Origin of the sequence: Yinghuangia seranimata, from assembly GCF_029953285.1 — a bacterium.
Lineage (GTDB): Bacteria > Actinomycetota > Actinomycetes > Streptomycetales > Streptomycetaceae > Yinghuangia > Yinghuangia seranimata.
Genome location: NZ_JASAOI010000051.1, coordinates 1 through 57,671, shown reverse-complemented (window position 1 = coordinate 57,671; position 57,671 = coordinate 1). Strand labels below are relative to the sequence as shown.

Below are 57,671 nucleotides of genomic sequence, written 5' to 3'. Positions count from 1 at the left end.
GCATCAACAACAACCTCGCCGGCACGGACTCCCACAACGGCCCGGGCGGCGCCAACGCCGACATCTTCAATGGGACCTCCTCCTACGTGCAGCTCCCGTCCAGCGCCGCGCCGCAGCAGGGCCCGAACAGCATCGAGCTGTGGTTCCAGACCAGTAAGCCCGGAGTACTGCTCTCCTACCAGGACTTCTCGCTGAGCAACCCACACTCGGCCACCGACATGTGGAACCCCGCCATGTACGTGGGCACCGACGGCAAGCTATACGGCCGTTTCTGGGGCGCCCCACAGCTGGTCACCCCAGGGCAGGTCACCGACAACAAGTGGCACCAGGTCGCACTGACCTCCAACGGCAACCAAGTGACCTTGTACCTCGACGGCAAGCCGGCCGCGGGCCCCGTGGCGGGAACCCTGCAGTACAACGGTGCGGCCTACGTGTACCTCGGTGCGGGCACCACCACCGGCTGGGCCAACGCCCCCTCGTCCGGCTACTTCACCGGTGAGATTAGCCAGGTCGCCGCCTACCGCAGCGAGGTCAGCGCTGCGGATGTCGCCGCCCGCTACAGCCGCCTCGCTCCAGTAGGCGAAACCGCGAACACCAAGCGGGCACTCACCTATGTCGAGGTCCACGAAATAAGCCCGCACAGCCGGATGTACCAGTACGACCCGAAGCACGGCGGCCGCTTGGTCTCCGTTACCGACGAGCGGAACCACTTCACCGCCTACGGGTACGACACCGGGGGGTTCGTCAACGCGGTCACGGACCAGAACGGCCACACCACCACCATCGGCCACGATGATCGCGGCAACACGGTATCGACGACCACGTGCGAGGACACGACCAAGTGCTCCACGGCGTACGCGTCGTACCCGGCCGCCGGTGCCTTCCCTGACGGCGACGTGCGCAACCACTTGCCCACCTCCCGGGCGGACGGCCGCTCCAGCGGGCCCGCGGACTCGACATACGCAACCACCTTCACCTACTCGGCGCGCGGTGACGTGCTCTCCTCGACGACGCCGGCCACACCGGACTTCCCCAGCGGCCGCACCAGCACCGCCACCTACACCACAGGAACCGAGGCGGCGCCTGGTGGCGGCACGCAGCCTGCGGGCCTGTTCGCGTCCACCCAGGACGCGAGTGGGCAGACGACCCGCTACGCGTACTTCGCCAATGGTGACCTGGAAAGCAAGACCGCTCCGTCAGGCCTGGTGACCAAGTACACCTACGATGCGCTTGGCAGGGACACGACCACCACCCAGGTGTCGGACACCTACCCGGCGGGCGTAATGGTCGCGGTCGCGTACGACAAGCTCGGCCGCATCACCACGCGCACCGACCCCGGCACCGTCAACGCCGTCACCGGCGTGACCCACACACCGAAGACGACCCGGACCTTCGACGCCGACGGCAACGTGCTCACACAGACGGACGCAGACACCACCGGCGGGGACGCACCGCGGACCACGATGTGGACATACGACGCCTACGACCGCGTCGAATCGGTAACCACAGCGGCCGGGAAAACCACCTACGCCTACGACCAGTACGGCAACAAGACCGACAGCACCGACCCGCTCGGCAACCACCTCACCTACACGTACTCAGCGACAAACCAGCTCGAGACCACGACGCTCACCAACTACACCGGCGACCCCAACCACCCCAAGTCAGCCGCGGCGCAGATCCTCGAGTCCCGCGCGTACGACCCTGCGGGACGCATGGCCACGGTCACCGACGCGATGGGCCGGACCAAGCACTACTACTACAACGACAACAACACCCTGGCCGAGATCGACCAGGACAACTTCCGCAACCCCGACGGCACCTCGCGCAGCGTCGTCCTCGAGCAGGACTTCTACGACGGCGCCGGACACGCCATCCGCCAGACCACCGGTGGCGGAAGGACCACGACCACCGCGGTCTTCGACGCCGCAGGCCGCACCACGTCCACGATGCTCGACCCCGGCGGCCTCGAGCGCACCGCGACGTTCACTTACGACGCGGCCGACCGGCCGACCCGCGTACTGCGCACCGCCCCCGGCACAGCCAAGCCGGAGGAAACCCTCTACGCCTACGACGCAGCCGGGCACACCACTGCCGAGAGCATCACCACCGACACCGCGGCCCCAGCCGGTCCCGCCGGCTGGTGGAAGCTCAACGACGGCTCCGGCACGATCGCGGCCGACGCAACCAGCCACCAGTCGGGGACGCTCGCGCCGGGTGTGAGCTGGTCCAGCGAGCATGGTGGCAGCGCCGCTTTCAACGGCACCGGCGGTATCAACACCGCAGGCCCGGCGTTGGACAGCTCGAAGAGCTTCACGGTGTCCGCGTGGGCCAAGCTCACCGACACCACATCGTTCAACACCGTGGTGGCGCAGGATGGTCCGACCTACAGCGGGTTCTACCTGCAGTACAACAAGTTCGCGGGCACCTGGGTGTTCAGCAGGCCGTCCGACAGCAGCAACAACCCGCCGGACTGGCCGGTAGCAGCCGCGACCGCACCCCCGCAGGTCGGCGTGTGGACACACCTGACCGGTGTGTTCGACGCCTCGACCAACCACATGAAGCTGTACGTCAACGGCGTGCTCCAAAGTGACGTGGTCGACTCCACCCCGTGGAACGCGACCGGCCCGTTCACGATTGGCAAAGCCACCTACAACGGTGACCTGTTCCACGGCGGCATCGCGGACGTCGAGGCATACGACCGTGCCCTCACGGCCGCCGAGGTCCAAGCGCTCGTCGACCACCCTGGCCTGGCTGGCGTCGACGGCCGGCTGACCACCACGCACACCTATGACCAGCGGGGCCTGCTGACCTCCACCACGGACCCACGCGGCAACGCAATCGGCGCCAACGCGGCCGACTACACCACCCGCTACGTCTATGACCAGGCCGGACAGCCCACCCAGGTCATCGCCCCGACCGTGGCGGCGGAAACGGGCGGCGGAAGTCCGCAGAATGTCCACCCGATCACCCTGACTGGCTACGACACCTTCGGCGCGGTCACCGCCGTCGACGACCCGGCCGGCAACATCGCCTCCTTTACCTACGACGACGCCGGCCGCCAGATTGCCGCCGCCGCCCCCGCCTACACCCCGCCGGGCAGCACCACGCCGCTTACCCCCGTGACTACGCGGGAGTTCGACGCACTCGGCCGCCCGACCAAGGTGACCGACCCGCTGGGTGGCGTCAGCACCTCCACTTACGACCAGTTCGGCAACCCCGCGCGGCAGACCGCCCCCGCGGTCGCCAGCGGCACACCGACGACCACGACGACGTACGACCTGGTCGGCGAGGCGCTCGCGGTCGTCGGCCCGACCGGCGCGCGGACGGAGAGCACCTACGACGACCTCGGGCGCCCCGTCACGACCACCCAGGTCGTCCGGCAGCCGACAACCCAGGCATTGACGACGTCGTTCACCTACGACAACGCCGGGAACCAGCTAACCGTCAAGAGCCCCTCCGGCGCGGTCACAACGGCCGCCTACAACGCGGCAGGCGAGCAAGTCTCCACCACCGACTCCCTCGGCCGCACCACCACCGCGGCCTTCGACCTCGGCGGCCGGCGCACCAAGCTCACCATGCCCGACGGCACGGCGACCACCAACGCCTACGACACCGCCGGACGCCTGATCGAGGCCGACGAACTCGACTCCGTAGGAGCCCTGCTGGCGGCAACCAAGTTCGGCAACGATGCAGCTGGACTGCTGACCAGCCGCACCGATTCGTCCGGCGCGACTTCCCGCTGGGAGTACAACGCCACCGGGAACCGGACCCGCCAGATCGAACCCGTCACCGCGACCGGCTCCATCACCACCACGTTCGGCTATGACGCCGCCGGCCGCAGGACCCGCTACACCGACGGCAACGGCAACCCGACCTACTACGGGTACAACACCCTCGGCCTGCCCGAGTACACGACCGTCCCCGCCACGACTGGCTTCACGGCCGTTGGCGACCGCACCACGACCATCGGCTACGACGCGGCCGGACGCTCGGTCAAGAGCACCCGTCCCGGCGGGGTCACGGTCAGCTCGGTGTACGACGCGCTTGGCCGCCTGACCTCCCAGTCCGGCACCGGCGCCCAAGCCTCAACCCCCACCCGCACGTTCGACTACGACCTCGCCGGCCGAACGACCTCCGCCGGCACGCCGAGCGGCACCAACACCTACACCTACGACGACCGCGCCCTGCTGCTGACAGCCGCCGGGCCCGGCGGGAACGCCACCCTCGGCTACACCGCCGACGGCGACCTCGCCACCCGCACCGACAAGGCGGGCACCGCCACCTTCACCTGGGACGCCGCAGGCCAGCTCAAGACCGCCAACGAACCCCAGACCGGCACCACGCTGACCTACGGCTACAACCAGACCGGCGACGTCACCTCCGTCGCCTACGGCACCGGCTCGACACGCACCCTCACCTACGACGCACGCCACCAGCTCGCCTCCGACACCCTCAAGGCACCCGGCGGAACAGTCCAGGCCCAGACCACCTACACCCGCGACAGCAACGGCCGCATCACCACCCAGACCACCGGCGGCCTCGCCGGATCGGGCACCCAGACCTACACCTACGACCAGGCCGGCCGCCTCGCGACCTGGAACGACGGCACCACCCAGACCGGCTACGGCTACGACAACGCCGGCAACCGCACCACCGTCACCACCCCCGCAGCCACCATCACCGCGGTCTACAACGCCCGCAACCAGCTCACCGCCGCAGGCGGCACGAGCTACACCTACGATGCCCGCGGCACCCAGACCAGCCGCACCAGCGCCGGCGTGACACGCACCAGTGCCTTCGATGCCTACGACCAACTCACCAGCGCAGGCACCTCCAGCTACACCTACGACGCACTCGGTCGCATGGCCACCGGTCCCGGCGGACGCACCTTCACCTACGCAGGCGCCAGCACCCAACTCGTCAGCGACGGCACCGAGACCTACAGCCGCGGCCCGTCGGGCAACTTCCTTGCCCTCGGCAACGGCCAAGGCTCGGCGCTTGCCTACACCAACGCGCACGGCGACCTGCTCGCCACCTTCAACGCCAACGGCAGCGGGCTCGCAGGCAGCACCGCCTACGACCCCTACGGCCAGAAGCGCGTCACCACCGGCAACGCCTCTAGCCTCGGCTACCAGGGAGGATGGACCGATACCTCCACCGGCCAGGTCAACATGGCCGCCCGCTGGTACGACCCCGCCACCGCCGCCTTCACCAGCGCCGACACCATCGCCCAGGAACCCACCCCGTCCGTCAACGGCAACCCCTACGCCTACGCCAACGACGACCCCCTCGCCAACGCCGACCCCACCGGCCACTTCTCACTCTCCTGCGGGCCCATGATGGGCAAGCGGAAGAACCCGCCGCCGGGCCCACGCAGCGGCAGCCCGGGGAACTTCGGCAGGCGCACACCTCACGGAAACCCCGGCAACCCGTCCGATCCCCCCGGAACCGGCGACCCGGTTCGGGTCCCTGTCCCCAACCTGTCGCCGGCCCGCGAGCGCTACATGCTCGGCGAACGCGGCTGGGCCATCCCCAACCCACTGCCCGGCCGAGTCTCCAACAGTCAGCTGGCCGAGGACGCACTGCGTGACTACCTCAAGAACAGGTTCGGTCATGACTCCTGGGAAGACGCGGCCTTGGCAGGTCTGACCCTCGTGGCTCCCGAGATAAGGATCCCTCAGGCGGCACGGGGGCTATGGGGAGGGTTGAAGGGGCTGGGGTTTGCCTCGCTCTTCAGCTGCGACGAGACCGTTGACCGTAGCCACACCGACAACGGCGACGGACACCTGACGGACCACGGATCGACCGGTCCGGACGGAGGGGCGGTTGACGGCAGCGGGACAGCCCAGACTGAGGATCTACCGATTTACGAAAACGCCCCAGGTGTGGAGGACGACAACGGCTTCGGGATCCCCAACGAGCTTCTGCAGGAGTACAACCGCAACGGCCAGAACTGCCTCCAGAGAGCTGGTGACCGATACGATTACAAGCCGCTCGACGCATACGGCCGTGCGACCGGCGCGCAGGCGTGCCTGGTTGATGGCGAACTTGAGAAAGGAACAGCACCCAGCTCGGATCCGACGGGCTACGGACCCGCGCAGGACCTGGCCGATCAGGAAGGTCTTGACGAAAAGGCAATCAATGCATGCCACCTGATTGCCAGTACGCTGGGAGGCCGGGGCATCCAGAGGAATCTTGCGACATGTCCACGCCAAACCAACGCCTATGTCAGAGGGGACGGGCGGATCAGCGAGAACATGCGCTTCTACGAGGCGCAGGTGGCGGCAGCGGTAAAGGCCAAACAGATTGTCGACTACAGGGTGACCCCAAAATATGCGAATGGTGACCCAACAAAGAACCCCGTGCCCGTTTCTTTTGAGATGATGGCTCTCGGTACGGATGCCCAAGGAAATGTTGGGTTTACGCTTTCCGTGGTAGTGCCAAATAGTATCTACTCTCCCAAAAGGAAGAGTTGGATCAATCTGGGCTTCGCGGTCAACAAGTACTGAACGGAGTTAATTCGGGTGAATTCTTTTGTCGCGGAACTGCTCGCGCTGATGCCCCCACTGGGCGGGTCTCCCGAGCGCGTCGAGTGGGAACCTGTCGATGTGACCACCGGAAAGCGTCTACCCGACGATTACCTGGACTTCCTGGCGCACTACGGGCCGGGGTCCATCGAACGCTTTCTGGGTGTGGCGGTTCCTGACGCGATGCCGGACCCGGGTCGTGTCTCCGGGTGGACGTCCGAGGAAACCGCGAACGCCCGGGGGGCGTGGGAGGACAACGGGGGCCCCGCAGAAGTCGATGATGCCACTGAAGAGTCGGTGGTGGCGTGGGGCGCCGACGGGTTCGCCGACATCTACTGCTGGATTACCTCGGGCGAGGATCCCAACGCATGGCCCGTACTCGTGTGGCGCGACACCTATCTCGATTGGTGCCTCTACCCCATGGGCATGGCGGAGTTCCTGCTGAAAACACTGCGGGCCGAACTCCCCGACGATCGTCTAAACGAACTGCGGATCTGGGGTAAGTCCAATCCGCGGTACATCAGCTACAAGGAGTCATCCCGTCTTCGTGTACTCGGGGTCAATGCCTGGACTGGTGAACCCATGTGACTGGGGGTCAAGGGGTCGCAGGTTCAAATCCTGTCGTCCCGACGGTGCTTATGCAGGTCAGGCCCATGATCACCTCTGGTGATCATGGGCCTGACTGCGTTATGGGAGCCGGTTGGGAGCGACCCCCGCTCCCACGGCGATGTCAAGCCGCCTTTGACCTGCCCTGACGCCTCTCCCGACCGCTTGACGACTCCGCGCGGGGGTCGTCGGTCCGGCGCGGGACTCCGCCGCGTTGTCCCACTGCGCCTTTCGCGCGTTCCTTTTCTTTCTTGTCGTTCTTCTTCTTGTCGTTCTTCTTCGTGGTGTTCGGCGCGGCGGTGGTTGACCAGGGAACGGGATCGCCGGGGTGGGCCCGGCTCCAGGTCTTCCTCCAGCGTTTCTCCAGGGCTTTGACGAGGCGGCGGTTGACGCGGTCGGCGACGTGGCCGTAGACGTCCTGGATCTTGTCGGGGACGTGGTGCCCGAGGCGCCGCGCCCGCACCACGTCGTCGCATCCTTCGTCGATCATCCAGGTGTTGTGCGAGTGCCGCAGCCCGTGGAACGTCAGCCCGGGCTTGACCGGCCCCCACCCGCGGCGGGCCTCGCCGTTGACCGCAGGCCGCCAGTACCGCCGCGAGAACGTGGACCGGCGCCACCACCCACCGTCCGGGCTGGTGAACACCACCCCGTCCACGACGCGTTCGGTGCCGTCCGGATGCGCGGTCTTCAACCCGCATCCCGCATGCTGCCGTTCGGCTTGCAACAGGTCGGCGAGGAACGGCGGGATGGGGATCTCCCGAGCGGACTCCGCGGTCTTCGGCGGACCGAGGAAGCACCGGCCGCCGATCTCGTGCAGCGACCCGTCAGGCTGGACGGCGACGACCCGGCGGTCCGTGTCGATGGCGGTCCACCGCAGGCCGGTGGTCTCGCCCCACCGCATCCCGGTGTAGGCGGCGGTCAGCACCATCACGTACGCGTTGGACCCGGCCAACTCCCGGACCCGTTCGGCGATGGTGAGGACGTCCCGGGTTCGGCCCAGACCGGGCCGGGCCTTCTCACCCGTGGCCGGCGTCCCCGGCGCCGTGTGGAGGCGGGGTTGGCGCCGATGAGCCCCTCGTCGACGGCGTCGGTGAGGATCATCGAGAGCAGCTTGCCGATGTGCGCGACCGTGGCCGGGGCGTAGCGCGCGTCGAGGGAGATCTTCCACGCGCGGACCGCGGACCGGGTGATGCCCGCGAGTTCGAGCTCGCCCCACCGCGGCAGGAGGTGGTTGCGCAGCAGGCTCTCGTACATGCCGCGGGTCTCCTCGCCGATGTCCAGGGTGGTCCGCCACACGGCGACCCAGTCACCGAACAGCGTGCCGGTGGGGGCCGCTTCATCGGCGGATTCCCCCGCAGGTGGGACCGGGGCCGGGGTGTGCTCGGCCGGTGCGTCGACCCGTTCTGCGGTGGGTGGTGCGTCCGGCGGTGTGGGTGGTGCCGGGATGCCATTGGAGGGGCCGACGGTGCTGGGTGTGGCGCCGCCCGGGGCGGTGGCGTCGTGGGCGGGCTGGGTGTTGAGCTGGGTGACGCGTTCCTCGGCGGCGTCGCGGTCGGCGAAGCCGCTCTCCGAGGCGAGGGTGCCGTCGCCGGCGGGGTAGCGCACCCGCCAAGTGCGTCCGTGTTTCTCGGACCAGGCCATCGGGGCTGGTTCCTCCCTGCGTGTCGGGGTCGCCCCACCCCCGCACGGCAGTCACGTGTACGGGTCCGGGGCCGGACGACGTCGATGGACGCTCTCCACCGCACCCCGGTCAAGTCGCCGCCCACGCTGCCCGGTTCGGAGCCCGCACACGATGGCCCGAGCGATGCACCGGGCCGCCATGGACACGTGACCGGGCCGCGGGAGAGAGGCCGTTCACCCCTATACGGAGGATCCGCGGTGCGGAAACGACACCCGGGCCACGCAGACCGCAAACGTCGGAGGGTTCCACCGACAGAGCGAGACCGGACTCCGGTGCACACCACCGGACGGGCTCGTTTTCGCAGGCCTCATAGCTCAGCAGTAAGCGCTTCAGGGGGATGAGGTGTCCAAAGCGTTCTCGATTGCGGCCGCAGCCGCATCCAACCGGGTGAAGATCTGGACGCTGCGCCCCCGTCGGTTGACCCCTCGGCCCAGCGCGCTGCCCATATGGCGTTCGCAAACGACGAAATCCGCGTACCCGGCCGCGCAAGAGAGATAGACCATGTCGGTGACGTCGTTGGTGACCCATGACGTGCCGGTGGGGATCGCCTATCCAACGGCACAGGGCAGCATGTATTTCGTCGCGGCGCACCTGCAGAGGGTCGAGCATCTGCCAGCCTCGGCTGAGCTGAAGCATCGTCACGCCAAGCCGGTAGCGACCGGCGGAGTCGGACCACTTCGTCGTCTCGAAGTAGTGCGCAGAAGACAGCGGAAGAACGATGTGCCGCTGGTGCACCCACAGGACGAACTGCTCGGCCGCGGCTGCGGTCTGCGCGGGCACCGACGACGGATCATGTAGGGCCCGGCTCAGGGCGCTCCACTGACTCTGGTCAAGGTAGACCACCAGACGGCCGCCCAGGCGGTCACCGTCGCCGTGTCGGGCCATCTCGAAGAGGAACTCGTATCCGTCCTCGGTAGCCACCAAGAGTGCACCCACCAGGGGCGCGAAGTGGAAGCGTGCTACAGGGCTGGACTGCGGAAACGCTCGTTCAGGCATCGGGAACCGAGCCTCCTTGCCGTCACATCGCGTCAGGATGACCTCACCCAATGCGCGGTCCCACGCATGCATCACCACGGTCGGCTCGTTCGCGCCTGTCACCGCATGGGCCCCAACTTGCAGCTCAGGCAGAGGGTGTCGTCGCTGTCCGTAGCACCAGGTGTGGTGGACGGACCGGGGCAGCCGGTCAGAAGGGCGGGAACAGGTGACGGGCTGATCGACTGGAGCGCAACGGATCCACCCGGCGGCCTACGGCGCACTCAGCGAGGCGCTGGCCTGCGCCCCGCAGGGCCCACCCCCGATGCTCACGCCGCGCTCCAGGTCAGCCTGGCCGGTGCCGAAGACAAGCTCGCGCAACTCGACGCACGCCGCCCCTCCACCGTCACCGACCGCGGCTTCCCGTCTTCGCCCAGACCTCCGAATCCTTCGGGCCGTAGCGAGTGCTCCCACCGGCCTCGAGGAGCCGCCGCGGTTCACCGATATGCGCTCACACCCAGGACGAGGGGCCGACTCCCCGTCCGATCGGCGCGAGCCCGTTCCGCACCCGTCGGCGCTGGCCATCAACGGCGCTTCGCCACGGCGCGCCACCCACCCCTTGGTGTTGAGGTGGTTCTCGGGCGGGTAAGACCCGCGCGGCCGGCGGTCCGGCGGTGTCGGGGGGCGCCATGAGGCGTGCACCCCCGGGAGGCGAAGGGGGCGGGTGGCGTGGGACGGGACCGTTGCGCGGACTGGGCACCCGCGGCCTCCTTGTGCCTGCGCCGGACTGCCGCCGCATCCTGCCCACTCGCCTTACCGGGGGTCCATTGATGAGCAGCACCATGGCATCGCAGGACGAGCGCATCGCGCGGCTGACCGCACAGTTATCCGGGGGCGCCGCCCGGACGGCCGCGGGCGCAAAGGTGGACCGGCGGCTGCGGCTGTCGGAGAACTCGGGGTTCCTGTACGGGCACATGCTGCGCGCGGCCGCGAAGACCGGTGCCGGGCTGGAGCTGACGGACCTGGAGTCCTCGCTGGTCGGTCTGCTGCGGGTCGCGGACATGTCCGACGGGCAGATCGCCGAGGTCGGCGCCGTCTACACCGACGCGGTCGCCGCGAAGACCACTGCGGGGCTGCTGCCGCAGGCCGTGACCTCGACGCCGTTAGAGCAGGCGTACAGCTTCGAGGACCTGGCCCGCGACCTGCCCGCGATGGCCGAGGAGATCACCGCGCTGCCCAACTACCGCCTGGTGGACCTTGCCGAGCTCGGCGAGGGCGCGGGCGACCAGGTCGACTCGGAGGAGGCGGCCGCCGCGCGGGTGGAGTACGGCGGCGGCGCGATCGCGGTCGTGTGCCGCCGGGAGGGGCGCGCCGCGCCGCCCGTCGACGCGATCATCCCGGCCCCGGTGCGGGTGGAGTACCAGCGGTTCCACGCCATCCGCGTCGGCGACGTGGTGCTGGCCCCCAGCGCGGAGATCTACTGGTCCTCCGGCGCCGGCACCGACCAGGGCGAGCAGTCCTTCAAGTCCCGCGAGTACGGCGGGGTCGACAGCGGCGAGACCCACTCCTTCGACAGCGGCTCGAACCTGTTCGACGGGCAGATCAAGCACAGCTTCACAGCCGGCATGCAGTGCTGGGAGGCCGACCAGTCCGACGACCAGTTCTACGACGACCTGCGCGGCTCGATGAACGACATCGCGCGCTGGTGCTTCGGGGCGTCCGAGAAGCTGATAGACCAGAACGAGGACATCGAGGGCTCGTCCGCGTTCCTGTCCCTGGTCGGGCTGATCGCCACCCTCATCGGCGCGATCCTGGGCTGGCTCAAGAACGAGGACGACCTGTTCGGCGAAGTCGAGATCGCCTACACCGCCACCGCCCTGCACGAACTGTCCACCCGCAACGAGCAGCCCCGGCTGCATTTCACCGACGGCGGGAACAAGGTCGACCTGTACCTGAAAGTCGTCATGCCCAACCTGCCGGCCATCGACCCGTCCTACGTGGTGTGGCGCAAGCTCTTCCGTCTCTTCCCCAGCTTTCCCCCGCTGTGGGGGGACCGGATGTACCCCGGCTGGCAGGCCGCCTGTACCCCAACCCTGGGCACCAGCTTGTCCGGGCAGCACGTCTTCCGGAACGCGGCCTTCCGCGACCGGGACAACCGGGTGAATGTGGCGGAGAGCTACTCCGACAGCGGTTTCTACGGGGGACGCCGCGTCCGCGGGGAACCGCGCAGCAGCACGGACCCCGTCGTCGCGGTCCACGAGAACGCGGTGTTGGCCTGCTTCACCAACGCCGAGGACGGCCTGTTCCATATGGTGAGCACCTTCGGCGACACCGTGACCCTGGACTACAAAGGCCCTGCTCCCACTGGCCCGTACACCCTGGTCAGCCACGGCGGCGCGCTGTGGCTGATCAGCGTCGACAGCGACGGCAGCCTCGCGACCCAGTGCGGCCGCTCAGCCCCCGGCCCCTCCGGCCTCAAGGAATGGCTCTGGACGGACGGCCCGCGCATCCCCGCGCGGGCAACCGGCCGCCCCGCGGGCCTGTCATACAACGGCAACCTGCTGATCGCCTACCGCGGCACCGACAACGACATCTACATCGCCCACGAAAACGGGATGGGGGTCAAGGTCATCGAGGGCCGAAACTTCACCTCCGGGCCCGCGATCACCAACCACGCAAACAAGATCACCCTCGTCATGCGCGACGCCGCGGGTAACCTGGTCTGGTCCGCGAGCGACGGCACGACGACAGACGCCTGGCCCGTCTACACCATCCCCGACTCCGCCTGCGTCGGCGAGCCCTCGGCGATCTCCGTCAACAACGTGCTGCACGTGATGTACATGCCCCGGTACTGAGCCACTGGGCCAACTGACCCCCTTCGGATTCACGACACGGCGAACTCCCGTGCCGCGGCCCGCAGACCGGCGGGCCGCGGCCAACATCTACCAGCCGCAGACGAAGGTGCACGACTAGTTCGGAGAACGCTCCGCGGACCAGGCCGGTGGCGTGGTCGTGGTCGACGACGACGGAGGCCGTCGTGCAGACCATGCACGCGGGATGCTTCTTGATGTACTGGTCCTTGGCCTTTGAGGTCATGGCTGCGTACTGCATGGGGGACCTCCGGAGGGGGTTTGCGCGATCCGCGAGCTGCGTGTGGAGGCGCAGGACTTCAGGGGAGGACGAAGGCCAGCAGCGCGGCACCGGCCAGCAGCCCTGACGTGATGAGACCGGGGTGGGACGCGTCGGTGGCGAGCAGGACCGCGAGGGCCGCGAGGAGCAGCACCACCACGACGGCGTTCCTGCGGGCTCGGGGTGCGCGTCCCGGGGCCGGGGTGGTCTTGTTCTTGATCTCGGCGGACAACGCGTTGCATTCGGCGAGCGTGTTCGTCCACGCTGGTGTGCCCTCGGGGAGATTCTTCAGGAGGGCAGCGCGGTCGGCGAGTTGCTGTCGCATGGCGGCGATGTCGGTGCGCTCGTGCGGGCTGGACATGTCGGCCGTCCCTGTCTCGGTTGGGATTGGCAGGTGCAACTGCTCGGGAGGCGCAAGGGCCAAACTGCTCACGTTGCGACGCCGTCTTCGAGGTAGGCCGTTCTCCCGGTCGCGGACATGTCGGCCGCCGCGTGGAGTTGCGCGGCATTGGGCGGGTCCATCAGGGCGGCGGCCGCGCTCGTGTCGTGCCAGGCGAAGGCGGCGATCTCGCCGGTCGGCACCCGGATGCGTGGCACCTGGTCGGCCGTGAGCGATGCGGCGAAGGTGTGCACCGTGTAGCTCTCGTCGCGGCCGTACAGCCGCGAGGCGAGCGCGGCGGAGAAGAACTGGACGACGAGCAGGCGCCCGAGGTCCGGCTCGACGCCGACCTCCTCGCGTGCTTCGCGCCGCGCGCATGCCTGCGGGGATTCGTACCGCTCGGCCTTGCCGCCGGGAAGCACCCAGTGCGGCCGGCCGACGTTCCGGACGATCAGGACGCGCCCTGCGGCGTCTGTGATGTAGACGCCGCTTGCGCTGATGCTGCGGGCCGTGTCGTCCGCTACCGAGGCGATGCGGGGGCTGGGCGTTCCGGCTGGCGCGGCTGCGGGTGTCGGGTTCATGTCCGGTCTCCTTCGGGTCCCAGCACGAGCGGTGTCTTCCCGACGGTGGCTGTCGGCGCGGCTGAGGCAGCGGCGTCCGCCGGGTTCGTGTCGGCGAGGACGGGCTGGATGCGCAGAGCACGGACGGCGGGGTCGACGAGGGGAAGGAGCGCCGCGGCGAACAGAAGCGCGGCGGCTGCGGCGAGTGTGAAGTTCAGCCCCATGTGGGCTGCGGCGGGTCCGGCGGCGAGGTAGGCGGCGGGGACCAGGAGCCGCTGGCCGGTGCCGCTGATGGAGGTGATCCGCGCGAGCATGCCGGGCGGGTAGGCGTGTTGCAGCCAGGTGCGCCAGGTGACGATCGCCGCGTTGATCGCGACCCCGGTCCCGAACGCGACGGCGGCAAGCACCACCGGCGGTGCGTCGGCCGCCATCGCGGCGAGCGGCGTGGCCATGGCCAACGCCGACAGGCAGCTCGCCCATCCGGGCCGGCGCGGGTTCACGACCAGGAACACCCCTGCGCCGAGCGCGAGGCCGAGCGTGAATGCGGCGAACACCAGTCCCCACGGGGCCGCGCCGCCGAGCACCTGTTTCCCGTACGCCGGGCCGAGGACGTGGAAGCCCGCAAGCCACAGCGGGACGGCGACCATTCCGGACAGGGTGAGGACCACCATCGCACGGTTGCCTGCGAATGCCTGCCACCCGGCGCGGAACGCGGCCCGTGACGTCGCCTCGGCGCGGACCGGCACCGCGATGCGCAGCCGGGCGGTCAGCGCTGCCGCCGCGAAGAAGCTGGCCGCGTCCACGGCGATCGCCCAACCGGGCCCAGCGGCGGCGATCAACACCCCTGCCAGGGCAGGACCTGCGACCTTGGCCGCGTTCAGGCCGGTGGACTCCAGCGCGACGGCGCGGCCGCGCAGATGCTCGGGCACGGTGAGTGGGACGACGCCAGCGCCGGCCGGTCCTGCGAGCGCGAAGACCGCCCCGGTGAGCACCGAGGCGGCGACGAGGTAGGCCACCTTCATGGCACCGGCCAAGAGCAGGACGGCGCATACGGATTGGAGCAGCGCGAGCGCGAGGTAGGCGCAGGTCTGCACCCGGCCGCGCGGGTGACGATCGCCGAGCACCCCGCCGACGAGCGGCAGCACGGTCTCGGTGACCATCCCCGCCGCGAGCACCACCCCCAGGTCGGCAGTCGACCCGCCGACCTGGAGCGCCGCGAACGCCAGCGCCAGGTTGCCGACGCTGCTACCGGTCGCGGACGTCCACCGCGCCGTAGCCCACAGTCGGAACTGGAGATAGGCGAGCGGCTCGATGGCCGTCCGCCACCTTCTCCTGGTTGCGGTCATGCCTCCTCCCTGCGGCTGGTGCCGTGGGCGGCTGCTGCGTCGTGGCGCGGCGCGGGCAACGGGCCGCGGTCGAGCTTGGTGCCAGGTGAGTGGCCGTTGGTGCCCGGTTTGGGGGCGGCCAACACCACCAGCGCCGCCCGGGGGTCCGCTGGCCAGGCCAGCGTGACGGCCCTTTTCAGAGAGAGGGGGAGCGTGCGGGCCATCTGCCGCAGCGTCGCGCTCTGCCACGCGGCGAGGTGTCGGCTGTATCCCGACTCGTATTCCAACTGCCCGTCGAACAAGGCCTGGGCGCTACGGCCCGGAACCCGTAACGACCGCGCGTGACCCCGCCGCACGTGCCAACGCGCCATGCGCCTAGGGCCCGGGCCAGGCTCCTCAGACCCGGCCGGGGCGGATTCCGTGGTCCGGGTCATGATCGCTCCTCCCTGCTGGAGAGGTCGCGACGAGCGCATGACTGGGGCGAACGCGCCTGGGGCAGCGCAGAGTTCATGGGATGCGCAATCGCCGAGGGAGGGGCGGTACAGGTGTGGGCGGGGGCGGCGGGATAGCGCATGGCGGGACCTCCGTGGGGCGTCGCGGGGTGGGGATGATCAGCTTCCGGGGTGTGGCAGGTGTTCTGGTAGAGCGCGCGGAGGCGCACCCCGGGCGCCCGAGTTCGAACATGCGCTCGACCAACCGTGCGTCTGTGTGGCCGTTTCGGGTCTTGCTGTGGAACCTGAAGGAATGCATGCAACGGGCGGCCGAATGACGAGAGTCCAACCAGGGTCTTAACCGGCCGTCCGAGCAGAGCAGCGCGTCCGCGAGCTCGCACAACGCATCGCCGGGCCGCGTGAAGCATGCGCGCAACTCGTGTCGCAGGGAGGAGAGTTCGATAGGCGAGCGGTGCGCATGGGGTCGACTGCCACGACGCCAAGGGTGACCGCCGAGCCGCCCTGCGCTCGCGGATTGCCACAAGCCGCCCGCTTGTGAGCGGCCCGGTCAGGAACGCGTCGGCTTCACCCGCGGAACCGCGCGCGGTCTTCGTGGATCCGCAGCAGCATGCCGGTGATCGGTTCGCTGCCGTCATCGGGAACGAGCGCCATCTGCTGTGCCGCGATGTCCTGATCGGCCCGCGCCCGTTCATCCGTCCCGCCGTGCTGCCACGCGACCTTCAGCGCCTCGAACAGGGGGCCGATCTCGTCCCAGCCCGGCCCCGGCTCGAACCGGCAGTCCGTCCAGAACATGTCGACCTCGTCGAGAACCAACGTTCCGACATGCGTGTCACCCCGCCTGAGCTGCCACGATCCCGGTGCCAACCCGATCCCCTCGCTCTCCCGTACGAGGAACGACGGTAGCGACAGGCCCGTGCGGAGAGCACAGCACCCGACGAGTGCCGTCGCTCTCGGAGCCCCTAATCGGTGACGCCCGCCCAGCGCTCACCGCCGTACCGGACGAGGGCCTCGGTCAGCTCGCCCCATTGGGTCTCGCTCATCGGCCCGAAGATGCAGGCGTGAAACCCGCCGTCCTCGACGATCAAGCTCTTGTCCTCGTTGGGGTGGAACCATCCGGTCGGCCGCATGTGCAGTGGTCGCCGGGAGTCGTCCGTGAGCCGAATCTGGACGGTTTCGTAGGAATGACTCGGCGCGAACTCCGGTGTTACCTGAAGATGCCCGATCGTGACGCGCTGCACATGTTCCCAGACGAATCGACGCTCTGGTCCGCCCTCCTGCCGGGTCGCGATGTGCTGCGGCCCGACGTGGAGCGACCATCCGGTCACACGCCGGCGTAGTGCCCACTCCAGCAGCCACATGGGAAGGAAGAACGCGTTGGCGATGTCCGCAAAAACCAACAAGGCCAGGACGCCCTCGGCGGGGTTCCTGCCATCGCCGCCCGGTGTGCGGGCGACGTACGTGATGGCTGCCGCTGTCGCCACTGCGCAGAGAGCGATCCAGAGCACGAAAAGGCGGCCGCCGAGTGCGGAGGGCACGATGTCCGCCCGAGTCCAGGCCACGTCGAACCCGCGGCGCGGTTTCGGCGGTTTCTCCACGGGCCGACGCGGCTGCGTGCGTGCGGCGGCGTCCTCCCGGAGGCGGGTGAGGATCTTGTGGACCCGGTGCGCGGATCGGGGCCGGTGCTCGGGGTCGCGTTCGAGCAGGTCGGCGACGAGGCCCGACACGGCCGGAGGAAGGTCGGGGCGCAGTCTGTCCAAGCTTGGCGCGTCCTCGTCGATTTTGTGGCGGACGATCGCGAGGCTGTTGGGTCCGGTGAAGGGCGGGTGTCCGGTGAGCATGGCGAACAGCACGCCGCCGAGCCCGTACAGGTCGGAGCGCTCGTCGCCGCGCTCGGTGAGGAACTGCTCCGGCGCGCTGTACTCCGGGGTGCCGGCCGGGAGCAGTTGGGAGGACGGCGCAAGTGCGGTCGGCCTGTCGAGGAACCCGGCGATCCCGAAGTCCACGACCTTGACTCGCCCGTCAGGGGTCAGCATGACGTTGTGCGGTTTGATGTCGTAGTGGATGACGCCGGCCTGGTGCGCGGCGGCAAGCGCCACGCAGATCCCCTCCGCGATCGCCAGCGCCCGGGCCAGGCTCATCGGGGCTTCCCCGGCGATGTGCTCGGTGAGGGTCGCGCCCTCGACCTTCTCCATCACCAGGAAGAACGCGCCCTCGTGGACCCCGAAGTCGTGCAGGGCCACCACGTTGGGGTGGTTGATCTGCGCGGCCGCCACCGCCTCACGCTCGAACCGCTTCGCCAGGTCCGCCGACGCCGCACCGGCGAGGTCGAGCACCTTGACCGCGACATCGCGGCGCAACGTCCGGTCCCTACCCGCCCACACCTCGCCCATGCCGCCGCGCCCGAGCCGCTTGGCCAACTCGTAACGGCCGCCGAGCACTTCCCCGCGTTCCATCCGCCCCCCGTATGAAGCACGCTCGTTGTAGAACAGCGTACGGGCGGGCCAAGGCCGACCACAGCGCCTTGAAGTCAGGGAGTCCGCCTTGCTGATGGACGCGGTGAGAACAGAGCCTCAGAGATACGCAACCGCCGGTACCCGGTGGGGCCGAGCTGGGCGAGTTCGCCGTCGACGTCGACCTCGATGGCGCCGAGGACGTCGATGTTCTCGCTGTGCGCCGACGCGATGTGGGCCAGGGGCTCATCATCGACGCGCTGCATCGACTCCACGGCCGGCCCGTAGTACTCGGTGGTTAGCTGACTGCGGCTAACCCGGCCGTCGGGCAGCGGGACCCAGGTCGCGGCCGTCGAGGACTTCGATGGCGGTGATGGTCGTCGTGGTGGGATTTAGGCTCAGCCAGATCACGGCCTCCCCGTCACGCTCCAGCTGGGCCAGCAGGTGGCCAGACGAACCCGGCGGCGCGGTCAGCAGGTTGGAACACGTCGGCGAGCATGTGCACGGCCCGAAGTACCGCAGGTCACCGACCACGACGGCGAGGGCGTCATCACCACCGGCGCGCAACAGCTCGACGATTTCGGCGGCGAGCAAGGGGAAGAGCTCTGCCAACCTCGGAAGCCGAACTGCCGTCATGGCAAAGCACCGTACAGCCGTGCGTCCCCCCCCGGCCTGAGGTCAAAAGACAAACTGAGAGGCTGTGTCAGAAGTCGTTGGCAGGCTCTGGCGGATGAGCACAGCCACGGCAGCCGACTACGGCTGGATACGTTCCTCGACCTCGGCGTTCTCCCATGCACAGGAGGTCGGATACGGCCTGACGCTGGTGCGCGGCGTCACGCCCGCACAGGTGATGCGGGTGATGACGGCAGAGCACCGGGGGGAGTGCGTCGGGGCCGCCGGCCTGAGCCAGCGGCAATCCGAGGTGCCCTGGGGCGATCCGTTCGTCACGGGCGCCTTCACGGTGCCGGGTGAGGGCGGGGACTGGACCCTCGTGCTGCACTTCGACGGCGGCGTCGCGATGCAATCGCAGTTCCTGAAGGCCCTGTCCGCCGGGACGCGCACGGTTACGCACTCGGACAACGGCGGCAAGCCCATGCGGTTCTTCTACTGGTACGAGAACGGCGTGCTGCGCACCGGCTTCGAGAGACCCCAAGAACGCCACGGCAGGACTCCCGACGAGCTGGTCCCCATCATGCGCGCAGTCGGATTCGATCCGTACAAGGACTCGGAGCTCACCGCGCTCGACACCACTGCGCGGTCCCTGGCACTGGCCGAGCGCCTGACCGGCGTGCGGGTGACCGACGAACTCCTGACCCGGTCCGTATATCAAATCGGGCACGTCCCGTGGAGCTGGACGCCGTGACCTCCAGAGCACCAGCACGGCCAGCTCGATCTGCCCCGGACCCAGGCGACCCATGCTCCACGGCTTCGATGACACGACGCGCCCGCGCTGCCGACCGGGAGCGCCCAGGCGCGTGCACGGCCGTGCACGCGAAGGTGTCCGCGGGCCCTGAGATCACCGCCGAAGACGATCCGAGGAGAAGACATGGGCACGTGGGGCACCGGTCCGTTCGACAACGACACAGCCGCGGACTTCGCTGCCACGCTGGACGAAGCCCGACCGGAGGAACGCGCGTCAATCGTCCGGGGCGTCCTCACCCGCACCGTCACGGCCAACGGCTATCCCGCCGAAGCAGATGAGGCCATCGCCGCCGCCGCGCTCATCGCCGCACAATGCCCAGGCGGACAGCCCGTCGACCCGATCTAAGGTCCCGACGAACCCATGCCCACGTTTGCCACCGACCTTCGAGCGCTGGCCGTTCCGCGACCTCAGCAACGTGCTGGTCCCGCCGCCGCCATCGATGGACGTCCCGCTCCTCGATCTACCGACGTGACGTTGTAGGTGCCGATAAATACGTCCAGGCAGGTCACGCGGCATGTCGGTATGCGTGGAGGGTTCCGCCGAGTCGGTCGTGTCGGTGTATGTCGAGGTGCGCGATCCGGTCGGGATCGGTGATCGGCTCGGGGGCCTCGCGTAGTGGCGCCGCCTGCTGGAGGGCCTGGTGCGGCCGATGTTCGTTGTAGTGCTGTTCGAACTCGCGTAGGGCGTGGAGCAGGTGCCGTTGGTTCCATATGAGCGTGCGGTTGAGGAGTTCGTGGCGGCAGGTACGTACCCAGCGCTCCATGACAGCGTTCGTGCGGGGTGTGCGCACGGCGGTGAGGATGGTGCGGATGTCGGCGTCGGCGAGGACCTGGTCGAACAGGGCCGGGAACTTGGCGTCCCGGTCGCGGATGAGGAACGCGGCTTTGCTGTCGGCGTCGTCGAGGTCCATGGCGAGGTTGCGGGCGGCCTGGGTGACCCAGGCGGCGGTGGGGTGCGGTGTGGCGCCGAGGGTGCGGATGCGGCGGGTGGTGTGCTCGATGACAGCGAGGACGTACTGGCGCTGCCCGGTCAGGGTGACGGTCGCGATGAAGTCGCAGGCCAGGACCGCGTCGGCCTGGGAGCGCAGGAAGTCGGCCCAGGTTGTGGTGCCTCGTTCGGGGGCGGGGTTGATGCCTGTGTCCTTGAGGATCTCCCAGACAGTGGAAGCGGCGACACGGATGCCCGGCAAGGCGAGTTCGCCGTGGATACGGCGGTAGCCCCAGGCTGGATTCTCCCGGGCGAGCCGTACGACGAGGACGCGGATGGAGTGGACGGTGCGCGGTCGTCCGGGGCCCGTCCGCTGCGATGCCGCCGCATGGTGGCGGCGCACCAAGTCGCGGTGCCAGCGCAGGACGGTGTCCGGGTGCGCGGTCAGCCGCAGCCGTTCAGCACGTCACGCGGCAGCGGGTGGAACAGTGCTGCGAGCAGGGCCCGGTCAGGCGCCGTGAACCGTGTTCTCCGGTTACTGAGTTGGCGTTCGAGGACGGTGATCTGATGCCTCAGGGCCAGGATCTCGATGTCCTTGTCTCGATCACTCTTGGGTAGCAGCCGCAGCGCGGCGAACGCATTCGTGACGGCAAGGTAGGCGAATCGAAGCAACACAGATGATTATGGGGGCTGTTGAGGCCGTTTGAATCTGGCTGTGTCCTCAATTTCGTGACGGCCACTTTCGATCATCAGCCCAAGCCCGTGGCTGCGGCTTTTTCGGCAGCTGTCCGTGCCATCCCCTAGGTTCTGTCTTCAATGTGGTCGGAGCCAGAGGAGTGTTGCGACGAGGGTGACGGCTGCTTCATACGAGCGGGCGGTCTTGTCGTAGCGTGTGGCGATGCCGCGGTAGTGCTTGAGCTTGTTGAAGCAGCGTTCGACGACGTTGCGGCGACGGTAGGCGGCCGGGTCGAAGCCGCAGGGGCGTTCGCCCCTGCGGATCCGGCCGTTGAGCTGGTCGATCCGTTCGGGGATGGTGTGCTTGATGCCGCGTCGGCGTAGGTAGGCGCGGATCCTGCGCGAGCTGTAGCCCTTGTCGGCGACCACACGGTCGGGTCGGGTGCGCGGTCGGCCCGGGCGCGTCGTGCCACGCGGATGCGGTCCATGACGTTCTCGAACTGGGTGCAGTCGTTGCGCTGGCCGCCGGTCAGGACGAAGGCGAGCGGTCGTCCTTTGCCGCCGACGGCGAGGTGGAGTTTGGTGGTCCATACTCCTCGGGATCGGCCGAGGGCGTGATCTGCCGGTTCGTCCCCGCCCGGGTCCCCCTTTTCGCGCCGGCGGCGTGCTGATGGGCGCGGACCAGCGTGGAGTCGACCGCGACCAGCCAGTCCATGTCCGCCTTGGCGTGCCGGTCTGCTTGGACGGCGGCGAGCATGCGGGTGAACGTTCCGTCGAGCGCCCACCTGCGGAAACGCGTGTACACCGACTGCCAGGGTCCGTACCTGGCGGGCACGTCGCGCCACGCGGTTCCGGCACGGAGCTTCCACACGATCCCGTTGAGGACCCTGCGGTCGTCCAGCCGCGGCCGCCCTTTGGGCGGCCGCGGCAACCACGGCTCCATCAACGCCCACTCGTCGTCGGTCAGTTCATAACGCCGAATCACAAACCACATGATCCCGCGTCACCGCTTTGAAGACACGACCTAGGCGACGGCTTCCAGAGCTTCTGCGCCCCGGGGCACGTGCTGGTCCGGTGTGTCCTCGACGCCGGCAGTACCGAGGACCGTGCCGAGCTGGCGGGGAACGGGGGTTGCGGCCCGGAAGTCCTTGCGTCGCTCGCGGAGTTCGGCGAGCCGCGGATCGCCGTCGAGCTGTACCACCACCCCTTCGCGACCCGTGAGGTCATGCTGCGCGCGATGGCGTCGACGTCGGTCTCGGAGCTCAAGCCGTTCGAGTCACAACGGTTCTTGGATAAGGACGTCGACGCACAGCGGCGGCTCTACCCACTGGTCGAGCTGGACGACGCCGACCTGACCGCCACGACGTTCAAGGCGCTCGACTGGCGCGTGAACTTCCCCGGGCTGTCGGCCGTGATCCTGCGCGGCTGCCTCGGTCTGCTGGGCACCGTGGGCGCCGACGCCACCCGAGCCGCCGCGTCGGGGGTCATCGCGAGACTGCCCCCGAACCGGGCCGTGCCCGACGTCGTACGGGAGGCCTTCGCCGACCCCGGCGACGCCGTGCTCGTCAAGCGCGCCCTGGAGCACGAGCGCAGTATGCCGGTGATCATCGACCGGATGGCCGACCACGACTATGGCCCGCGGGCCGTCGACCTGCTGCTCGTGGCCCCGCGGGAGCCGTTGGACTGGACTCTGCTCGCCAAGGCACACCGCGCCAAGCCGTTCAACATCGAAGCGTCGTTGGCGCTCACACACCAGCACGGGTGCCCGCCGGAGTTGCGCAGCCGACTGTTCGCGCCGAGTCCCCGTAGTAGGTTCGGAATGCCCCTGATGGCACGTCGAGCACGCCGCAGACTTCCCTCGCTGTCCACCGGGTTGACGAACCCCAATGCGCGTACGACGATCCACGTGGCCCACCGCAAGGGCCTGCTCCCGGCGGCGGCGATCCTCGCCGAGGGAGCGCCGGCGATCTACACGCTGATGGTGTTCAGATCGACGCAGCAGGACCGCATGCGCGACGTGCGCGCGGCCCTCAGCGCCATCACCAGGACGACGCTGGGTGATCAGGTCGAGGCGTGGTCCGTGGCCCTGGGCCTCCTTGCGGGGTTCACCGGAACGACACCGGAACTGTGCGAGGTCGCGCGGGCGATGACCGCGTGACCGCACCGGTCGCCGTCGAACCGCGCACTCGATCGCCTCATCCGCAACCGTGTGCACCGACGCCCGGGAACGGCGCTGGAACCGACACCCGCCTGGCGCACCGCTCCCAGCGCCGAGTCAGACGCCCTGGGCCACACGGTCCCAAGCCTGGCCGCCGGAGTTGTTCCGTCACTGCCCGCCCCCAACTTTCGTCGGTAACTCTCGTAGGCAGGATGTGGCGCTACCCACGTGTGGCCTCACGAAATGAAGGCCACAGCCTTGAATCTCCCCAGACCTGCTGATCCTCCTCAGTCAAATCTTGGGTTCAACCAAGTGAGGAGCATGGGGAGCACTGGCGGCGTTGTGGGTGCCCGACTGTACGGTTTGCGACGCACCGACGAACACGAGAGGCACTTCATGGGCTTTTGGGGAGAATATGTCGTCGCTCGCAGCGACAAGCCGCTGCTGGAACTGGAGCCGCTGAGCGCCGGTGTCTGTCAAGACGGGCACGACTCGTGCATCGACTGCCTCAGCGCCCATGGTGACGACGGCTGGCAGACGGTCGCCGTGCACCACGGACTGCCCGGTCGCACCCCGGACACCCTGAAGGCGATAGCAGCGCAGACCGGCTCCCCCGCGTTGATCGTGTACATCTGCGACAGCGACACCGGCCACGTCCAGGGATGGTCTGCCCAGGGAGGGTTCTTCGGGACCTGGTTCACGCCTGATCTCGCGGCCGAGTACGAGGTCCCAAACGACATCGCCTACGAGGACGAGACAGGAATGCCGAGTACGGCATACCAGGCGGCGTGGGATTCCGCCCACAGCCGCATCGTCGGTGAGATGCCGCAGCGCGCCCGCGACGCCTGCGCCTGGGCAGAGGCATCGGGTTGGCACTCGGATCCCGAGAAGGTGCTGGAGATCCTGCTCGCCGACCGCATCGAGTACGCCGAGCACCACTTCTTCGAGCTGTTGCGGGCCATGGGCCTGCCGGCGGCCGGCATGTGACATCGACAGGGGTCACGTCGACGGCCCGCCGACCTCCCGATCGGCGGGCCGTCCTTGGGCAGGGGACCCGGCGGATGGGGACGATGTCGGGGACCCGGCCGGCGGTGCTGGGGCGGGCTGCCTCGGGTGTGGCCAGCAGCGCGACGATGGTGATCGGCTGGTGGCAGTGCGGGCAGTCCTGGGGGCAGCCGGCTCCAACAGGTCTCGGACAAGGGGCTGTTGGCGTGCCGGCGCGGTGCGTGTGGGCTCGGCGGTCGTCCGGTTCACCGATCTGGGTTCGCCGAGCCGGCGGGCCCGGTCTTGTTCGCGGGTGTGGTCGCGCTGGCGCTCGGCCCGCCTACGGCACTCGGCCGCGCAGTAGACCTGGCGGACGGTGACGCCGGCCTGGAAGGTGCCGGTGGGTGCCGAAAACCCTATCCGCCCACGTCAGGCGGCATGCCGGTATTCGTGGAGCGTGCCGCCGAGTCGGTCGTGCCGGCGTATGCACAGCCGTTTGAGTTCGTTGGGATCGGTGATCGGTTCGGGCACGGCACGTAGTGGCGCCGCTTGGTGGAGAGTTCGGTGCGGCCTGTGTTGGTTGTAGTGCTGCTCGAACTGGCGTAGCGCGTGGAGCAGGTGGCGCTGGTTCCAGATCGGGGTGCGGTCGAGGAGTTCGTGGCGGCAGGTGCGGACCCAGCGCTCCATGACCGCGTTCATGCGAGGGGTGCGCACGGCGGTCAAGACTGTGCGGATGCCGGTGTCGGCGAGGATCTCGTCGAACAGTGCGGGGAACTTGGCGTCCCGGTCGCGGATCAGGAACGCGGCCTTGGTGCCCTCCTGTTCGAGGTCGGTGACCAGGTTCCGGGCGACTTGGGCCACCCACGCGGCGGTCGGGTGCGGTGTGGCGCCGAGGACGCGGATGCGCCCCTCGCCGGGTCGATGCCCGCGTCCTTGAGAATCTCCCAGACCGTGGACGCGGCGACGCGGATCCCGAGCGCGGCGAGTTCGCCGTGGATGCGGCGGTAGCCCCAGGCCGGGTTCTCCCGCGCCAGACGCACTACGAGGACGCGGACGGAGCGGACCGTCGGCGGGCGCCCGGGCCGCTTCGAACGGGATGCGGACGCGTGGCGACGACGGACGCGGTCGCGGTGCCACCGCAGCACCGTGTCCGGGCGCACGGTCAGCCGCAGCTGGCGCAGCACGCCGCGCGGCAGCGGGTGCAGTAGCGCCGCGAGCAGCGCTCGGTCCGATGCTGTGAACCTTGGTCGTCGGTCGCCGAGCTGCCTCTCGAGGACGGTGATCTGATGGCGCAGGGACAGGATCTCGGCGTCCTTGTCACGATTGCTCATGGGCAGCAGTCGCAACGCGGCGAACGCATTCGTCACGGCCAGGCAGGCAAGTCGGAGCAGCACGGATGATCATGCTGTCGTGGTCGTGATTGCTTCCATGGGCTCAGTTGGCGGAATCGGTCATGCGCAGCCGTAGCGGCCGTCACCTGCACGGATGGAGTTCTCGGCACCCACAGGGTTGACGACGCGGCCGACGGCGAACACGCCCAGGAGGCGGCGAACCCGGATCTCACCGGTGGCCGGGTCGACGGCGACTTCGGTGAACACTGCGCTGTAGGCGTGGCGTTCGGCGTACGGGAGCGCGGCGAAGGCTTCGCTGGTGCCGGCCGAGACGGTGAACGGCCAGGTGGCCGGTGTGCCACCGGACCGCTTAGCCGTCCGACCCGCCCGGCCTCGACGCACACCGGCGCCGAGGCCGGGCCTCGCGGGCTATTGCCGTACGTGCCGTGCCACGGTCACCGGCAGTAGCCGTCCCCCTGGCTCCCCCCGTACGTGCCGATCGATCCATTGGTCTTGATCTTGACGCAGATCCCGACCGACTCGGCGTACTGGGCTTCGTAGTGGAGATAGAGCTGATAGATGGCGAGCAGGAAGTTGAACGGCGCCGGCACGAACCAGCCGGCCAGGGTCAGCCAGTTCTCGTAGGCGGCGATGTAGCGCGTCTCCGCCCGGTTGAAGTACAGCGTGCCGGTGACGATGCCCCACTTCCAGTGCGGGTCGGCGACGACCGGGTAGGCCGCACCGCGCGTATCGATGTGCTGCGTAATGGTGTTGCCGCTGACGACGAACGATGTGGGCAGGCTCCGCCCGCGGGCGTCGTACGCCCAGGGAGAACTGATCCGACTGTCGACCGCGCCGTCGGCACCGACGAGAACGACTCCGCCGAGCGGGTCCGCGACGAGGTGGGTCCCCGCCTTGTTCACCGTGAAGGTGGCACTCGACGGCGCCTTGCGGTCGCGCAACACTACGATGTGGGACGTACCGGTGGCATCGGTCCTGACCGCCGCGTCGACGTGGGGAAGGGCGTCCGGAGTCACCGTCAGGCCCGCGGACGGGCGAGTGGTGGTGCCGTGCGCGCCGTTCAGCTCGATGGACACCCCCGACGACGCCGCCGATGTCGCCGCCGATGTCGCCGGGTTGGCCGACGGACCGCCCAACAGGTCTGGGATCGCGGCCAGTTCCGTGACGACGCGTTGGGCGGGCGACTGGCCTGATGGGGCCCGGGCCGACGCCGACGCCGACGGCGCCGACGCGATGGACAGACCTGCGAGCACCAGGCCGGTAGCGGTGAGGCCGCGAGCGAACCTTCGGAAACCGTGCACGTTGAGCCCTTTCCTGGCACAGCGACGGATCGAATGCCGCAGGCGCGGCCTCCGACGTGGCGCGGGGACGGGAAGGAAGCAGAGGAGCACTCCCCGCGACGCCAACGAGCTTGTGTCGAGGTCAAGTTCGAGCTGAAGATGATTCGAGGAATTCGAAACGTTGACGGGGGTGCTCGTTGATCCGTGTCGAGCTCGGCGCGGAAGGCGCGGCCGGTACCCGGTTCGTGGTGTCGCCGTTGAAGATCCTGTCTGAGCTGCTGCTCACGCTCGGCCGGCATCCGTACGCCCTGCCCCGCGTATGGCGGGACCGCTCGGCCGCGGCCCTCGCCGCCCGGGACCTGCCGTCCGTACACGCCCTGGTCGCACACGCCGCCACCGGGTACGTCCCGGACTTCATCTCCCCGGTGCCGGTCCACTTCGCCGAGGCCGTGGAGGAGCAGCTCCACCGGGTCGCGACCGCTCCCACGGAGCGGATCGGCTACGAGGCGGCGATCATCCTCCAAGGGCATCCCTGGTGCGCGGAGGGCGTGGACGGCACGCCCGGCCGGTTCGCCGCGATGGCGGAGGCGATCCAACGCGGCGAGCGGGCGCTGGCGGACCGGGCCGCCCAGGAGCTCGAAGTCTTCTGGAAGCGGGTGTTCGCCAACGACTGGCCGCGGATCCAGGACCGGATCCAGGCCGACATCGCACTGCGCGGCGCACAGTCCGCCCGCGACGGGCTTGGGGCGATGGTCACCGGGCTGGCGCCCCAACTGCGATGGCGCGACGGCGGGATCGACCTGACGGCGCCATTCGCGTCCCCGGCGCGCGCCGAGGCGGACGGGCTGCTGCTGACACCGTCACTGTTCCGGGGACCGGTGGGCTTCGCTGTCGACCCGCCTGACGCGGTCCGGCGCCAACTCCCGCTGATCACGTACCCGATCGCCGACGTCACACAGGCCCGACCGGCCGGTCGACCACGGCGGCTGGGGGCGACCAGAGCCCAACTGCTGCAGGCACTGGCCATGCCGGCGTCGACAACAGAGATGGCCAGACGGCTCAAGCTCTCGCAGAGCACCGTTTCCTACCACCTCCAGGCCCTGTACGACAGCGGGTTGGTCCAGCGCACGCGCCAGACCCGGACCGTGCTGTACCAGCGCGTGGAGCAGTAGAGCCAGCCACAGCAGCCCGTCACGGCAGCCCGCCGCGGACGGGTTCGGTTCACTGGCGGTCCGTGTAGTCCGACAACCAACGCGCCCGCCCCCGCCCGTCCTTCGGTTATGTACGCGAGCGCTACATCGGCTGCCTTGCGGGCGGCGCGGGTGCGCGGCAGCGCCTCGAAGTCGAGCTTGTCGCCTGTCCAGGCGCACAGTTCGCCGCCCAGCACCGTCCCGGTCGGCAGGGCTGCGACCGCGCGGGCGATCTCGGGGAAGTCACGGGCGAGATCGCGGCCGACGCGGGACTGGAGGACGGCCGGCTCCGGGCCGCGGGCGAAGGCGAGGGCGCGGAATCCGTCGAGTTTGACGGAGTACTGGACGCCGCCCGGCATCGCCTGCTCCGTCGGCACGGTGGTCGCCTTGCGGGGCCGCATCACCTCGAGCGGTGGTTCCAGCCCCGGCGGCGCCGCCGATGCGCCCGTCGGCCGGTGCGCCGATGGCCGGTCCGGGCGGGGCGCGGGGCGTCGCGCCGGTGGTGGTGTGGGCAGAGCGCCGGCGCGGTTCGGGTTCAGCAGCGGGGCGAGGAGGTCGCCGAGCGCGGCGATGCGGCCGGGGACCTGGTCGATGGTGAACGAGAGGTCGTCCGGGTGCTGGGCGGCGCACCGGGGGCGGTCGGCGCCGCGCTCAGTTCGAAAACCACTCATCACGGTGGCGGGTTGTCAGCAGGCAGTACGTCTCGTCGTCGTCCCAGGTCCCTGAGGAGGGGAAAGCCGGCATGCCGCACCCCGTCGCCGGGAACTGGTTGGTGTCCACGCCGAGACAGGAGGACTCGGGATGGAAGCCGACGAACTGCTGGACCGCATCCGGGAGGCGCGGGAGTGGGCCGACGGGCACAGGGCGAGGTTCGAGGAGCAATTCGGGGCCGGGGAAGACCTGGGCCAGGTGCTCGTCGTCGGCCAGTCCGCCGCTGCCTTCACGACCGTGGTCGCGGTGCTTGGGTCGCAGGTCAGGCCTGCCCGGCGTCCGGGGCCCGGCCGGTGCCGAGGCGCCGACGGGGGCGGGGTGCCGCTGCTCCGGGTCGTCGCCGTCGGCGGCCGCGGGCGGTAGCGGTTGAGGGCGCCGGTCAGCCCCGCGCGCTCGAACTCTCCGGCGTAGACGTCGAGGTCGTCCTCGGTCAGCCAGGCCTGGAGGACGTAGGCGGGGAATCGGTCACGCAGACGTCCGCCGCGGGCGACGAAGTGCGGGTCGGGTTCGCCCTGGGCGGGCATGGTGTCGGTGGACAGGCAGCGTAGAAGCCCGCCAGCCAACCGTCTGGAGTATTAGTCTGTCACCGGCTCAATCAGGAGACCAGGCTGACAGACGGGGGCACATGCATGGGTTCGCCAAGTTTCCAAGTCGACGTCGACGGTATGAAGTCGATGGTCACCAAGCTGCGGAACGCCGAGACGGCGATGCGCGACGCGATGAGCGCGATGCACTCGACCGGCGGGGCGGAGAACATCGGCACCGCCAAGCTCGACGACGCCTGCAACACCTTCCAGAAGAAGTGGAATTACGGCATAGGCGAGCTGCACAAGGACATCGAGGCGACGGTCAAGGGCCTCGACGACGTCATGAACGCGTACGCCGAGGTCGACAAAGGCCTCGCGGACGCCTTCCCCGCGCAGGGGAAGTGACATGGCTCCCAACTCGTACCCCAGCCTCGGATTCAACCCGGCGCCGGGGTCCCAGGATTCCATCGAGCACCTCGTCGACATGCTCGGCAAAGCGAAGGCCGCCCTTGAGGAGGCGAAGCAGGGCATCGTTCAGGTCTCCCAAGGCAACAGCGAGCTATGGAAGGGCAAGGCTGCCGAGGAGTTCCGCAAGGACCTGTCCGGCAAGCTGCCTGGCAAACTCGACAAGGCCATGCAGTCGATCGGGCAGGCGGCCACCGCGCTCTCCGGCTGGAAGGCGGACCTGGCCGGCTTTCAGGACACCGCGAGTCGTCTCGACGGCGAGGCGAAAGCAGCCAAGGACAAGCTTGACGGCGCCGGACAGCAGGCCGCGACGGCTCGGTCCAGCCCCGACCTGGCGCTGGCCGGCGTGAAGGCGGACACCGACACCGAGCTGGCGAACCTTCAGAAGCGCTACGACGACGCTCAGCTCGCGGTGTCGAACGCCGACAAGGCGGTGAACGAGGCCAAGGCCGCATACGACGCGATCATGCGCCGCGCGCACGAACTCGAGAAGACGCACGACGACGACGCCAAGGCCGTCGCGGGCAAGCTGGACGACGCCGACGACATCGCTCCACACAAGCCGAAGAAGAGCTGGTGGAAGAAGTTCCGCGAGAACGCCGGAAAGATCGGCAACTACCTCGCGCTTGCGTCCGCCGTGGTCGGCCTCGCCGCGATCGTGTTCTTCAGCGGTGGGGCGGCGCTGGTGCCGCTGTTGGCGCTCTCCACCGCGCTGAGCGCCGGCGCGCTCGCCTCGCACGCCGCCGACCCGAAAACCTGGAACGCCTTGAAACAGGGGCCGATGTCCGGGGACTTCTGGGCCGCTTCCATGACGCTCGCCGGCGACGCGATCGGCGCGATACCCGGCGTCGGCATCGCCGTTCGCGGCGTGAACGGCACGGTGCGGGGGGCGATCGCGGCAACGAACGGCGCTCACGCCATCGGCCCCTTCGCGGCCGCTGTGCAGGCCGGGCGAAACCTGCTCCCGACCATCGGCAGGGTCGGCCCGCGCGTGCTCAAGGACGAGGCGACATGGCTCGGCACGAAGGTCGCCGACATATCCCTCGACGTCGTCAACTCGCGCCGCACCCTGCCGATTATCGGCAGTGCCGCGGACGACTTCAGGAAGATCGCACAGAACACCACCAACGGCCTCGTCGCCGCCGTGGGCGTCAACCAAGCCGCGTCGGACGTCGCCGACGACCCCGGGTGGTGGGGGTCGTCCAACAACAAGACCGCGGGCGACGCCGGCCTGAACGCCGTCAACTCGCCTGGCGCTTACGACGTCATAAAGTCGACGATCAGGGCGGTGCGCTAGGCGATGGATGTGTCAGCTTTGACATCGAACGCGCCCTCCGCCTCGCCATCCGGAACGCGAGACCCCGCCGAAACGTTCCCGCCCCCGTCGGCGCGGATCCGCTTCACCGAACCCGACGGTTTCCTCAGGGTGGACCTCGACCCGGACCTTGAAGCGCTCCGCGAGGTCTTCCAGCAGGGTTCGGCGTTCCTCAGCGCCGACGAGCAGTACGCCATGGCGGAAGGCCTCGCCGCCATGAACGTCACCCTGCGCGCGCTCCGCGAGCGCCACGCCGTGTACTTCGCGGCGGGCGCGCACGACGACGGTGCGGGCGGCGTCGCCTCGGCAACACTCACGGTCTTCGTCCAAGAGCCGTTCATCCCGGGCATGAACCCCTTTGAGCTGGCCCGTACATCGCTTAAGGCCATCGAGGCGCCGTTCGGCCCCGACAGCGGGGCGCTGATACACCTCGCGAGCGGAGTGGCCGCGGCCGCGTACGGGGTGGTGGCGTACGCGGGGGCTCCCAACGACACGGTGCCCCAAGACCCCGAAGGGAAGGCTGTGTTCGCCCAGGCGCGGATCGGGCTGCCGCATCCGGACGGCGAATGCCTGCTGCTCCTGGAAATGGCCACGCCCTACCTCGAGCACGCGGACAGCTACGGCGACATACTGCTGGGCGTCGCCGACACCGTCAGGTTCGGGTCGGCGTCCGACGCGGTTGCGGAACCGGAGCCTGGCGGCGTGATCGCGTCCATCACGAGCGTCCTCGGCTGACAGCCGACGCCGACTGTCCCAGGGGGACGGCAGAGCAACCCAGTCCACAACCTGCTACACACGCTGCGAAGCCGCGGCACGGCCCCTGGTCCCATGTGGCACCGGGAACCGTGCCGCGGCCAGGCGATCGACCAGGGCGAGGGGCCCTGCCCGAGGAAGGGAAGCGGATGGTCGGCCAGAGTGGTGCCGAGGAGCACGCGACTGCGGGCGCAACGCCTGCCACCGCCGCCGAGCTCACGCGCGTGCGTGTCGCAGCGGCGCGTCGCGCGAAGTCCGCGCGCCTGTTGGGATGGAGCTGGGGCGCATTGACAATGGCCCTGGTCGTCCGGCTGGCCATCTCAGGGTTCGGGCCGGTCGCCGGTTGGGGCGCGCTGATCCTGATCCTGACAGGGCTCACGGCACTGGTGTCGCGAACCACCGCCATGTCGGCCATGAAGGTGGCGGGGGCGATGCGCGCGGTGGCCGACGAGTACCCGTGGCAGCCGTACACCTGCACGGTCGGGACAGCGCCCGACGAGGAGGGCACGCCCCGGAGAGCGCTGATCCTCACCGCCGCATCCGGTTCCGACGGCGTCGTGCTGCGGCTACCGCCCGGCTCCTCCGAACTGCGCCGCGCGCTCGTAAGCGGGCCCCACACCGACGTGTGGTTCGCGGGCGACACCCGGTTCGGCGGGCTGATCGGCCTGCCCGGCGGCTCGCCCGTGGAGTCGACCACAGCCGTCGACACCCGCCTCGAACGCCGCACCGTCCAGGCCGACGAGCGTGCCGCGCGTGCCGGACTCCTGAGCGCCGAAATCCGGGCCGAACTGCTGCCCGCCTCCCCAGGCGACGCCACTCGGCAGCACGGCGCCCGACCTGTCTCCCGTGAACTCCCCGCCAAGTCCGCACAACTGGCGGCCGCCCGAGGGCGCGCCCTCCTGGTCGGAGCATGCGCGGCACTGACGACGGCAGTCACCCTCGGCTGCGTCGTGCTAGGCGTCGCCGGGATCACCGAGGGCGACTGGTCGGCCCTGGTCCTCGTGGTGTTCGGCGTTATCGGCGCCGTGTTCGCGGGAGCTTGGCTTTACAGCGTCCAGGCCGGCGCCCGGCAGGTCCACCGCGTCCTGGACCTGTACGACTGGGCCGAGTGGGACTGCAAGGTTCAACGACTCGACAGTTTCGACCGCCTGGTACTTCTCGGCACCAACGGAGACGCACTCACCGGAATCCTGCCCAGCGGCGGCACGGGCAGCGCCCTGCGCACCGCAGCATTGCGCGAACTCGACGCCGTCCTGTTCGCCGGCGACCCGCGCTACGGTGGCGTGATCGCCCTCTCGGACGGCACCCGAGTCACGCCGGTCCGCTGCCAGCCGATCGGCCGCCGGCGCCCGGACGGCGACACCGCCCTCGCCCGCCGCGCCGGCCTCACCACCTGACCGACCCTGTGGGTGCCGAAAACTCCACCCATGCAGGTCAGGATGCATGTCGGTACTCGTGGAGGACACCGCCGAGTCGGTCGTGTCGGCATATGTCCAGGCATGTGATGCGTTCGGGGTCGGTGATTGGTTCGGGTGCTGGGCGCAGGGGTGCTGCCTGCCGCAATGCCTGGTGGGGTTGGTGGGTGTTGTGGTGCTGCTCGAACTCGCGGAGGGCGTGGCGCAGGTGTTGTTCGTTCCAGATCAACGTCTGGTCGAGGAGTTCGTGGCGGCAGGTCTGGACCCAGCGCTCCCTGATGGAGTTCATGCGCGGGATGCGAACGCCGGTGCGTACGGTCTGGATTCCGGCGTCGCCGATGATCTGGTCGAAGAGGGCGGGGAACTTCGCGTCCCGATCGCGTATCAGGTACGTGGCGGAGGCTCCGGCGTCCTGAAGGTCTATGAGGAGGTTTCGGGCGGCCTGGGTGACCCTGTGGGTGCAGATGAATACGTCTGCGCAGGTCAGGCCGCAGGTCGGTATTCGTGGATGGTGCCGCCGAGTTGGGCGTGTCGGTGTGTGCGCAGTCGTTGGAGTTCGTCGGGGTCGGTGATCGGCTCGGGCGTCGCGCGTATACCACGACATGTCGAGTTCGGCGTGGCCGGTGGGCACCGCGATCAGCGTCTGGAACGGATCACCCAACGTCCACCTGACGTGGAGTCCGAATGGCTGTCCGGGCTACACCGGAACGCACTGCGTCAATGTCTACAGCGGCAACTACGGGTACATCTATGCGGGCAAGTTCACCGCGGACTACGACTCTCAGAGCCACTACCTGCGCGACGGAACGAACGCGGTCATGCTGAACGACAACTTCGTGTCCGCGTATCCGACCGCCGCCAGGCAGCTCGCGTGCCATGAGATCGGGCTCGGACACAACAGCAGCCCGGCCAGTTGCCTGTACACCGGTAATACCCAACCGGGATGGACACCGACGGACGACGACTTCCAGGAGATCATCCGCTACGTCTACCCCTACTGACCCGCGGATTGCTTCTTCAGGCCGCGGGCGTACGCCTGGACGGTATTCGGAGACCTTCGGATCCGCCGCGAGGTATGCCGCGGTCACCGCCGGGTCACCGCCGGGCCGCCGCGCGTCGTCCGAGATGGCGCCGAGAGACCACGCCGCGTCGACCTGAGTCCGTTCTGTCGACGCCTGCAGCATCCAGCGGATGCTGTTCACGTCGAGGTGACGCGCATGCCGCCCAAACGAGTGGGGATACCTGCCCGACCCGGACGTTCCGTATGAGAACGATGCCACCAAGTGGCCGGGCCGCTGCCTGGCGAAGGGACATCCCTGCGCGCCGCCAAGATCGGTGTCTGCGAGCACAGCCCTAAGGGCCAACGGCTGTACGAGCACGGCCGGAACGGCTGGGTCCAAGTCGAGACGCTGCCGCGTCGCGCGCCCGCTTGGTGTCAGGTCGCCCCCGCCAGCTCGACCCGCACCGTGGCCGGGGTCGTCGCGAACCTGCGGAGTGTGCGGGCGTGGTGGGCCGGGAAGGCGGCGAGGCGGGCCGCGACGTCGTCGTCCGGGACAAGGGCGGCGACGCCGGGCCGCCAGCGGCCGCGCAGGTGCACACGGACGTGCGGGTCGGCCACGAGGTTGCGCACGTAGCCCGCGCGCGAGCCGTGTTCCGCGACCAGCCACAGGACCGAGTCCGGGTCGCGGCGAACGCCGACCACCGTGCGGCGGCGGCGACCAGTGGTGCGGCCCGTGGTCTCCAGCACCGCGTAGTGGGGGAGAGCGCCCGAGCATGCGACCAGCCGCATCGGCGGGTTGAGCACCCAACGCTGGAGGCGTCCGTTGCGTACCTTGCGGTGTCCCGCGTCGGCGGCGTCGAGGGCGGCGGTCTGCTCGGGGCCGGTCGGAGCGACGGTCATGGGGCCGGCGCCGAGCACGCGGCGGCTGACGACGGGCGCGTCGGCCGTGCCGCCGCGTACGCGCCGCGCTGCCGGAATGTGCAACACCCCCCACGCGAGGAACGCGACGCCCGCCGCCACCTGGGCGGCACCCCCGGTGACCGTCTCGGACCACGCGAACTCGCGTGCGGCGACGCACCACAGCACCCCCGAGCCGCCGATCACGGCGGTGTCGACGACGACGGTGCCCCGCACGTAAGCGCGGGACTTGCGGCGGCGGCCGGGGCGTACCCGCAGGACGCGTTCGCCGACCCGTCCGAGCGGCGTGCCGTGGGCGAGGCTTTGCCACACGGCGAAGAGGGCGCAGAGGGCGAACCCGGCGGCGGCGGGCAGCGCCGGGCTGCCTGCCCAGTCGATCAGGAATCCCGGCCAGGCGGAGACCGCCCAGGCGGCGCCGACGAGGGCCCAGGCGGTGCCCTCCCAGCGCAGCGTCTCGGAGCGCGTGGCGTGTGTGGTGCGGGATGAGGCGGCTCGCGTCGTGGTCATACTCATTAACATAACGACCGTCATGTCAATGGACAACGGCTTGATTTCAGCCAATTACCGTTCCAGGCAAGCCACTTGAAGATCGCCGAGGCGGCGGGCGAGGCGCTGTGCGGCCCGGCCGAGGCGCTCGCGATCGCCGGTCGCCAGCAGGTCGAGCAGCATTCCCGCCAGCGCTGACGCCGCAACGGTCGCCTCGGCCTCCGCTTCCTCGGGCGCCACGCCGGCGCCTGTAAGGTCGCCCGCCAGCAGGTCGACCCATGCCGACATCAGCCGTGCCCGGAAGTCTTGCGGCAACAGCTCGGAGACGCGCGGAATCGTCAGCGCCTCGAACACCAGGCGGACTCGTCCCAGACGCGCCGGCTCCGTCACCCACTGCCAGTACGCGGCGACCGTCGCGCCCACGTCTCCCCCGGCCGCGCCTCCGGCGACGCGGGCAGCGCCGACCTGCTCAGCTTCCACGAACTCCAGTACCGCACGCAGGAGTTCCTCCTTGGAACCGAACTGGTAGGTGAGCGTGTACGTGCTCACCCCAAGCGCCCCAGCGAGCGGCCGCAGAGACAGATCGCCGAGGCCCGTGCGCGCCAACTCGTCCACGACCGCGCGCAGGATCTCCGCCCTCCGCTCGGGATTCGGTTTGCGTCCCATGGCGCGGAAAATACCTCACGGCCGGGAGCCCCGGCTGGGGGTCAAAGGGGCGCAGGTTCAAATCCTGTCGTCCCGACGGTGCTTATGCAGGTCAGGCCCATGATCACCTTTGGTGATCATGGGCCTGTCTGCGTTATGGGAGCCGATTGGGAGCGATCCCCGCTCCCACCGCGATGTCAGGCCTGTGGGTGCCGAAAATTCCATCCACCGGTTGCCGCTGGACGACCGCACCGCCCTGGAACAGGCCATGGCCGAGCGTCCGCACGGATCCCCGGAGCGCGACCGCTACGTGTACTACCCCGACTGTGCCGCCGTGCCCGAGCAGTCCGGCGTCATGATCAGCGGCCGCTCGTACACCATCGCCGCTGGGGTCGACATCGCGGACGGCGACGCCGAGGGCGTCCTGTGCGCCAGCGGCGGCGTGGCCGGAGGCCACAGCTTCTACGTCAAGGACCACCGCCTGCATTACGCCTTCAACTGGGTGGGCACGCGTCTCCAAGTCGTGGACGCGGACCGGGACATCCCCTCCGGCAAGCACGTCTTCACCGCCGAGTTCACCACGAACGGCCGTGCCCCCGACCCGCAGATGCCCCGGAGCCGAGCAGCGACGACGACGTGCCATGGTGGCTCGCGAGAGGTAGTCCTGGGCGATGACTTGCCGCCGGGGTGGGGGAAGTCCAGGGCTTGATCGACGCGACGACGCCTCGCCCGTCACCCCCGTCCCGAGGCGAAGCACACGATTCCGGCCCGGACCTCGAGCCCCGCTCTGCTCCGGTCGGGTGCCGCAAGGCTCCGCACCGGCGCGGCGTTCTGGCCCCCCACGCGCGGGCGGGTAGGTTCTCGGCACCTACGGCGGTGCGCCGCGCGGCACGCACGGAGGCAGGTTGGGTTCGGTGGCCAATGGTTTCGACTCGTCCCCGCAGGGCGTGGCAGCGCTGGCGCGGCTCGCGCGTGCGCACGCGCAGGAGGTGGTCGGGTGCGCCTGCGCGGCACTCGTCGCGGCAGTCGATGTGCCCCGGGCAGCGCGGGATCCCCACACCGCACCAGGTGCCGATGCCCCGACCGGCGCGTGACCGCTGGGCATCGGCGGTGCCCCGGACAGCCGCACCGCGGCCCGAGGACACGCGGTGAGCGGCGGCAGCGCATGGGCGGGCGCCGCAGGCGCCGCTGTGACGGCCGGGTATGCGCTGTGCTCCCGTCGCCTGTCGGCGACGCCGGTCACCTCCCCGATGGTCTTCACCGGCTTCGGCCTGTTGATCGGGCCGCTCGCGCTGGGGCTCGTCGACCTGAAGCACGACGCCGGGCCCGTGCTCACGCTGGTCGAAGCGACGTTGACGCTGGTGTTGTTCACCGATGCGATGGCGGTGCGCCGCGCGGACCTGCGCACTGAGGGCTTTGTCCCGGTGCGGCTGCTCACGGTCGGGCTGGTGCTGACCGTGGGGGCGGGCTGGCTGCTGGCGTGGCCGCTGCTGCCTGGTCTGAGCGCGTGGGAACTGGCTCTGGTGGGCGCGATCCTGGCGCCGACCGATGCCGCGCTGGGGAAGACCGCCATTGCCGACATGCGTGTTCCCGGGCTGGTACGCCACGGGCTGAACGTCGAGAGCGGCCTCAACGACGGCATGGTCCTGCCGTTCTTCCTGGTGTTCCTCGCGGGGCTCCCCGGCACCACGGCGGCCGAGGAGGGCACAGCCGGAACCGTCTGGCGTGTACTGGTGCTCAGCGCGGCGCTGGGCGTGGTGGTCGGGTGGGCCGGCGGGCGGCTGCTGCGGTGGGCGCGGAACACCGGATGGGCGGCTCCCGGGTGGCTCCAGGTGTACGTGCTCGCGGTGGCGGCGGGGGCGTACTTGCCGGCCGTCGGGTTCGACGGCAGCGGGTTCATCGCCGCGTGGACGGCGGGCTTCGCGTTCGCGGCCGTACTTCGCGCCGAGCCCTCGGCCGGACCACGTCCTGACCCCGGGGCAACCGCCGACTTCGCGGAGAAGCTGGGCGAGCTGCTGACGGCGGTGACCTTCCTGGTCTTCGGTGCGGTGCTGCTGGGCCCGACCCTTGAGCATCTGACCTGGCAGATCGTGGTGTACGCCCTCCTCAGCCTGACCGTGGTGCGGATGATCCCGGTCGCGCTGTCCCTCGCCGGCACGCGGTTGCGGACGCCCACGGTGCTGTACATCGGGTGGTTCGGTCCGCGCGGCTTGGCGTCGATCGTCTTCGTGCTGCTGGTCGTCGAGGAGCCTGTGCCGGGCGTGGTAACACTCGGCCGGGCGGTCGCGGTCACGGTGGGGCTGAGCGTACTGCTACACGGACTCACCGCCCAGCCGCTCGCCGCACGGTACGGCGCCTGGCACGACCGTGCGGCCCGCACCGACCCCTCCCTACGCGAGGGGGCCGCCACGCCGACCCCGACACGGAGGCGCGAGCGCCTCGGCGGCACGGGATGAGCGGCCGCGGGCGGGCGTCCGCCGCGCGTGTGGCGGCTCGACGACCGCGGCATACCGGCGGGACAAGGCCTCGGGGCACCGGGCAAGAAGCTCAAGTCTGCTTCCTCAGCAGCGTCGTGATCTCGGCGCCGATGTCCTCGGTGAGCGTGCCCCCGCAGGAGATGCCGAGGGTTTCCGCAAGCCCCCGGCCGTACAGGTCGACGGCGGACTCAGCCAATTCCGCGAACGCTGCACCGGCGATCCGCGCCTGGTGCCACGCCGTGGCAGCCGTCGCGGCGCCGGCGACCGCCGATGGCCACCACATGGCGCCCACTACGAGATAGCCGACGGCCCACGCCACCATCCTGGTCGCGGCGGCGAGCCTCGTGCGAGCCGCGCCGATCTCGGCTCGGACGTCCTCGGGCAGCGTGAGCCAGAGCCGTGGCCACGCAGAGGCGAGGTCGAGCCGGTAGGTCACCCAGACCCGGGTGTCGACGGCGGTGATCCGGTCGCCCAGCCAGAACGGGTGGGCCGGTGGCGCGAGGCTGATCCGGTTGCGCCGGGAGTTGAGCTCACGGGCTCGCGCGGCCGCCGCTTTCGCTTCGGGAGTGCCCTCGGCCCTGGCCGCCTCCAGCAAGGCGTGGTTGAACCTCTCATGCGCGTCGTTCCACCGCCGTCGGCGCCGCTCGGCGAGCCATCTCGGCCGGGTCGCGAGCCACAGCCGTTCCACCGCCGCACCCAGCGCGGTGGCGGCCAGTCCCAGACCCGCCGAAGCCGCAAGGAGACCCGCCAGAACGACAACCACTGTGCCGGTGCTCCCCAATGCGGGCTTCGCCGACAGCCCGTCGAGTCGAGTGAGCAGCAGACCGAGGTCATGCCAGTGCGTGTGTCCGAGCGTCATCCCGGCCGCGGTCGCACTCATCAGCAGCACGCTGGGCCCGAGCAGCAGGGCAAGCCAGCGTTCGGCCAGCTTCCCGCCCAGCGCCTCAAGGAACCCTGTCACGATCGCAGCCTCATGGCGACCATCGGTTGCCGATGCACCAAGCAGGGAGCCAGCTCCGCGCCGGGTGCCTCGATACGGGCGCAGGTGCCGCCTGGGCATGCCAACACCTCGAGCACGCGGTGCCCGTCACCCGCGTTCAGCAGCCTTTCGTACGAACGGACCGGACTCAACCCTGCCGCGTGTCCCGCCCGCAGCAGCCGCTCCTCCAACACATCGAAGTCATGAGCAAGTTCGGCCATCGTTACGCCGCTGCGCACTCGGGCAACGATCGACTCCGCGAGCCCGCGGATCTCCGGCGAGGTCCGCACCGCGTCACTGTCGTCGGCCAAGCGCCTGCACAGCACGGCCAGTTGGTCAACGGTCATCGCACCGAGGATAGCCTCGAGGGGTGCCCCCAACACCCTTGGACAGCGCAATCATGCGAAGCCGGCGGCAAGCGGCCCAAGGTTCGGTGAACGCGATGAACGACCTGGCGATGGGGTTGCGTGACCGCTACCGGCACACGGGCAACCAGGCGGACCTGCTGGAAGGGATCGCACAGTTGCGGACCGCCCTCGAATACGTGCCGCATCACCCGATCAGGCACGCTATGACGGCCAACCTGAGCGCGTTGCTGATGGACCGCTTCGATACCTTAGGCGACGTCCCCGATCTGCACGAGGCACTGGCCGGGTTGGACGAGGCGATCCCCATGCTGGATGGGGAGAATCAGCTCGTGGCGGCGATGATGCGGGCCGAGACGCTGACCAAGCTGGCCGAGCACGTCCGCGATCCCGCGTGCGTCGACGACGCCGTCGAGTCCGCCTCTCGGCTGCCGCGTTTGCCTGCCGCGCAGTTCGTGCTGGGCAGGGCCCTGCGCCTACGGTACGAACTGGCCGACGACCATGCCGCACTCGTCGACGCAGCGGACGTCATGGCGCAATGCGTCCGTGCGGGGCGCGCCGACGACCCGAACTACCCGGTCTGGCTCAATGAGTTGGGCAACGTGCTGCAGCGTTCCGCGGAACACTCGCGTGACGAGTCCGTGCGGCAGTCCGCCATTCGGCACCTGCGGGAAGCGGTGGCGGGCTCGCCGAGCACGTCGGTCCACATGCCGAAGTTCAAGGTCGACCTTGCCGCCGCACTACACGACCGCGGGCATTACACCAATGACGTTGCTGCCTTGCGGGAGGCCGTGAATTTGCTGCGCGAAGTACTCGCGACAACCGAACCGGACACACGGAGCTGGGGCAACTACTGTGAGCTCTACCTGAGTTCCGTCAGCGCGCTCGTCGAACGGACAGGTGACATCGAACTACTGGACCGTGCCGTACAGATCGGCCGGTCCGCACGGGGCCGGGGCAGCAGGGACGCCACGATCCCGCTGCTGCTGGGGATGTTGCATCACACGCGGTTCGAACTCACAGGGTTCCAGCCTGGTCTGGCGCAGGCGATCAACGCGTTCACCGAGGTCGTCGAGTCGGTGCCGTACGGCGAGCAGGACCACGTGGTGGCGTTGGGCAACCTGGGCCGATCTTGTTTCGCCGCGTACCGGTTCAGCGACGATCCGGAGGCGTTGCGCCGGTCTGTGACCGCGCTGGCCACCGCCGTTCGGGCGAGTGCTCCCGGAACCCCTCAACGCAGCGAGTGCCAGGTCAACTACGGTGAGGTCCTGTACGCGCAATACCAGCTCAGCAGGGACCCCGCGGTCCTTGCCGCGGCCGCGCACGCCTTCCGCGAGGCCGCACAGAACGAGGCCGCGCCACTGGGGGTTCAGATCGGCGCGGCGCGCTCATGGGCGCGGATCGAGGCAGAGGCGGGGAACTGGCGCCGGGCCCGGGACATCTACGCGTTCGCGGTCGGACTTCTGCCGCTCGTGGTGCCGCGGAGTCTGGCCCGCGTCGACCAGCAGCGGTTGCTGGCGAACCTCAACGGCCTCGCGGCCGACGCGGCAGCCAGCGCGTTGTGGGCCGACGACCCGGAAACGGCGGTACGGCTGCTCGAGCTCGGCCGTGGTGTGCTCGGCGGGCAGGTGCTGCAGAGCCGCAGCGACCTGTCGGGTCTGCGTGCCGTGGCGCCCGAGCTCGCCGAACGGCTGAGGGCCGCGTTCGCCGGGCTGGTCCCGTCTGGTCATCGTGTAGGCGCCGCCGCAGACGAACGGCACGATCGGGACGCCCAGTTGCGGCACGTGGTCGACGAGGTGCGTGCGCTACCGGGATTCGAGGACTTCCTCGCCCCGCCAAAACTGTCCCACCTGCTGGCATGCACGATGGACGGGCCGGTGGTGCTGATCAACGTCAGTCGATTCCGCAGTGACGCGTTGATCGTCCGGCCTGCGGGTGTCAGCGTTGTCGAACTGCCCGGCGTCACACCGGACTCCGTCGCCGACCAGGCCGCCGCCTTCGGCGCCGCGCTCGCTGCGTCGAAACAGCCGGGTCAAGGCGAGACCGATGCACAGGCCGTCGTCACGGGGGTACTCGGATGGCTGTGGGACGTCATCGCCGAACCGGTGCTGAAGCGACTCGGGCACCTCGGCACGCCGTCGGGTGCCTGGCCGCGGGTGTGGTGGTCGCCGGTGGGACAGCTGGCCTTGCTCCCGATCCACGCAGCCGGCCGCTTCCCGGGCGCCGCGACCGTCCTCGACCGGGTGGTCTCGTCCTACACACCGACGCTGCGGGCGTTGCAGCACTCCGGCACACGGGAGACGCCGACGGGGGACACTCTGGTGATCGTGGCGCTCCGGGATGCACGCGGCGTGAAGACATTGCGCGGCGTGGAGCGAGAGGCGAGCAAGATCGGCGAACTGAGGGCGGCCACACGGCTGGATGGCGCCGAGGCAACGGTCGACGCGGTCCGTACCGCGTTGACGTCCCACGCGTCCGTGCACTTCGCCTGTCACGCGGCGAGCGATCCCGACGACCCCTCGGGCGGTCATCTGCTGCTGTACGACGGCCCGCTCTCGGTTCTCGACGTGTCCGCGCTGGACCTCTCCGGTGCCCGGCTCGCGGTACTGTCGGCGTGCGAGACGTCCCTGGGCGCCCACCGGATCCCAGACGAGGGTCTGCACCTGGTGTCGGCCTTCCAACTCGCCGGCTACCGCCAGGTCGTCGGCACGCTCTGGCAGGTCAACGACCTCGTCGCCCGCCTGGTCGCCGAGGACCTGCACGAGGGCGTCGTCGCGGGCGAGGACGTCGCGACCGCGTTGCATCACGCCGTACGCCGCTGCCGTGAACGTTTCCCGAAGACTCCGACCCTGTGGGCCGCCCACCTCTGTTCCGGGCGATGAGATGTGCTGGACACTGAGCAGCGAACGTGCGTACCTGCAGTGGTGTGTGACTGCGACGGGGGTAGCCGCGTGGCGTTCTGGAGGAAGAAGAGGACGCGGCCGAAGCGCGCCGACGACTACGTCGGTGACTTCGGCAGCGCCGAGATCAAGGTAACCGAGCGGCGCGGTGAGCCGCTGCTGGTCGACATCAACCTGACGATGACCGCAGAGTACGCCTACAGCCTCGACTTCCAGCACAAGCGTATGGAATTCGGCCTGCACCACCCCGAGACCCTGCACGCGCTGCATGTGTACGCGGTCGCCCTGGGCGATGTCGTCGGCAGACGGGACGACGCCATCGAGCTGCTGAACTGGCTGGTCGCCGCCCGCACGGACGATCAGGAGAACCAGCTTCTGGCGTTGAACGACCTCACCAGGCTCCTCCAGGACAACGGAGACTTCGCGCTCGCCGAGGAACGGCTGCGCGAAGCGCTGTCCGGATGGGAGCGGCTGCGCGGCCAGAACGACGGGCAGACCTTGCAGATCGCGTCCAACCTGGCGATCGTCCTGATCGAGCTCGGCCGCCGGGAGGAAGCGGAGGGACTGATGCGGGACACCGTTGCCCGCCGCACCCGCACCCTCGGCGCCACCCACCCGGACACGTTGAACAGCAGGAACACCTTGGCGGGAGCACTGCGCGGCTCGCCCGCCCGGCTCACTGAGGCCGAACGCATGTACCGGGCGATCCTGGTCGATAGCGACGGCGCCGCGGACCTGGCCCTGACCGCGCGGCACAACCTCGCCGCCGTGGTCGCCTTCCAGGGCAAGCACGACGAGGCTCTGCGGATGTACCGGGAGCTGATCGATGCTCGGTCACAGCGGCTGGGCGACGACCATCCGGACACATGGGCCGCCCGGCACAACTGCGCGGTCGTACTCGACGCCCTGGGCCGCGCCGCCGAAGCAGAGACGCTTCTTACCGGGGTGCTCCAGGGCTACCAGCGTGCGCGTGGGCCACGGCACGTCGAAACGCTTGGCGTTCAGGTCGACTTGGCAGCCATGAGGGCCAACCTCGGCCGCAACGCCGACGCCGTGCCGTTGCTGCGTGACGCAATCGAGGGCTACCGCGGCATATACGGTCCGAGCCACCCGCTTGTGCGCGAGCTCAACAGCGTTCTCGGCCGGCTGAGTACGTGATCGTGTCATCGCGCTGGGGGTCAAGGGGTCGCAGGTCCGCGACGCCGAGATAGACGTCCGGGGAGAAGCGGCGGTTGAGCTCGACCTCGGCGCGGCAGGCGGCCTGCCGGGCCTCGCGCGTGGTGAAGTCGACGAACCCGAAGTCGACCGGCTTCTTGAGCTTGGCGGCGCGGTCGCCCGCGAAGAACACGACGCCGCAGTGGGTTTCGACCACATCCGACCACGGGATGGTCGCGCGTGGGCCGGACGCAGGGACTGCGCTCATCGCCAGGCACCTCCTCAGCTGCCGGGGCCGTGCCGCGCGGGCAGGTGCGCGAGGGATTCGTGGTACTCGTCCGCGCCGATCTCGCCGCGTGGACACCACGCCGGTGGTCTTCACCAGGGCACGGAACAAGGCAGGGCCGAACGGCCCTGCCCCGCCCTGCGCCCGACCGGTCAGTATGCCAAGAACGTTCCACCAGGCGGAGCTTCGCGAGGAGGCGGTGATGGAAAATGTGACTCCTGCCGCGCCGACGCCGGACCCGGCCACGGTGCTCGACCGCACCGGGCTCGACGCCCTGATCCGCGAGCTCGCCGCCCGCGGGTACACCGTGGTCGGCCCGACGGAACGGAACGGCGCGGTGGTCCTCGCCGAGCTCGCCGGGGCCGACGAACTGCCGTGGGGCGTGGGGACGGACACCGATGCGGGCCGCTACCGGACGACCGCCCGCGCCGACGGCGCGGCGTTCGCGCACAGCGCGGGCCCGCAGCCTTGGAAGCGCTTCCTGCACCCGCCCCGGGTCCGCGAGTGGAGCGCCGAACGCACCGATCAGGAGCTGGTGTTCCGCGCCGAGACCAGTCCCGCGCCCAGCTACGCGTTCCTCGGCGTGCGGCCGTGCGACCTGCGCGCGATCGCCGTCCAGGATCGGGTGCTGGCATACGGCGCCCGCCCCGATTCCGCGTACACGGCACGCCGCCGCGGCGCGTTCATCGTGGCGGCCGAGTGCACCGAGCCGGGCGCCGCGTGCTTCTGCGTGAGCGCGGGCGGTGGACCGGCCGCGGGCCCCGGCTACGACTTGGTGCTCACCGAGGTCGCCGAGCCCGGTGACCACCGCTTCTGGGCCCGTGCGGGCAGCGAGCGGGGCGCCGAGGTGCTCGCCGTCCTGCCCGGGCGCCACGCCGATTCGCGGACCGTCAACGCGGCGCGCACCGCGGTGGACGCGGCGCGGGACCGCATGGGCCGCAGCCTTCCCGACGTCGACCTGCACGCACTGATGGCCGGATCGAGGGGATCCGCGCACTGGGATGACATCGCGCAGCGCTGCCTGACCTGCGGGAACTGCACGCTGGTGTGCCCTACGTGCTATTGCACGACCAGCGAGGAGGTCACCGACCTGACCGGCGACCACGCCGAGCGGTGGCGGCGCTGGGACTCCTGCTTCGACCTGGACTTCTCCTATCTGCACGGTGGCCCGGTCCGTTCGACGGGCGCCGACCGCTACCGGCAGTGGCTGACCCACAAACTCGGCACCTGGCACGACCAGTTCGGCTCCAGCGGCTGTGTCGGCTGCGGGCGGTGCGTGGTCTGGTGCCCGGTCGGCATCGATTTGACGAAGGAGATCCCGGTGTTCGCGGCCGAACGGGCCGAAAGCGCGGCAGCCACGGGCACCGCGCCCGAGCCCCGCACGGCCGCGCCCGAGCACGACGGGGGACTCGCATGAGCCACACGCCCGCAGCTGTGCGGCACGCGCTCACGTCAGCGCCCCCGGCCGACGCCGTGCCCGAGCAGGCCGCCGACCACCCGCCGGCCGTCTACCGCGTCCAGTACCGGAACATCGAGAACGACGACACCGTCACCCTCGCGCTCGACCCGGACGGCTCCCCGTTGCCGCCTTTCGCACCAGGCCAGTTCGCCATGCTGTACGCGTTCGGCGTCGGCGAGGTCCCCATCTCCGTGAGCGGCATCCCGTACGGCGCGGGCCCGTTGCGGCATACGATCCGCGCCGTCGGCCCGGTGTCGTCCGCCCTGCACCGGCTGCGCCCCGGCGACCGGCTCGGTGTCCGCGGGCCGTTCGGCACCGGCTGGGACCTGGACGGCGCCGCCGGGGGAGATGTACTGGTCGTCGCCGGCGGTATCGGCCTGGCGCCGCTGCGGCCACTGGTGCACGCCGCGTTCGCCGCACCGCGCCGATTCCGGCGGCTGTCCGTGCTGGTGGGCGCCCGCAGCCCGGCCGACCTGCTGTACCGGCATGAGCTGGACCGCTGGCGCGAACGCGCGCACGTCGCCGTCACGGTCGACCGTCCTGACGACGGCTGGACCGGGAACGTCGGTGTTGTCACCGCACTGCTCAACCCGGTCGTCACCGATCCCTCCCACACGACCGCGTTCGTGTGCGGGCCCGAGGCGATGATCCGGCACACCGCGCGCGACCTGCTGGCACGCGGCCTGCCGAGCCGGCGCATCCGGGTCTCCCTGGAACGCAACATGCGCTGTGGCACCGCGACCTGCGGCCACTGCCAGCTCGGCCCGCTGCTGCTGTGCCGCGAAGGACCCGTGGTCGGCTACGACCGTGCTGCGGACCTCATGAACGTCAGGGGGCTGTGACATGGCGACCGCCGCGACTCCCGCGCCACCGCCTGACGCCGCGCGGAGGCCCTCGCTCGCGGTGTGGAAGCTCGCCTCGTGCGACGGCTGCCAGCTGACCCTGCTCGACTGCGAGGACGAACTCCTGGCGCTCGCCGAGCGGATCGACATCGCGCACTTCCCCGAGATGTCCCGCCGGTCGGTCGACGGCCCCTACGACGTGTCCCTCGTGGAAGGCTCGGTCACCACGGCCGCCGACGCGGAGCGCATCCGGGAGATCCGGGCCGTCTCGCGGCATCTGGTGGCGATCGGCGCGTGCGCGACTGCCGGCGGCATCCAGGCGCTGCGCGACTTCGCGGACATCGACGAGTTCGTATCGGTTGTCTACGCCCGCCCCGAGTACATCGACACGCTCGCGCGTGCCACCCCGGCCGCCGCTCATGTGCCCGTCGACTTCGAGCTGCGTGGCTGCCCCATCGACCGGCGCCAACTCCTCGAGGTGATCGGCGCGTTCCTCGCCGGCCGCCGCCCCCAGATCCCCTCGCACAGCGTGTGCTTCGAATGCAAGGCGCGCGGCACCACATGTGTGACCGTCGCGCAAGGCACCCCGTGCCTGGGGCCCATCACCCACGCCGGGTGCGGCGCCCTGTGCCCGGCGTACGACCGCGGCTGCTACGGCTGCTTCGGCCCCAAACCGGACGCCGACCTGCCCGCGCTCCTGCCGCTGCTGCGCCGCGACGGGATGGACGCGCCCGCAGTGACCCGCTTCCTGCGGACCTTCAACGCCACCGCGCCCGGATTCGCCGTCCCCGACGGCCCGGGCGACGACGAACCGGACCGGGAGGCGGCACCATGACCCACCGCGGTGCGCGCATGCTGCGCGTGGAGGGCCTCGCCCGCGTCGAAGGCGAGGGCGCGCTGCGCGTCGGCGTCGAGGGAGGCACCGTCACCGACGTCGAACTGCAGATCTACGAGCCGCCCCGGTTCTTCGAGGCCCTGCTGCGCGGGCGCGCGCACACCGAGCCGCCGGACCTGACCGCGCGGATCTGCGGCATCTGCCCAGTGGCCTACCAGATGAGCGCCTGCCGCGCCGTGGAGGACGCGTGCGGCGTCGCGGTGTCGGGGCCGATCGCCGACCTGCGCCGCCTGCTGTACTGCGGCGAGTGGATCGAGAGCCACGCGCTGCACGTCCACCTGCTCCACGCCCCCGACTTCCTCGGCCTCGACGACGCGGTGGCGCTGGCCCGCGCCGATCGCGCGTCCGTCGAACGAGGGCTGCGCATCAAGCAGGCGGGCAACGCCCTCGTCGAGCGCATAGGCGGGCGCGCGATCCACCCGGTCAACGTGCGGCTCGGTGGCTTCCACCGCGCTCCCGACCGCGCCGAACTGGCCGGACTGGTCCCGGCGCTGCGCAAGGCGTTGGACGACGCCCTGGAAACCGCCGCCTGGGTCGGCGGGTTCGACTACCCCGACGATCGCGGCGACCAGCCCTTCCTGGCCCTGTCCGACCCGGCGCACTATGCCATCGACGCGGGCACACCGACCGTCCTGCGCGCGGACGGCCGCGAGGCCCGCCCGTTTCCGCTCACCGAGTTCGAACAGCGCGTCGTCGAGACCCAGGTGTCCTACTCGACCGCTCTGCGCTCGACGCTGGACGGCGAGCGGCATCTGACCGGGCCGTTGGCCCGCTACGCGGTCAACGGCAGGCAGCTGTCGGCCCCGGCGCTGGACGCGGCGCGGGCGGCCGGGCTCGGCGACATCCGCGAGGGAGAGGTGTGCCGCAACCCCTACAGGTCGATCGGTGTGCGGGCGGTGGAGACCGTGTACGCACTCGGCGAGGCGCTGCGCATCATCGAGGCGTACCGCCCGCCGCCGCGTCCGTACGAACCGGTGCCGGCGCGTGCGGGCACCGGCCGCGGCGCGACCGAGGCGCCGCGCGGACTGCTTTACCACCGCTACCGGCTGGATGCCGACGGCCTGATCGAGGATGCCTGCATCGTCCCCCCGACGGCACAGAACCAGGGCGCCATCGAGGATGACCTGCGCCGCATCGCGCAGGCCGGCCTCGACCTGCCCGACGAGGCCCTGACCCGGTGCTGCGAACGAGCGGTGCGCAACCACGACCCGTGCATCTCGTGCTCGACGCACTTCCTCGACCTGACCGTGGAGCGGAAGTGAACGGACGCGTGGTGGTGGTGTGCGTCGGCAACGAGTACCGGCGCGACGACGGTGCCGGGCCCCGTGTGGCCGCGATGATCGACCACCGGGTGCCCGAGGGCACGAAGGTGGCGCTCAGCGACGGGGACCCGATCAGGATGCTCGCGCTGTGGGAGCCGGAGGACGTGGTGGTCGTCGTCGAGGCCGCACACGTCCACCCGTCCCACCCCGGCAGGCTGCACCGCCTCGACGCCGACCGGGCGGCGTTGACCACCAGAGCGGCGTCCAGCTCGCACGGGCTCGGGCCGGGCGAGGCGGTGCAACTGGCCGACGTGCTGGGCCGACTGCCGCGCCGACTGGTCGTGCACGCCGTCGAGGGCACCGACTTCGGCTGGGGCACCGAGCCCAGTGCGCCCGTCGCCGCGGCGCTGCCCGCGCTCGCGGGCCGGGTCCTGGACGAGGTCGCCGCCGCATGGCGCGGCGTCCGGGCCCGGGATGCGGACCCCGTCGCCGAGAGCGCGTCATGACCGGCACTGCCGTCGCCCGCCGCATCGAGGTGTACGGGACCGTGCAAGGCGTGGGATTCCGACCCTTCGTGCACCGGCTCGCCACCGCGCTCGGCCTGGACGGACGGGTCAGCAACGCCGGAGGCCACGTCGTCATCGAAGCCGGCGGCGGCGCACTGGAGTTGGCCTGTTTCACCGAACGGCTGGTACGTGACGCACCCCCTGCCGCCGAGGTCACCGCGGTGCTCACCGGCAGCCTCGTCGGCGCCGCCCCCGCACCCGGCAGCGGCTTCGCGGTGGCGGCCAGCAGCGACCGCACCGACCTGCCGCGCACCGTGCCACCGGACCTGGCGACCTGCGCGGCGTGCCTCCGCGAACTGTTCGCCCCCGCCGACCGCCGCTACCGTTACCCGTTCACCAACTGCACTGACTGCGGGCCGCGCGCCACGGTGATCGCCGCGCTGCCGTACGACCGGGAGCGCACCGCGATGCGCGGGTTCCCGCTGTGTAGGCGTTGCGCTCGGGAGTACGCCGACCCCGCGGACCGGCGCTTCCACGCCGAACCGCTCGCCTGTCCGGACTGCGGCCCCACGCTCGCCTGGCGGCAGGACGGCGGCGCGGCGGCGTCCGGCGCGGCGGCCCTGCTGCGCGCCGAACTGCTGATCGCCGCCGGGGGCATTGCCGCGGTCAAGGGCCTCGGCGGCTACCAGCTGGTCTGCGACGCCCGTGACCCGCTGACCGTCGCACGACTGCGCCGACGCAAGGGGCGTCCGGCCAAACCGCTGGCCGTGATGGTGCGCGACCTGGATGCGGCACGCCGCGTTGCGGACCTGACGGACGCCGAGGCCGTGCTCCTCGCCGACCGCGCCGCGCCGATCGTCCTGGTCGACGCCCGGGCCGACACGCGGCTGCCCGCCGAAGCGCTGCACCCGGGCACCGACCGCATCGGGCTGATGCTGCCCACCACGCCGCTGCACCACCTGCTGCTCGCCGACCTGGACCGCCCGCTGGTGGTCACCAGCGGCAATCGTTCGGGCGAGCCGATCGCCATCGACGACGCGGACGCGGCGGCCCGACTCGCCGACGTCGCGGACGGGTTCCTCGGCCACGACCGGCCGATCCTGGCCCGCTACGACGACTCGGTCGTCGCGGTCCAGGCGGGCACCGGCCGCCCGCTGCGACGGGCACGCGGCCTGGCCCCCGCGCCGGTGCGGCTCCCGGTCCCGGCCCCTGTGCCGGTGCTCGGCGCGGGCGCACACCTCAAGCACACCCTCACCCTCGCCCGCGACGACTTCGCCGTGGTCGGCCCGCACACCGGTGACCTGGGGGACGCCGACGCCGCCGACAGCCTCGAACACAGCTACCGCAGACTCTCCACGGTCCACGCGTTCACCCCCGCCGCGGTCGCGCACGACCTGCACCCCGGTTACCTCTCCACCCGCTGGGCGGCGAGCCTGCCGGTCGCCCAGCGGATCGCCGTGCAGCACCACCACGCGCACGTGGCCGCCTGCGCCGCCGAGCACGGCCACACCGGCACCTTCGTCGGCGTCGCCTACGACGGGCTCGGACTCGGCGACGACGGAACCCTGTGGGGCGGCGAGATCCTCGTCGCCGACCTCGCCGGATACCGGCGCGTCGCCCGGTTCGCCGCCGCGCCGCTACCCGGCGGGGACGCCGCCGTCCGCCACCCCGCCCGCGCCGCGCTCGGCCACCTGCTCGGCGCCGAGCCACTGGGCGCACCGCCCCAGGATCCCGCGCTGGTCGCCGTGTTCACCGGCGGCCTGGAGCCGACGATGGTGGACCGCATCACCGCGATGCTGCGCGCGGACGTGCGATGCCCGCGCGCGTCCAGCGCCGGACGCCTGTTCGACACCGCGGCCGCGCTCCTCGGCCTGCGCCACAGTGTCAGCTACGAGGCCGAGGCGGCGATCGCCTTGGAGACCGAGGCCTTGCGGGACCGCTCCGCCGACCGCCCCGAACTGCCCTGGCGCATCGCAGAACACGCCGGGCTGCGGGTGTACGACCCGGCACCGACGCTCGCCGCGCTGCTCGCCGCCGCCGCAGAGGGCACACCCGTGCCTCGCGTGGCCGCCGCGTTCCACCGCACCCTCGCGGCGGTCACAGCGGCCCTCGTCGAACCCGCGGCCCGCGCCGCCGGCACCCGCACGGTGTGCCTGGGTGGCGGCTGCTTCGACAACCGGCTGCTGGCGCGCGAGGTCACCGCCGCGCTGTCCGCCCTCGGCCTGACCGTCCTCGCACCGCGCCTGCTGCCTGCCGGGGACGGCGGCATCAGCTACGGACAAGCCGCGGTGGCGGCGGCCCGCCTGCGAAAGGAGCATTGAGCATGTGCCTCGGAGTCCCCGGCCGGATCGAACGGATCCTCGCCGACCCCGGACTGCGCACCGGCGTCGTCGACTTCGGCGGCGTGCGCCGCGAGGTGTGCCTTGCGTACACCCCGGATGCGGAGGTGGGCCACTACGTCGTTGTGCACGTCGGCTTCGCGATCAGCCTGGTCGACGAGACCGAGGCCATGCGCACCCTGGCCCTGCTGCGCGAGGTCGACGGCCTGATGGAGGCCGAGCTCGGCCCCGAGCGGGCACCGGCGCCAGGAGGCGAGCGACCGTGAAGTACGTCGACGAATTCCGCGACCCGGTGGCCGCGCGGCGTCTGCTGGACGAACTCCGCATCACCGCGACCCGCCCCTGGCGGATCATGGAAGTCTGCGGCGGCCAGACCCACACCCTGGTCCGCCAGGGCATCGACGAACTCCTGCCCGCCGGCATCCGCATGATCCACGGGCCGGGCTGCCCCGTGTGCGTGACGCCTCTGGAGACCATCGACCGCGCCCTGGCACTGGCCGCACGTGACGACGTCGTCCTGGCCAGCTTCGGCGACATGCTGCGCGTGCCGGGCAGCGACGGCGACCTGCTGTCCGTGCGCGCCCGCGGCGGCGACGTCCGGGTCGTCTACTCGCCGTTGGACGCGCTGCGCCTGGCCGCGGCGGAGCCGGGGCGGGAAGTCGTGCTGCTGGCGGTCGGGTTCGAGACCACCGCGCCGACCACCGCGATGGCGGTGCTGCGCGCCGCCGAACTGGGGCTGGAGAACTTCTCCCTGCTGGTCAGCCATGTGCTCGTGCCCCCGGCGATGACCGCGCTGCTCGACGCGCCGGACTGCCAGGTCCAGGCCTTCCTCGCCGCCGGGCACGTCTGCGCCGTGATGGGGTGGACAGAGTACGAGCCCATCGCCGCCCGCTACCGGGTGCCGATCGTGGTCACCGGGTTCGAACCGCTCGACCTGGTCGAGGGCGTGCTCATGGCCGTGCGGCAGCTCGAGGCCGGGCAGGCCCGCGTCGAGAACCAGTACGCCCGCGCCGTTCGCCGGACCGGCAACACCGCCGCACGCGACGCCGTCCGCCGCGTGTTCCGGATCGCCGACCGGCCTTGGCGTGGCATCGGCCCCATCCCCGGCAGTGGGCTGGAGCTCACCGACGAGTTCGCGCACTTCGACGCGCTGCGCCGCCTCGCACCGGACGTGCCCGCCAGCACTGAACCGGCCGAATGCCTGGCCGGGGCGGTGCTGACCGGGACCGTCGTGCCGACCGACTGCCCCGCCTACGGCGTGCGCTGCACACCACGCCATCCACTCGGCGCCCCCATGGTCTCCAGCGAGGGCACATGCGCCGCCTACCACGCGGCGGGACGGGAAAGGAGCCCGCGATGAGCACGAGGACCACCGGCAGCGAGACGCCTCAGGTCGGCGGAACCCCGACGAACGCACGGCGCACGGCGGCGTCTTCGCCGGCGCCGAACCGGGAAACGCCTTGGGAACACCTGCCCGACGTACCGTCGGGACTGCGCCCGGTCCTCGGGCACGTCGCCCCCGCACCGCCCACCGTCCATCCGGGCACCGCGCTCGCCCAGGGCGGCTGCCCGGTGCCGCACGCCGAATCGGGGCACGTGCTCCTTGGCCACGGAGCGGGGGGACGCCTCCAGGCGGAACTGCTCGAGCGCGTCCTGCTGCCCGGGCTGCGCACCGACGGCCGACCCTCCGGCCGCCCGCTGGAGGACGCCGCACTGCTCGACTGGCGGCCGCGCGAGGAAAGCACACCGACCGCGGACCCGGACGCGGAGGCAGGACCCGACGCCGACCTGGTGATTTCCACTGACGGCTTCGTCGTCCACCCGCTGTTCTTCCCGGGCGGCGACATCGGAGCGCTCGCGGTGCACGGCACCGTCAACGACCTCGCGATGCGCGGCGCCATGCCCGTGGCGCTGGCGCTCGCCGCGATCATCGAGGAAGGCCTGCCGATCGCCGACCTCCAGGCGGTGTTCGCCTCGGTCGGGCGCGCGGCCCGCGCCGCCGGCATCACGGTGGTCACCGGCGATACCAAGGTCGTCGAACGCGGCGCCGCCGACCGGCTGTTCCTCACCACCACCGGCATCGGCCGCCGGATCCCGGGGCTGCGGCCCTCTGCGGGCGCGGCCCGCCCGGGCGACGTCGTGCTGCTGTCCGGGCCGATCGGCCTGCACGGAATCACCGTGCTCAGTGCGCGCGGCGACCTGGGGTTCGAGGCCGACATCGCGTCCGACACCCGGCCCCTGCACCGGGTCGTGCGGGCCCTGGCCCCCCTCGGCGCGGACGTGCACACGCTGCGCGACCCCACGCGCGGCGGCGTCGCCGCCGCGCTCACCGAGATCGCCCGCGACTCGGGCGTCGAGATCGCCGTCGACGAACTCGCCCTGCCCGTCCCGCCCGCGGTCGCCGCGGCCTGCGACCTGCTCGGCCTGGACCCGCTCCACGTTGCCAACGAGGGCTGCCTGCTCGCGATGGTCGCGCCGGACCGCGCCGATGCCGCACTGGCCGCGCTGCGCGAACTGCCCGAGTCGCGCGACGCCGTGGCGATCGGGACGGTTGCGGCGGGTAGACCCGGGCGGGTGGTGATGCGGACCGGGCTGGGCGGGATCCGCCCCGTCGAGATGCCGATCGGCGAGCAACTCCCGCGGATCTGCTGACCGGTACGGCTCCTGAGCCGGGGCGTCGGGCGGCCGCCCCTGTGCCGCCCGGCACCCCCGACCAGCCCGATCGGCTTTGGGGGGCAACAGCAGGAGACGGGAAGGACCGATCCGCTTCTCGCGGATCCTGATTGCACGGTGCGCGGTTGTGGTCCGCTGCTCCGTGCCGGAAACCCGGAACGGGCGTGGTGCGGTGAGCGCGGCGTCTTCCGAGGCCGTGACCAGGGCCCGGTGGCGGGACGGTTGACGACCTCCTCGGTGACGGCCACCGCCGGATACCGCGCGCGGAACGGTGCGACGGTCCGGGTGAGCATGCCCTCGGCGGCGTACTGCGCGGTATAGAGGATGTCGTTGGCAGGCGGGATGGGGACCGACGCCATACCGAACGCCGGGATGGGCGGAAAGGCCCAGGCGTGCACGGCTCGCAGCGGCAACGCGCGGAGGGAGGGGAGCGGGCACCGGCAGCGCCCGGCGAGCTTGCGGCTGACGGAGCCGAGGAGCATGCCGGTGAATCCGCCGAGGCCGCGGCGGCCGACGACCAGCAGGGCGGCGCGGTCGGACGCGTCGCACAGGGCTGTGGCGGCCTTGTCGTGGACGGTGTCCGTGGTGACCGTGAGGCCGGGATGGCGGGCGCGGGCGTGTGCGGCGTAGCGCTGCAGCGCTTCGACCCCGGCGTCGTGGAGGAGTTCGCCGTACCAGTCGTGGGATTCGAACGCCTTGGGTTCCCAAGCGTGCAACAGCTCGAGGTCGAGGTCGCGCAGGGCGGCTTCGTCGGCGGCCCAGTCGACGGCGTGCCGCGCGAAGTCCGAGCCGTCGACGCCGCAGATCACGGGGCCGCTCGGGGCCGGGGCGTCGGTGCTCATGGCCTGCTCCTTCGGTCCGACGGCGACATCGGCCACCCGGTGTCACATGCCGAGTCCTTTGCGGGCGAGGATGCGTGCCTCGCGTTCGCCGGACTCGAACAGCCGCGACGCGGGACCGGCAATGCGTGCGTCGGGTCTGCCCACCACGCCCGCGTCCTTGTCCTCGTACGCGAATCGATCGAGCACGAAGCGCATGGCCTCGATGCGGGCGCGCTTCTTGTCGTTGCTCTTGACCACGGTCCAGGGCGCGTCGGCGGTGTCGGTGTGGAAGAACATCAGTTCTTTGGCCTCGGTGTAGGCGTCCCACTTGTCGAGGGAGGCGAGGTCGACCGGGCTGAGCTTCCACTGCCGGACGGGGTCGATCTGCCGGACGGCGAACCGGCGGCGCTGCTCACCGCGCGATACGGAGAACCAGAATTTGACGAGCCGGATGCCGTCCCGCACCAACATGCGCTCGAAGTCCGGTGCCTGCCGAAGGAACTCGATGTATTCACGGGGCGTGCAGAAGCCCATGACCCGTTCGACGCCGGCCCGGTTGTACCACGAGCGGTCGAACATCACGATCTCACCGGCGGAGGGAAGATGGGCGACGTAGCGCTGGAAGTACCACTGCGTGCTCTCGCGTTCGGTCTGCTTCTCCAGCGCGACCACGCGCGCGCCGCGCGGGTTGAGGTGCTCGGTGAAGCGTTTGATCGTCCCGCCTTTGCCGGCCGCGTCCCGGCCCTCGAACAGGATGACGATCCGCCCGCCCGACGCCTTGACCCAGGACTGGAGCTTCAGCAGCTCGATCTGGAGGTCGCGCTTGACGGCCTCGTAGTCTCGGCGGGACAGCTTGCGGCTGTAGGGGTAGTCCTCGCGCCAGGTCTGTACCGGGCGGCCGTCAGGGCGTAGCAGGGCTGGGTCGTCGTCGCCGATTTCCTGGACGACGAATCCGTCCAGCGCGGTGCCGCCGAAGCGGGCGCCCGCGGCCAGGGAATCGTCGTCGCCGGGTATGGATACGGCCTTGGAAGTCGGCATGCCGCCGCCCCTCTACGGTCGGGTCTGGCCCTGTCGGCTATCCGTCACTGGACCAGCGATGGGTCAACTACTCGGACCGCGCTGCTCGCGAAGCTGCGCGCGCGCCTCGCGGAACTCGTCGGCGCCGATCTCTCCGCGGGCGAAGCGCGTCGCGAGGATCTCTTCCGGAGATCCGGGGTCCTTGCGGGACGACACGGTGGCGGCTGCGGCACGGCGGTTCACGAGTGTGACGATCCACCAGACGAGAAGGGCAAGGAGTGCGAACCACACGGTCATCGCGAGCGGGCCCAGGAACCACATCCATTCGGAGCCGTCGTCGTCCATGTGTCCGCGGTATGCCGCCGCGCTCTGAGCGGCGGCGCCGACAAGGTTGACGAGTACGGTCACGTGACCCACCTCCTAGGTTGTTCCTCACTGCCACTTTGCGCTGCGGCTCCGATCGGCAACAGGGCCGAAGTGCCCAGTGGGCAGCACGTGTTGCCGTGATCCGATGGGGGCCGGACGCGGTGGGGCGCCGCCTCGCCGAGGCGGCGCCCCTGTCTCCCCTTGCCCGGCTCCTCTCAATGTCCGACGGCCGAGCCGCGCTCGGCACGTCCATCCGACGCTCCGAACGCACCGCGCCGGTCAGTCGGTCTTCTTGACCTTGATGGTCTTGCTGCCGCGCTTCTTCTCGTCGAAGGGCACCGTCACAGTGAGGACGCCGCCCTTGTACTCGGCGGTCGCCTTGTCCTCGTGGGCACCCTCGGGGAGGCGGACACCGCGCGTGTAGGCGCCGTACCGGAACTCGCTGCGGTGCTTGCCCGTCGTCTGGGACTGCCGTACGGCGTGAATCGTGAGGACGCCGCCGGAGACCGACAGTTCCAGATCCTTGTCCGGGTCGATGCCCGGGATCTCGGCGCGTACGGTGTACAGACCCTCGCCCACCGACTCCTCGATGCGCATCCCGCGCGCATCGGCGACGTCGATCGGGAGGCCGACCTCAAGCCAGTCGATCAGCTCGGGGAAGCCGGACCAGAAGGTCCGGCGTGCGGGTGCGTTTCCCATCGCCGTTCTCCTTTCCGCCCGCCTTCCGGGCGCTTCCAATCTCCCGCCGCGGTGAGCGGGCGGGCAGGGCCGATTGGCCCTGCCAGGCGGTCCGTTCGGGGAGGAATGGCGACGCGCCGAGGACCGGCCTGAGGGAGAGCAAGGGCGCGGTGAACGGATCCCCTTGCCCGGCTATTCGGCCGGCTGTTCGATCTTGGGGCCGTATTCGCCGCGGGACGCCTTGACCCAGATGTAGACCGGGATGCCGACCAGCAGCAGGATCAGGCTCTTCAGGACGGCGTCCGCGCCGGAGCCGTAGACCATCCACAGCGTGAACGCGAAG

General features: G+C 70.4%; 51 protein-coding genes and 5 pseudogenes (1 of these 56 running past the window's edge). 28 read left to right on the top strand and 28 right to left on the bottom strand.

All coding sequences use genetic code 11. The annotated features are described in order from the left end of the window. Positions 1–6,512, top strand: the 3' portion of a protein-coding gene (locus QI554_RS30825; RefSeq protein WP_281474553.1) for a LamG-like jellyroll fold domain-containing protein. Its footprint begins 4,669 nt before the window's first position; only the last 6,512 of its 11,181 coding nucleotides appear in the window; the start codon falls outside the window, past its left edge; it ends in the stop codon at positions 6,510–6,512. Positions 6,513–6,527: 15 nt separating this feature from the next. Beyond that, entirely contained in the window at positions 6,528–7,118 is a 591-nt protein-coding gene (locus QI554_RS30820) for an SMI1/KNR4 family protein (RefSeq protein ID WP_281474552.1), read from the top strand. Positions 7,119–7,260: 142 nt separating this feature from the next. On the opposite strand, the gene QI554_RS30815 is transcribed toward QI554_RS30820, so the two are convergent. Together QI554_RS30815 and QI554_RS30810 are read right to left on the bottom strand one after the other, a co-directional pair. Then, positions 7,261–8,088: a site-specific integrase gene (locus QI554_RS30815; protein WP_281474551.1), complete on the bottom strand. Its 828-nt coding sequence runs from the start codon at positions 8,086–8,088 to the stop codon at positions 7,261–7,263. Continuing rightward, positions 8,064–8,777 carry a hypothetical protein gene (locus QI554_RS30810; RefSeq protein ID WP_281474549.1) on the bottom strand — a complete coding sequence of 238 codons (714 nt, stop codon included), beginning with the start codon at positions 8,775–8,777 and terminating at the stop codon, positions 8,064–8,066. Before QI554_RS30810 ends, QI554_RS30815 begins: the two co-directional genes overlap by 25 nt. A gap of 541 nt (positions 8,778–9,318) precedes the next feature. Between QI554_RS30810 and QI554_RS30805 the strand changes: the two genes are divergently transcribed. Together QI554_RS30805 and QI554_RS30800 are read left to right on the top strand one after the other, a co-directional pair. Next, the gene (locus QI554_RS30805; RefSeq protein ID WP_281474548.1) at positions 9,319–9,615 is read left to right on the top strand and encodes a hypothetical protein; all 297 of its coding nucleotides are present in this window, start codon (positions 9,319–9,321) and stop codon (positions 9,613–9,615) included. Positions 9,616–10,631: 1,016 nt separating this feature from the next. Continuing rightward, a complete protein-coding gene (locus tag QI554_RS30800) occupies positions 10,632–12,644 on the top strand; it encodes a hypothetical protein (protein ID WP_281474547.1) in 2,013 nt (670 codons plus the stop codon). Here QI554_RS30800 and QI554_RS43625 read toward each other — a convergent pair. The 9 genes from QI554_RS43625 to QI554_RS30760 all read right to left on the bottom strand — a co-directional run bounded on the left by QI554_RS43625 (position 12,604) and on the right by QI554_RS30760 (position 18,696). Then, complete coding sequence (locus QI554_RS43625; protein WP_425528085.1) at positions 12,604–12,900, bottom strand: endonuclease domain-containing protein; 297 nt, start codon at positions 12,898–12,900, stop codon at positions 12,604–12,606. The genes QI554_RS30800 and QI554_RS43625 overlap by 41 nt on opposite strands. Before the next feature lie 58 nt (positions 12,901–12,958). After that, positions 12,959–13,279, bottom strand: a complete 321-nt coding sequence (locus tag QI554_RS30795) for a hypothetical protein (protein WP_281474545.1) — start codon at positions 13,277–13,279, stop codon at positions 12,959–12,961. 68 nt (positions 13,280–13,347) lie between these two features. Beyond that, positions 13,348–13,878, bottom strand: coding sequence for an NUDIX domain-containing protein (locus QI554_RS30790; protein ID WP_281474544.1), 531 nt, complete (start codon positions 13,876–13,878; stop codon positions 13,348–13,350). Further along, positions 13,875–15,203 (bottom strand): MFS transporter, encoded by a 1,329-nt coding sequence (locus tag QI554_RS30785; RefSeq protein ID WP_281474542.1) that lies wholly within the window; start codon positions 15,201–15,203, stop codon positions 13,875–13,877. Before QI554_RS30785 ends, QI554_RS30790 begins: the two co-directional genes overlap by 4 nt. Continuing rightward, positions 15,200–15,484, bottom strand: coding sequence for a hypothetical protein (locus tag QI554_RS30780; RefSeq protein WP_281474541.1), 285 nt, complete (start codon positions 15,482–15,484; stop codon positions 15,200–15,202). The genes QI554_RS30785 and QI554_RS30780 overlap by 4 nt, the downstream gene beginning before the upstream one ends. Before the next feature lie 714 nt (positions 15,485–16,198). After that, the gene (locus QI554_RS30775) at positions 16,199–16,447 is read right to left on the bottom strand and encodes a hypothetical protein (protein ID WP_281474539.1); all 249 of its coding nucleotides are present in this window, start codon (positions 16,445–16,447) and stop codon (positions 16,199–16,201) included. 146 nt (positions 16,448–16,593) lie between these two features. Continuing rightward, positions 16,594–18,087, bottom strand: a complete 1,494-nt coding sequence (locus QI554_RS30770) for a serine/threonine-protein kinase (RefSeq protein ID WP_281474538.1) — start codon at positions 18,085–18,087, stop codon at positions 16,594–16,596. Between the two features lie 74 nt (positions 18,088–18,161). Next, the gene (locus tag QI554_RS30765) at positions 18,162–18,359 is read right to left on the bottom strand and encodes a hypothetical protein (protein ID WP_281474537.1); all 198 of its coding nucleotides are present in this window, start codon (positions 18,357–18,359) and stop codon (positions 18,162–18,164) included. A 37-nt stretch (positions 18,360–18,396) separates the two neighbouring features. Next, positions 18,397–18,696, bottom strand: a complete 300-nt coding sequence (locus tag QI554_RS30760; protein WP_281474535.1) for a hypothetical protein — start codon at positions 18,694–18,696, stop codon at positions 18,397–18,399. A 118-nt stretch (positions 18,697–18,814) separates the two neighbouring features. Between QI554_RS30760 and QI554_RS30755 the strand changes: the two genes are divergently transcribed. Together QI554_RS30755 and QI554_RS30750 are read left to right on the top strand one after the other, a co-directional pair. Beyond that, positions 18,815–19,447, top strand: a complete 633-nt coding sequence (locus QI554_RS30755; RefSeq protein WP_281474533.1) for a DUF6461 domain-containing protein — start codon at positions 18,815–18,817, stop codon at positions 19,445–19,447. Between the two features lie 183 nt (positions 19,448–19,630). Continuing rightward, positions 19,631–19,852 (top strand): DUF4259 domain-containing protein, encoded by a 222-nt coding sequence (locus QI554_RS30750; protein ID WP_281474532.1) that lies wholly within the window; start codon positions 19,631–19,633, stop codon positions 19,850–19,852. A 160-nt stretch (positions 19,853–20,012) separates the two neighbouring features. Here the strand turns inward: QI554_RS30750 and QI554_RS30745 are convergent. Next, positions 20,013–21,109: pseudogene (locus tag QI554_RS30745) on the bottom strand (integrase core domain-containing protein). 138 nt (positions 21,110–21,247) lie between these two features. Beyond that, positions 21,248–22,103 (bottom strand): annotated as a pseudogene (locus QI554_RS30740) (IS5 family transposase). 69 nt (positions 22,104–22,172) lie between these two features. Between QI554_RS30740 and QI554_RS30735 the strand changes: the two are divergent. Next, a complete protein-coding gene (locus QI554_RS30735) occupies positions 22,173–23,267 on the top strand; it encodes a hypothetical protein (RefSeq protein ID WP_281474530.1) in 1,095 nt (364 codons plus the stop codon). Between the two features lie 363 nt (positions 23,268–23,630). Further along, positions 23,631–24,254, top strand: coding sequence for a hypothetical protein (locus QI554_RS30730; RefSeq protein WP_281474529.1), 624 nt, complete (start codon positions 23,631–23,633; stop codon positions 24,252–24,254). Between the two features lie 426 nt (positions 24,255–24,680). Here the strand turns inward: QI554_RS30730 and QI554_RS30725 are convergent. From QI554_RS30725 to QI554_RS30715, 3 genes and pseudogenes are all read right to left on the bottom strand, one after another. Then, positions 24,681–25,645 (bottom strand): annotated as a pseudogene (locus QI554_RS30725) (integrase core domain-containing protein). A 57-nt stretch (positions 25,646–25,702) separates the two neighbouring features. Continuing rightward, on the bottom strand, positions 25,703–25,984 hold the full coding sequence (locus QI554_RS43430; protein ID WP_343230826.1) for a molybdopterin cofactor-binding domain-containing protein: 282 nt from the start codon (positions 25,982–25,984) through the stop codon (positions 25,703–25,705). A gap of 53 nt (positions 25,985–26,037) precedes the next feature. Continuing rightward, entirely contained in the window at positions 26,038–26,904 is an 867-nt protein-coding gene (locus tag QI554_RS30715; RefSeq protein WP_281474528.1) for a hypothetical protein, read from the bottom strand. A gap of 176 nt (positions 26,905–27,080) precedes the next feature. On the opposite strand from QI554_RS30715, the gene QI554_RS30710 reads away from it, so the two are divergent. Next, a complete protein-coding gene (locus QI554_RS30710) occupies positions 27,081–28,055 on the top strand; it encodes a winged helix-turn-helix domain-containing protein (protein ID WP_281474526.1) in 975 nt (324 codons plus the stop codon). Here the strand turns inward: QI554_RS30710 and QI554_RS30705 are convergent. Continuing rightward, positions 27,968–28,744: a DNA ligase-like domain-containing protein gene (locus QI554_RS30705; RefSeq protein ID WP_281474524.1), complete on the bottom strand. Its 777-nt coding sequence runs from the start codon at positions 28,742–28,744 to the stop codon at positions 27,968–27,970. The two genes, QI554_RS30710 and QI554_RS30705, sit on opposite strands and share 88 nt — an antisense overlap. Positions 28,745–28,874: 130 nt before the next feature. On the opposite strand from QI554_RS30705, the gene QI554_RS30700 reads away from it, so the two are divergent. Then, entirely contained in the window at positions 28,875–29,147 is a 273-nt protein-coding gene (locus QI554_RS30700) for a hypothetical protein (RefSeq protein ID WP_281474522.1), read from the top strand. Here QI554_RS30700 and QI554_RS30695 read toward each other — a convergent pair. Further along, positions 29,141–29,349, bottom strand: a pseudogene (locus QI554_RS30695) (alpha/beta hydrolase); the annotation flags it as partial. The gene QI554_RS30700 and the pseudogene QI554_RS30695 overlap by 7 nt on opposite strands. Positions 29,350–29,413: 64 nt before the next feature. Here QI554_RS30695 and QI554_RS30690 point away from each other — a divergent pair. From QI554_RS30690 to QI554_RS30675, 4 genes are all read left to right on the top strand, one after another. Continuing rightward, entirely contained in the window at positions 29,414–29,716 is a 303-nt protein-coding gene (locus tag QI554_RS30690) for a hypothetical protein (protein ID WP_281474521.1), read from the top strand. A gap of 1 nt (position 29,717) precedes the next feature. Continuing rightward, positions 29,718–31,073 (top strand): hypothetical protein, encoded by a 1,356-nt coding sequence (locus QI554_RS30685; protein WP_281474520.1) that lies wholly within the window; start codon positions 29,718–29,720, stop codon positions 31,071–31,073. A 129-nt stretch (positions 31,074–31,202) separates the two neighbouring features. After that, entirely contained in the window at positions 31,203–31,826 is a 624-nt protein-coding gene (locus tag QI554_RS30680) for a hypothetical protein (RefSeq protein ID WP_281474519.1), read from the top strand. 311 nt (positions 31,827–32,137) lie between these two features. Next, complete coding sequence (locus QI554_RS30675; protein ID WP_281474518.1) at positions 32,138–33,241, top strand: hypothetical protein; 1,104 nt, start codon at positions 32,138–32,140, stop codon at positions 33,239–33,241. A 37-nt stretch (positions 33,242–33,278) separates the two neighbouring features. Here QI554_RS30675 and QI554_RS30670 read toward each other — a convergent pair whose 3' ends face one another. Next, positions 33,279–33,863, bottom strand: a complete 585-nt coding sequence (locus tag QI554_RS30670) for an integrase core domain-containing protein (protein ID WP_343230827.1) — start codon at positions 33,861–33,863, stop codon at positions 33,279–33,281. On the opposite strand from QI554_RS30670, the gene QI554_RS30665 reads away from it, so the two are divergent. After that, positions 33,862–34,260: a hypothetical protein gene (locus QI554_RS30665; RefSeq protein ID WP_281474516.1), complete on the top strand. Its 399-nt coding sequence runs from the start codon at positions 33,862–33,864 to the stop codon at positions 34,258–34,260. The genes QI554_RS30670 and QI554_RS30665 overlap by 2 nt on opposite strands. A gap of 434 nt (positions 34,261–34,694) precedes the next feature. On the opposite strand, the gene QI554_RS30660 is transcribed toward QI554_RS30665, so the two are convergent. Together QI554_RS30660 and QI554_RS30655 are read right to left on the bottom strand one after the other, a co-directional pair. Next, positions 34,695–35,684 carry a nitroreductase/quinone reductase family protein gene (locus QI554_RS30660; protein ID WP_281474514.1) on the bottom strand — a complete coding sequence of 330 codons (990 nt, stop codon included), beginning with the start codon at positions 35,682–35,684 and terminating at the stop codon, positions 34,695–34,697. A 54-nt stretch (positions 35,685–35,738) separates the two neighbouring features. Beyond that, on the bottom strand, positions 35,739–36,329 hold the full coding sequence (locus tag QI554_RS30655; protein WP_281474512.1) for a TetR family transcriptional regulator: 591 nt from the start codon (positions 36,327–36,329) through the stop codon (positions 35,739–35,741). A gap of 211 nt (positions 36,330–36,540) precedes the next feature. Between QI554_RS30655 and QI554_RS30650 the strand changes: the two genes are divergently transcribed. After that, entirely contained in the window at positions 36,541–37,017 is a 477-nt protein-coding gene (locus QI554_RS30650; protein ID WP_281474510.1) for a hypothetical protein, read from the top strand. Between the two features lie 439 nt (positions 37,018–37,456). Continuing rightward, the gene (locus tag QI554_RS30645) at positions 37,457–38,764 is read left to right on the top strand and encodes a cation:proton antiporter (protein WP_281474508.1); all 1,308 of its coding nucleotides are present in this window, start codon (positions 37,457–37,459) and stop codon (positions 38,762–38,764) included. Between the two features lie 91 nt (positions 38,765–38,855). Here the strand turns inward: QI554_RS30645 and QI554_RS30640 are convergent, their stop codons facing one another. Further along, entirely contained in the window at positions 38,856–39,746 is an 891-nt protein-coding gene (locus QI554_RS30640; protein ID WP_281474506.1) for a hypothetical protein, read from the bottom strand. Next, a complete protein-coding gene (locus QI554_RS30635) occupies positions 39,743–40,111 on the bottom strand; it encodes a hypothetical protein (protein WP_281474505.1) in 369 nt (122 codons plus the stop codon). Before QI554_RS30635 ends, QI554_RS30640 begins: the two co-directional genes overlap by 4 nt. Before the next feature lie 95 nt (positions 40,112–40,206). On the opposite strand from QI554_RS30635, the gene QI554_RS30630 reads away from it, so the two are divergent. Together QI554_RS30630 and QI554_RS30625 are read left to right on the top strand one after the other, a co-directional pair. Further along, complete coding sequence (locus tag QI554_RS30630; protein ID WP_281474504.1) at positions 40,207–43,011, top strand: CHAT domain-containing protein; 2,805 nt, start codon at positions 40,207–40,209, stop codon at positions 43,009–43,011. A gap of 69 nt (positions 43,012–43,080) precedes the next feature. Next, positions 43,081–44,187 (top strand): tetratricopeptide repeat protein, encoded by a 1,107-nt coding sequence (locus QI554_RS30625; RefSeq protein ID WP_281474503.1) that lies wholly within the window; start codon positions 43,081–43,083, stop codon positions 44,185–44,187. Here QI554_RS30625 and QI554_RS30620 read toward each other — a convergent pair. Then, positions 44,156–44,452, bottom strand: a complete 297-nt coding sequence (locus QI554_RS30620) for a hypothetical protein (RefSeq protein ID WP_281474501.1) — start codon at positions 44,450–44,452, stop codon at positions 44,156–44,158. The genes QI554_RS30625 and QI554_RS30620 overlap by 32 nt on opposite strands. Before the next feature lie 220 nt (positions 44,453–44,672). Here QI554_RS30620 and QI554_RS30615 point away from each other — a divergent pair, with 220 nt between their 5' ends. The 9 genes from QI554_RS30615 to hypE are packed head-to-tail and all read left to right on the top strand — an operon-like array spanning position 44,673 to position 54,425. Then, positions 44,673–45,887 carry a 4Fe-4S dicluster domain-containing protein gene (locus QI554_RS30615; RefSeq protein ID WP_281474499.1) on the top strand — a complete coding sequence of 405 codons (1,215 nt, stop codon included), beginning with the start codon at positions 44,673–44,675 and terminating at the stop codon, positions 45,885–45,887. Next, the gene (locus QI554_RS30610; protein ID WP_281474497.1) at positions 45,884–46,771 is read left to right on the top strand and encodes an FAD/NAD(P)-binding protein; all 888 of its coding nucleotides are present in this window, start codon (positions 45,884–45,886) and stop codon (positions 46,769–46,771) included. Before QI554_RS30615 ends, QI554_RS30610 begins: the two co-directional genes overlap by 4 nt. A gap of 1 nt (position 46,772) precedes the next feature. Continuing rightward, positions 46,773–47,606 carry an NADH-quinone oxidoreductase subunit B family protein gene (locus QI554_RS30605; protein ID WP_281474495.1) on the top strand — a complete coding sequence of 278 codons (834 nt, stop codon included), beginning with the start codon at positions 46,773–46,775 and terminating at the stop codon, positions 47,604–47,606. Beyond that, positions 47,603–48,928 (top strand): Ni/Fe hydrogenase subunit alpha, encoded by a 1,326-nt coding sequence (locus QI554_RS30600; protein ID WP_281474493.1) that lies wholly within the window; start codon positions 47,603–47,605, stop codon positions 48,926–48,928. Before QI554_RS30605 ends, QI554_RS30600 begins: the two co-directional genes overlap by 4 nt. Next, positions 48,925–49,434 (top strand): hydrogenase maturation protease, encoded by a 510-nt coding sequence (locus QI554_RS30595; protein WP_281474491.1) that lies wholly within the window; start codon positions 48,925–48,927, stop codon positions 49,432–49,434. Before QI554_RS30600 ends, QI554_RS30595 begins: the two co-directional genes overlap by 4 nt. Continuing rightward, a complete protein-coding gene (hypF, locus tag QI554_RS30590) occupies positions 49,431–51,755 on the top strand; it encodes a carbamoyltransferase HypF (RefSeq protein WP_281474490.1) in 2,325 nt (774 codons plus the stop codon). The genes QI554_RS30595 and hypF overlap by 4 nt, the downstream gene beginning before the upstream one ends. Positions 51,756–51,757: 2 nt before the next feature. Continuing rightward, positions 51,758–52,039, top strand: a complete 282-nt coding sequence (locus tag QI554_RS30585) for a HypC/HybG/HupF family hydrogenase formation chaperone (RefSeq protein WP_281474489.1) — start codon at positions 51,758–51,760, stop codon at positions 52,037–52,039. Then, the gene (gene hypD / locus QI554_RS30580) at positions 52,036–53,133 is read left to right on the top strand and encodes a hydrogenase formation protein HypD (protein ID WP_281474487.1); all 1,098 of its coding nucleotides are present in this window, start codon (positions 52,036–52,038) and stop codon (positions 53,131–53,133) included. Before QI554_RS30585 ends, hypD begins: the two co-directional genes overlap by 4 nt. After that, complete coding sequence (gene hypE, locus QI554_RS30575) at positions 53,130–54,425, top strand: hydrogenase expression/formation protein HypE (RefSeq protein WP_281474485.1); 1,296 nt, start codon at positions 53,130–53,132, stop codon at positions 54,423–54,425. The genes hypD and hypE overlap by 4 nt, the downstream gene beginning before the upstream one ends. Positions 54,426–54,886: 461 nt before the next feature. Here hypE and QI554_RS43620 read toward each other — a convergent pair. The 4 genes and pseudogenes from QI554_RS43620 to QI554_RS30560 form a co-directional block, all read right to left on the bottom strand. After that, positions 54,887–55,288: pseudogene (locus QI554_RS43620) on the bottom strand (universal stress protein); the annotation flags it as partial. Positions 55,289–55,330: 42 nt separating this feature from the next. Beyond that, the gene (gene ppk2, locus QI554_RS30570; protein WP_281474483.1) at positions 55,331–56,305 is read right to left on the bottom strand and encodes a polyphosphate kinase 2; all 975 of its coding nucleotides are present in this window, start codon (positions 56,303–56,305) and stop codon (positions 55,331–55,333) included. A gap of 63 nt (positions 56,306–56,368) precedes the next feature. Further along, positions 56,369–56,629: an SHOCT domain-containing protein gene (locus QI554_RS30565; protein ID WP_281474481.1), complete on the bottom strand. Its 261-nt coding sequence runs from the start codon at positions 56,627–56,629 to the stop codon at positions 56,369–56,371. Positions 56,630–56,929: 300 nt separating this feature from the next. After that, the gene (locus tag QI554_RS30560; RefSeq protein ID WP_281474479.1) at positions 56,930–57,349 is read right to left on the bottom strand and encodes an Hsp20/alpha crystallin family protein; all 420 of its coding nucleotides are present in this window, start codon (positions 57,347–57,349) and stop codon (positions 56,930–56,932) included. Between the last annotated feature and the right edge of the window lie 322 nt (positions 57,350–57,671).

Coding starts and splice junctions, on each gene's coding strand:
- QI554_RS30810 (WP_281474549.1), bottom strand. CDS start 8,777: ATGGCCTGGTCCGAGAAACACGGACGCACTTGGCGGGTGCGCTACCCC.
- hypF (WP_281474490.1), top strand. CDS start 49,431: ATGACCGGCACTGCCGTCGCCCGCCGCATCGAGGTGTACGGGACCGTG.
- QI554_RS30585 (WP_281474489.1), top strand. CDS start 51,758: ATGTGCCTCGGAGTCCCCGGCCGGATCGAACGGATCCTCGCCGACCCC.
- QI554_RS30795 (WP_281474545.1), bottom strand. CDS start 13,279: ATGTCCAGCCCGCACGAGCGCACCGACATCGCCGCCATGCGACAGCAA.
- QI554_RS30615 (WP_281474499.1), top strand. CDS start 44,673: ATGGAAAATGTGACTCCTGCCGCGCCGACGCCGGACCCGGCCACGGTG.
- QI554_RS30785 (WP_281474542.1), bottom strand. CDS start 15,203: ATGACCGCAACCAGGAGAAGGTGGCGGACGGCCATCGAGCCGCTCGCC.
- QI554_RS30800 (WP_281474547.1), top strand. CDS start 10,632: ATGGCATCGCAGGACGAGCGCATCGCGCGGCTGACCGCACAGTTATCC.
- QI554_RS30700 (WP_281474522.1), top strand. CDS start 28,875: ATGGAAGCCGACGAACTGCTGGACCGCATCCGGGAGGCGCGGGAGTGG.
- ppk2 (WP_281474483.1), bottom strand. CDS start 56,305: ATGCCGACTTCCAAGGCCGTATCCATACCCGGCGACGACGATTCCCTG.
- QI554_RS30675 (WP_281474518.1), top strand. CDS start 32,138: ATGGCCCTGGTCGTCCGGCTGGCCATCTCAGGGTTCGGGCCGGTCGCC.
- QI554_RS30770 (WP_281474538.1), bottom strand. CDS start 18,087: ATGGAACGCGGGGAAGTGCTCGGCGGCCGTTACGAGTTGGCCAAGCGG.
- QI554_RS30755 (WP_281474533.1), top strand. CDS start 18,815: ATGAGCACAGCCACGGCAGCCGACTACGGCTGGATACGTTCCTCGACC.
- QI554_RS30665 (WP_281474516.1), top strand. CDS start 33,862: ATGTCGAGTTCGGCGTGGCCGGTGGGCACCGCGATCAGCGTCTGGAAC.
- QI554_RS30630 (WP_281474504.1), top strand. CDS start 40,207: ATGAACGACCTGGCGATGGGGTTGCGTGACCGCTACCGGCACACGGGC.
- QI554_RS30705 (WP_281474524.1), bottom strand. CDS start 28,744: ATGAGTGGTTTTCGAACTGAGCGCGGCGCCGACCGCCCCCGGTGCGCC.
- hypE (WP_281474485.1), top strand. CDS start 53,130: ATGAGCACGAGGACCACCGGCAGCGAGACGCCTCAGGTCGGCGGAACC.
- QI554_RS30635 (WP_281474505.1), bottom strand. CDS start 40,111: ATGACCGTTGACCAACTGGCCGTGCTGTGCAGGCGCTTGGCCGACGAC.
- QI554_RS30790 (WP_281474544.1), bottom strand. CDS start 13,878: ATGAACCCGACACCCGCAGCCGCGCCAGCCGGAACGCCCAGCCCCCGC.
- QI554_RS43625 (WP_425528085.1), bottom strand. CDS start 12,900: ATGCAGTACGCAGCCATGACCTCAAAGGCCAAGGACCAGTACATCAAG.
- QI554_RS30750 (WP_281474532.1), top strand. CDS start 19,631: ATGGGCACGTGGGGCACCGGTCCGTTCGACAACGACACAGCCGCGGAC.
- QI554_RS30565 (WP_281474481.1), bottom strand. CDS start 56,629: ATGGACGACGACGGCTCCGAATGGATGTGGTTCCTGGGCCCGCTCGCG.
- QI554_RS30610 (WP_281474497.1), top strand. CDS start 45,884: ATGAGCCACACGCCCGCAGCTGTGCGGCACGCGCTCACGTCAGCGCCC.
- QI554_RS30690 (WP_281474521.1), top strand. CDS start 29,414: ATGGGTTCGCCAAGTTTCCAAGTCGACGTCGACGGTATGAAGTCGATG.
- QI554_RS30805 (WP_281474548.1), top strand. CDS start 9,319: ATGTCGGTGACGTCGTTGGTGACCCATGACGTGCCGGTGGGGATCGCC.
- QI554_RS30660 (WP_281474514.1), bottom strand. CDS start 35,684: ATGACCACGACGCGAGCCGCCTCATCCCGCACCACACACGCCACGCGC.
- QI554_RS30560 (WP_281474479.1), bottom strand. CDS start 57,349: ATGGGAAACGCACCCGCACGCCGGACCTTCTGGTCCGGCTTCCCCGAG.
- QI554_RS30670 (WP_343230827.1), bottom strand. CDS start 33,863: ATGTCGTGGTATACGCGCGACGCCCGAGCCGATCACCGACCCCGACGA.
- QI554_RS30605 (WP_281474495.1), top strand. CDS start 46,773: ATGGCGACCGCCGCGACTCCCGCGCCACCGCCTGACGCCGCGCGGAGG.
- QI554_RS30600 (WP_281474493.1), top strand. CDS start 47,603: ATGACCCACCGCGGTGCGCGCATGCTGCGCGTGGAGGGCCTCGCCCGC.
- QI554_RS30685 (WP_281474520.1), top strand. CDS start 29,718: ATGGCTCCCAACTCGTACCCCAGCCTCGGATTCAACCCGGCGCCGGGG.
- QI554_RS30655 (WP_281474512.1), bottom strand. CDS start 36,329: ATGGGACGCAAACCGAATCCCGAGCGGAGGGCGGAGATCCTGCGCGCG.
- QI554_RS30620 (WP_281474501.1), bottom strand. CDS start 44,452: ATGAGCGCAGTCCCTGCGTCCGGCCCACGCGCGACCATCCCGTGGTCG.